At 63.6% G+C, this 56,947-nt stretch carries 52 protein-coding genes, 1 tRNA gene and 4 pseudogenes (1 of these 57 cut by a window edge); 26 read left to right on the forward strand and 31 right to left on the reverse strand.

What is annotated here, in order from left to right; all coding sequences use genetic code 11:
• Positions 1-36: 36 nt before the first annotated feature.
• From HL671_RS04815 to HL671_RS04845, 7 genes and pseudogenes are all read right to left on the reverse strand, one after another.
• Positions 37-396, reverse strand: a pseudogene (locus HL671_RS04815) (ParB/Srx family N-terminal domain-containing protein); the annotation flags it as partial.
• 152 nt (positions 397-548) lie between these two features.
• A pseudogene (locus HL671_RS04820) lies at positions 549-1,013 on the reverse strand (DUF932 domain-containing protein); the annotation flags it as partial.
• Between the two features lie 30 nt (positions 1,014-1,043).
• On the reverse strand, positions 1,044-2,615 hold the full coding sequence (gene ltrA, locus HL671_RS04825) for a group II intron reverse transcriptase/maturase (RefSeq protein ID WP_172235765.1): 1,572 nt from the start codon (positions 2,613-2,615) through the stop codon (positions 1,044-1,046).
• Positions 2,616-3,237: 622 nt separating this feature from the next.
• Positions 3,238-3,969, reverse strand: a pseudogene (locus tag HL671_RS04830) (DUF932 domain-containing protein); the annotation flags it as partial.
• Positions 3,970-4,355: 386 nt separating this feature from the next.
• The gene (locus HL671_RS04835; protein ID WP_172235766.1) at positions 4,356-5,939 is read right to left on the reverse strand and encodes a hypothetical protein; all 1,584 of its coding nucleotides are present in this window, start codon (positions 5,937-5,939) and stop codon (positions 4,356-4,358) included.
• Positions 5,940-6,052: 113 nt separating this feature from the next.
• Positions 6,053-6,649: a hypothetical protein gene (locus HL671_RS04840; protein ID WP_172235767.1), complete on the reverse strand. Its 597-nt coding sequence runs from the start codon at positions 6,647-6,649 to the stop codon at positions 6,053-6,055.
• Positions 6,650-6,718: 69 nt separating this feature from the next.
• Entirely contained in the window at positions 6,719-7,642 is a 924-nt protein-coding gene (locus tag HL671_RS04845; protein WP_172235768.1) for a hypothetical protein, read from the reverse strand.
• A gap of 347 nt (positions 7,643-7,989) precedes the next feature.
• On the opposite strand from HL671_RS04845, the gene HL671_RS04850 reads away from it, so the two are divergent.
• From HL671_RS04850 to HL671_RS38215, 13 genes and pseudogenes are all read left to right on the forward strand, one after another.
• Entirely contained in the window at positions 7,990-8,349 is a 360-nt protein-coding gene (locus HL671_RS04850; RefSeq protein WP_172235769.1) for a hypothetical protein, read from the forward strand.
• 116 nt (positions 8,350-8,465) lie between these two features.
• Complete coding sequence (locus HL671_RS04855) at positions 8,466-8,900, forward strand: hypothetical protein (protein WP_172235770.1); 435 nt, start codon at positions 8,466-8,468, stop codon at positions 8,898-8,900.
• A gap of 95 nt (positions 8,901-8,995) precedes the next feature.
• Complete coding sequence (locus tag HL671_RS04860; protein WP_210263776.1) at positions 8,996-9,340, forward strand: hypothetical protein; 345 nt, start codon at positions 8,996-8,998, stop codon at positions 9,338-9,340.
• 27 nt (positions 9,341-9,367) lie between these two features.
• Positions 9,368-9,940: a hypothetical protein gene (locus HL671_RS04865; RefSeq protein ID WP_172235772.1), complete on the forward strand. Its 573-nt coding sequence runs from the start codon at positions 9,368-9,370 to the stop codon at positions 9,938-9,940.
• A gap of 57 nt (positions 9,941-9,997) precedes the next feature.
• A complete protein-coding gene (locus HL671_RS04870; RefSeq protein WP_172235773.1) occupies positions 9,998-10,918 on the forward strand; it encodes a hypothetical protein in 921 nt (306 codons plus the stop codon).
• A 29-nt stretch (positions 10,919-10,947) separates the two neighbouring features.
• A complete protein-coding gene (locus tag HL671_RS04875) occupies positions 10,948-11,646 on the forward strand; it encodes a hypothetical protein (RefSeq protein ID WP_172235774.1) in 699 nt (232 codons plus the stop codon).
• A 66-nt stretch (positions 11,647-11,712) separates the two neighbouring features.
• A complete protein-coding gene (locus tag HL671_RS04880) occupies positions 11,713-12,984 on the forward strand; it encodes a hypothetical protein (RefSeq protein WP_172235775.1) in 1,272 nt (423 codons plus the stop codon).
• A gap of 136 nt (positions 12,985-13,120) precedes the next feature.
• Positions 13,121-13,969, forward strand: a complete 849-nt coding sequence (locus tag HL671_RS04885; RefSeq protein WP_172235776.1) for a hypothetical protein — start codon at positions 13,121-13,123, stop codon at positions 13,967-13,969.
• The gene (locus tag HL671_RS04890; protein WP_172235777.1) at positions 13,962-14,333 is read left to right on the forward strand and encodes a hypothetical protein; all 372 of its coding nucleotides are present in this window, start codon (positions 13,962-13,964) and stop codon (positions 14,331-14,333) included. The genes HL671_RS04885 and HL671_RS04890 overlap by 8 nt, the downstream gene beginning before the upstream one ends.
• Before the next feature lie 17 nt (positions 14,334-14,350).
• On the forward strand, positions 14,351-16,132 hold the full coding sequence (locus HL671_RS04895) for a type IV secretion system DNA-binding domain-containing protein (protein WP_172235778.1): 1,782 nt from the start codon (positions 14,351-14,353) through the stop codon (positions 16,130-16,132).
• A 93-nt stretch (positions 16,133-16,225) separates the two neighbouring features.
• Positions 16,226-18,871: a MobF family relaxase gene (gene mobF, locus HL671_RS04900; protein ID WP_172235779.1), complete on the forward strand. Its 2,646-nt coding sequence runs from the start codon at positions 16,226-16,228 to the stop codon at positions 18,869-18,871.
• Positions 18,861-19,124 carry a hypothetical protein gene (locus HL671_RS04905; protein WP_172235780.1) on the forward strand — a complete coding sequence of 88 codons (264 nt, stop codon included), beginning with the start codon at positions 18,861-18,863 and terminating at the stop codon, positions 19,122-19,124. The genes mobF and HL671_RS04905 overlap by 11 nt, the downstream gene beginning before the upstream one ends.
• 78 nt (positions 19,125-19,202) lie before the next feature.
• Positions 19,203-20,327 (forward strand): annotated as a pseudogene (locus HL671_RS38215) (recombinase family protein); the annotation flags it as partial.
• A gap of 105 nt (positions 20,328-20,432) precedes the next feature.
• On the opposite strand, the gene HL671_RS38220 reads toward HL671_RS38215, so the two are convergent.
• The 11 genes from HL671_RS38220 to HL671_RS04960 all read right to left on the reverse strand — a co-directional run bounded on the left by HL671_RS38220 (position 20,433) and on the right by HL671_RS04960 (position 32,938).
• Positions 20,433-20,852 carry a hypothetical protein gene (locus HL671_RS38220; RefSeq protein WP_246705815.1) on the reverse strand — a complete coding sequence of 140 codons (420 nt, stop codon included), beginning with the start codon at positions 20,850-20,852 and terminating at the stop codon, positions 20,433-20,435.
• A tRNA-Arg gene (locus HL671_RS04915) sits at positions 20,838-20,914 on the reverse strand. The genes HL671_RS38220 and HL671_RS04915 overlap by 15 nt, the downstream gene beginning before the upstream one ends.
• A 141-nt stretch (positions 20,915-21,055) precedes the next feature.
• Complete coding sequence (locus HL671_RS04920) at positions 21,056-21,460, reverse strand: YccF domain-containing protein (RefSeq protein WP_041751128.1); 405 nt, start codon at positions 21,458-21,460, stop codon at positions 21,056-21,058.
• A 272-nt stretch (positions 21,461-21,732) separates the two neighbouring features.
• Positions 21,733-24,840: a bifunctional diguanylate cyclase/phosphodiesterase gene (locus tag HL671_RS04925; protein ID WP_172235781.1), complete on the reverse strand. Its 3,108-nt coding sequence runs from the start codon at positions 24,838-24,840 to the stop codon at positions 21,733-21,735.
• Between the two features lie 211 nt (positions 24,841-25,051).
• Entirely contained in the window at positions 25,052-26,122 is a 1,071-nt protein-coding gene (locus HL671_RS04930; RefSeq protein WP_012047419.1) for a branched-chain amino acid ABC transporter permease, read from the reverse strand.
• Positions 26,119-27,129 (reverse strand): branched-chain amino acid ABC transporter permease, encoded by a 1,011-nt coding sequence (locus HL671_RS04935; protein ID WP_012047418.1) that lies wholly within the window; start codon positions 27,127-27,129, stop codon positions 26,119-26,121. Before HL671_RS04935 ends, HL671_RS04930 begins: the two co-directional genes overlap by 4 nt.
• Positions 27,126-27,848 (reverse strand): ABC transporter ATP-binding protein, encoded by a 723-nt coding sequence (locus HL671_RS04940; protein WP_172235782.1) that lies wholly within the window; start codon positions 27,846-27,848, stop codon positions 27,126-27,128. Before HL671_RS04940 ends, HL671_RS04935 begins: the two co-directional genes overlap by 4 nt.
• Positions 27,845-28,609: an ABC transporter ATP-binding protein gene (locus HL671_RS04945; RefSeq protein WP_012047416.1), complete on the reverse strand. Its 765-nt coding sequence runs from the start codon at positions 28,607-28,609 to the stop codon at positions 27,845-27,847. The genes HL671_RS04940 and HL671_RS04945 overlap by 4 nt, the downstream gene beginning before the upstream one ends.
• Before the next feature lie 65 nt (positions 28,610-28,674).
• Positions 28,675-29,868 (reverse strand): substrate-binding domain-containing protein, encoded by a 1,194-nt coding sequence (locus HL671_RS04950; protein ID WP_012047415.1) that lies wholly within the window; start codon positions 29,866-29,868, stop codon positions 28,675-28,677.
• 143 nt (positions 29,869-30,011) lie between these two features.
• Entirely contained in the window at positions 30,012-31,790 is a 1,779-nt protein-coding gene (locus tag HL671_RS04955; protein ID WP_172235783.1) for a putative bifunctional diguanylate cyclase/phosphodiesterase, read from the reverse strand.
• A 185-nt stretch (positions 31,791-31,975) separates the two neighbouring features.
• The gene (locus HL671_RS04960) at positions 31,976-32,938 is read right to left on the reverse strand and encodes a sensor histidine kinase (protein ID WP_012047413.1); all 963 of its coding nucleotides are present in this window, start codon (positions 32,936-32,938) and stop codon (positions 31,976-31,978) included.
• On the opposite strand from HL671_RS04960, the gene HL671_RS04965 reads away from it, so the two are divergent.
• A complete protein-coding gene (locus tag HL671_RS04965; protein WP_172235784.1) occupies positions 32,937-33,110 on the forward strand; it encodes a hypothetical protein in 174 nt (57 codons plus the stop codon). The two genes, HL671_RS04960 and HL671_RS04965, sit on opposite strands and share 2 nt — an antisense overlap.
• A gap of 68 nt (positions 33,111-33,178) precedes the next feature.
• Here HL671_RS04965 and HL671_RS04970 read toward each other — a convergent pair whose 3' ends face one another.
• The 3 genes from HL671_RS04970 to HL671_RS04980 all read right to left on the reverse strand — a co-directional run bounded on the left by HL671_RS04970 (position 33,179) and on the right by HL671_RS04980 (position 35,603).
• A complete protein-coding gene (locus HL671_RS04970; RefSeq protein WP_172235785.1) occupies positions 33,179-34,555 on the reverse strand; it encodes a cytochrome P450 in 1,377 nt (458 codons plus the stop codon).
• Positions 34,556-34,982: 427 nt separating this feature from the next.
• Entirely contained in the window at positions 34,983-35,141 is a 159-nt protein-coding gene (locus tag HL671_RS04975; protein WP_011923716.1) for a hypothetical protein, read from the reverse strand.
• A 201-nt stretch (positions 35,142-35,342) separates the two neighbouring features.
• A complete protein-coding gene (locus tag HL671_RS04980; RefSeq protein WP_246579371.1) occupies positions 35,343-35,603 on the reverse strand; it encodes a hypothetical protein in 261 nt (86 codons plus the stop codon).
• 235 nt (positions 35,604-35,838) lie between these two features.
• Between HL671_RS04980 and HL671_RS04985 the strand changes: the two genes are divergently transcribed.
• Positions 35,839-36,249: a response regulator gene (locus HL671_RS04985; protein ID WP_012047410.1), complete on the forward strand. Its 411-nt coding sequence runs from the start codon at positions 35,839-35,841 to the stop codon at positions 36,247-36,249.
• A 298-nt stretch (positions 36,250-36,547) separates the two neighbouring features.
• Here HL671_RS04985 and HL671_RS04990 read toward each other — a convergent pair whose 3' ends face one another.
• On the reverse strand, positions 36,548-37,789 hold the full coding sequence (locus HL671_RS04990) for an LLM class flavin-dependent oxidoreductase (RefSeq protein WP_012047409.1): 1,242 nt from the start codon (positions 37,787-37,789) through the stop codon (positions 36,548-36,550).
• 466 nt (positions 37,790-38,255) lie between these two features.
• Between HL671_RS04990 and HL671_RS04995 the strand changes: the two genes are divergently transcribed.
• A complete protein-coding gene (locus tag HL671_RS04995; RefSeq protein ID WP_041751768.1) occupies positions 38,256-39,779 on the forward strand; it encodes an extracellular catalytic domain type 1 short-chain-length polyhydroxyalkanoate depolymerase in 1,524 nt (507 codons plus the stop codon).
• A gap of 114 nt (positions 39,780-39,893) precedes the next feature.
• On the opposite strand, the gene HL671_RS05000 is transcribed toward HL671_RS04995, so the two are convergent.
• A complete protein-coding gene (locus tag HL671_RS05000) occupies positions 39,894-40,562 on the reverse strand; it encodes an MBL fold metallo-hydrolase (protein WP_012047407.1) in 669 nt (222 codons plus the stop codon).
• A 253-nt stretch (positions 40,563-40,815) separates the two neighbouring features.
• On the opposite strand from HL671_RS05000, the gene HL671_RS05005 reads away from it, so the two are divergent.
• Positions 40,816-41,298, forward strand: a complete 483-nt coding sequence (locus HL671_RS05005; RefSeq protein WP_172235786.1) for an MmcB family DNA repair protein — start codon at positions 40,816-40,818, stop codon at positions 41,296-41,298.
• Positions 41,299-41,320: 22 nt separating this feature from the next.
• On the opposite strand, the gene HL671_RS05010 is transcribed toward HL671_RS05005, so the two are convergent.
• The 3 genes from HL671_RS05010 to HL671_RS05020 all read right to left on the reverse strand — a co-directional run bounded on the left by HL671_RS05010 (position 41,321) and on the right by HL671_RS05020 (position 42,166).
• Positions 41,321-41,581 (reverse strand): DUF1488 family protein, encoded by a 261-nt coding sequence (locus HL671_RS05010; RefSeq protein ID WP_012047405.1) that lies wholly within the window; start codon positions 41,579-41,581, stop codon positions 41,321-41,323.
• 104 nt (positions 41,582-41,685) lie between these two features.
• Entirely contained in the window at positions 41,686-42,021 is a 336-nt protein-coding gene (locus HL671_RS05015; protein ID WP_244424262.1) for a hypothetical protein, read from the reverse strand.
• Positions 42,022-42,028: 7 nt separating this feature from the next.
• Positions 42,029-42,166, reverse strand: coding sequence for a hypothetical protein (locus HL671_RS05020; RefSeq protein ID WP_168167942.1), 138 nt, complete (start codon positions 42,164-42,166; stop codon positions 42,029-42,031).
• Between the two features lie 508 nt (positions 42,167-42,674).
• Here HL671_RS05020 and HL671_RS05025 point away from each other — a divergent pair.
• From HL671_RS05025 to HL671_RS05035, 3 genes are all read left to right on the forward strand, one after another.
• A complete protein-coding gene (locus HL671_RS05025; RefSeq protein WP_012047402.1) occupies positions 42,675-42,938 on the forward strand; it encodes a hypothetical protein in 264 nt (87 codons plus the stop codon).
• On the forward strand, positions 42,931-43,227 hold the full coding sequence (locus tag HL671_RS05030) for a hypothetical protein (protein ID WP_012047401.1): 297 nt from the start codon (positions 42,931-42,933) through the stop codon (positions 43,225-43,227). The genes HL671_RS05025 and HL671_RS05030 overlap by 8 nt, the downstream gene beginning before the upstream one ends.
• Before the next feature lie 288 nt (positions 43,228-43,515).
• The gene (locus HL671_RS05035; RefSeq protein WP_041751126.1) at positions 43,516-43,881 is read left to right on the forward strand and encodes a hypothetical protein; all 366 of its coding nucleotides are present in this window, start codon (positions 43,516-43,518) and stop codon (positions 43,879-43,881) included.
• A 126-nt stretch (positions 43,882-44,007) separates the two neighbouring features.
• Here HL671_RS05035 and HL671_RS05040 read toward each other — a convergent pair whose 3' ends face one another.
• Positions 44,008-44,973 (reverse strand): pyridoxal-phosphate dependent enzyme, encoded by a 966-nt coding sequence (locus tag HL671_RS05040; RefSeq protein ID WP_172235787.1) that lies wholly within the window; start codon positions 44,971-44,973, stop codon positions 44,008-44,010.
• A gap of 116 nt (positions 44,974-45,089) precedes the next feature.
• On the reverse strand, positions 45,090-46,136 hold the full coding sequence (locus HL671_RS05045; protein ID WP_172235788.1) for a succinylglutamate desuccinylase/aspartoacylase family protein: 1,047 nt from the start codon (positions 46,134-46,136) through the stop codon (positions 45,090-45,092).
• Between the two features lie 130 nt (positions 46,137-46,266).
• Here HL671_RS05045 and HL671_RS05050 point away from each other — a divergent pair, with 130 nt between their 5' ends.
• A complete protein-coding gene (locus HL671_RS05050) occupies positions 46,267-47,181 on the forward strand; it encodes a LysR family transcriptional regulator (RefSeq protein WP_172235789.1) in 915 nt (304 codons plus the stop codon).
• A 261-nt stretch (positions 47,182-47,442) separates the two neighbouring features.
• On the opposite strand, the gene HL671_RS05055 is transcribed toward HL671_RS05050, so the two are convergent.
• Together HL671_RS05055 and HL671_RS05060 are read right to left on the reverse strand one after the other, a co-directional pair.
• Entirely contained in the window at positions 47,443-47,997 is a 555-nt protein-coding gene (locus HL671_RS05055) for an ActR/PrrA/RegA family redox response regulator transcription factor (RefSeq protein ID WP_041751765.1), read from the reverse strand.
• 171 nt (positions 47,998-48,168) lie between these two features.
• A complete protein-coding gene (locus tag HL671_RS05060; protein ID WP_012047395.1) occupies positions 48,169-49,518 on the reverse strand; it encodes an ActS/PrrB/RegB family redox-sensitive histidine kinase in 1,350 nt (449 codons plus the stop codon).
• A gap of 97 nt (positions 49,519-49,615) precedes the next feature.
• Between HL671_RS05060 and HL671_RS05065 the strand changes: the two genes are divergently transcribed.
• The 5 genes from HL671_RS05065 (at position 49,616) to HL671_RS05085 (ending at position 56,707) form a co-directional block, all read left to right on the forward strand.
• A complete protein-coding gene (locus tag HL671_RS05065; protein WP_172235791.1) occupies positions 49,616-50,407 on the forward strand; it encodes an ABC transporter ATP-binding protein in 792 nt (263 codons plus the stop codon).
• Complete coding sequence (locus tag HL671_RS05070) at positions 50,404-51,216, forward strand: ABC transporter permease (RefSeq protein ID WP_172235792.1); 813 nt, start codon at positions 50,404-50,406, stop codon at positions 51,214-51,216. The genes HL671_RS05065 and HL671_RS05070 overlap by 4 nt, the downstream gene beginning before the upstream one ends.
• Positions 51,217-51,341: 125 nt before the next feature.
• A complete protein-coding gene (locus HL671_RS05075; protein WP_041751124.1) occupies positions 51,342-52,670 on the forward strand; it encodes a polyhydroxyalkanoate depolymerase in 1,329 nt (442 codons plus the stop codon).
• Between the two features lie 208 nt (positions 52,671-52,878).
• The gene (locus HL671_RS05080; RefSeq protein WP_083780741.1) at positions 52,879-53,718 is read left to right on the forward strand and encodes a M48 family metallopeptidase; all 840 of its coding nucleotides are present in this window, start codon (positions 52,879-52,881) and stop codon (positions 53,716-53,718) included.
• 310 nt (positions 53,719-54,028) lie between these two features.
• A complete protein-coding gene (locus HL671_RS05085) occupies positions 54,029-56,707 on the forward strand; it encodes an EAL domain-containing protein (protein WP_172235793.1) in 2,679 nt (892 codons plus the stop codon).
• Between the two features lie 40 nt (positions 56,708-56,747).
• Here HL671_RS05085 and HL671_RS05090 read toward each other — a convergent pair whose 3' ends face one another.
• Positions 56,748-56,947: the final stretch of a transglycosylase domain-containing protein gene (locus HL671_RS05090; protein WP_172235794.1), read on the reverse strand. It continues 2,005 nt past the right edge of the window; 200 of the gene's 2,205 nt are visible here — the last part of the coding sequence; its start codon lies off the right edge, out of view — the gene reads right to left on this strand; it ends in the stop codon at positions 56,748-56,750.

Below are 56,947 nucleotides of genomic sequence, written 5' to 3' on the forward strand. Positions count from 1 at the left end.
ACGACTCTAAGAGGACAGTTGCGATACAGAACCTAAAAGCGGAGCTCTCTGGACATTCTCGGCAAGCGAATCCTCCTCGGCGAGCCCATCGGTCCGGATGACACAGGGGACCGGCGCGGTGCGCGCAAGCCGCTTTTGCTTGACCAGAAGCTCGAGCGCGCGATAGCGGCGTCCGCCGGCGGGGACTTCGAACATGCCGGTTTCCGAACCGTCCTCGTCGAGAACCGGGCGGACGGTGAGGCTCTGGAGCAGCGTGCGCCGCGCGATGTCTTGCGCGAGCTCCTCGATCGAGAGGCCCGCCTTGATGCGGCGGACATTGGACTGGCTCAGCACCAACTGGTTGAAGGGGATATCACGCGACTGACTGAGGGTGATCTTGCGAACGGATTTTGCCATTGACGTTCTCCGCGACGGGCGGTTGAGAACCTCTCTCGACCTTCTGGCCCGTCACGAAGCGAAGCGCCGCCCTCTTCCTCTGAAGGGCGGCGCTGAAACTTAAACACCGGGCTGAAACTCGCTGCTCGCAGACCCCGGGGCGGCAGATCGCATCAGCTGGTGCGGTCCAGCAACTTTTTCGCCCGCGCCTCCAGATCGAGCCGGGCGTCCTGGTGCGGCTTGTCCCGCGCAACGGCGGTGATGCCTTGCACGAAATCGAAGATGCTTTCGGGTTTGCGACCCTCCTCGGCGAGCACCGTCTCGATGATCTTTGCGGTCTCCGATTTGCCGAACCCTCGCTTGCGCAGGAACTCAGTGCGCTCGTCGTCGGTGCGCGCGACGATGCGCTCCCGCGCCGCCCGGACGCCGTTGACGAACGACTGCGGCGACGAATTGGCAAAGCGCGTGAGTGCCGGTGCCGCCTCGTGGGCAAACCGGGAGGCCGCGAATTTGGAATGGCGGATGGTGATCTCCTGGAAATCTTCCACGCCCCACAGATTGCGATTCTGGCAAACGGCGCGAAGATAAAAACTCGCAATCCCCAGGGTCTTGGCGCCGACCTCCGAATTCCAGCAATGTAAAGTAGGCGACGAGCGCCAGGCCGCCTTTCAGCGGCTGGTTTCTCGTCGCCTCTTTCCGAACCGGACGTGCGCCTTTCGTTGCGCATCCGGCTCTCCAGAAGACGTGGCGAAATCAGGTTTTCCCATCCATGCGAGACGGTATCTGCAGACGGGAGTCCACGCGAGCATATATTGCTCGACCGGTCCCTCCTGCCAGACCCGCCGTGTCGGGCGCACGCGACTGGGTAAGAATGCATCCCTTATGTCGCGCATTCCCGCCTTCGGGCGTTTCATCCGCAACCAACGCCACATGCGGTCACCGACGTACCAGTCGAGGCTGGTGAACACTCGGCCCGCATAGGCGCAGTAGCGATAATAATTCGCCCATCCGCGCAGGATAGGATTGAGTTCTCGGAGCTTTGCGCCAAGATTGACCAGCACAGTATTGCGTTTGGTCAGTTGCTTGACGTTTCGCCGAAGGTTGGCGGCCTTAGCTTTAGGAATTTCCACGCGCGGGCCGTAGCCGTAGCGCTTATCCCATCGCATCGTGACATGGAATCCGAGGAACTCGAATCCGCCCGTCATGGCTGTGACCTTCGTCTTTTCGGGAGACAATTCGAGGCCGGTGGTCTCCCGCAGGTGATCGGCCAGCGCGGATTTCTCCGCGAGGGCGTCCTCCTGCGTGCCGGAGACCAGAACCACGAAATCGTCCGCATATCGGATCGGCAAGAATACGCAGTGCCCAGCACCACGATCCCAGACCCGCGCTCTGCGTGCCGCGATCACCCCGAGTTCGGGATTATCGGGCTGGGCCTTGGCGCGTTGATACGTCCACCGCTCATAGCGCTCCTCAATCGCACTGAGTGCGATATTGGCGAGCAGCGGTGACACGATCCCACCTTGAGGGGTACCGTCGTCCGTGCGGAGAAATTGATCTTCCGCAAGGACTCCGGCTTTGAGGAACTGCCCCACCAACCGTATTACCCGACGATCCGCGACGCGAGCGCGTATCCGGTTCATCAGGTGATGATGGTTGATGTTGTCGAAGCAGCCCTTGATGTCCCCTTCAATGACCCAGTTATACGGCATTCCCTTCCGCCGCCCATCCTCACCGATCTTATGTGGCAGGATGGCGCGACGGATATACTCCAAGGCAGCGTGCGTGCTCCTGCCGGGCCTGAACCCGTAGGAGACATGCCAGAACTGCGCCTCGAAGATTGGCTCCAAGAGAATTTTGACCGCGCATTGTACAACGCGGTCCTTGACCGTCGGAATGCCCAGGGGTCGGAATTGCCCCGGTTTACCGGCTTTAGGGATGAGCTTACGCCGTGACGGGCTTGGCCGATATGCGCCTGCGCGCAACTCGGCTTGTAGCCTGTCGAGGAAGCGTTGCTCGCTGCCCTTCTTCCGGATGCTATCCGCGGTCACCCCATCGATTCCAGCGGAACGTGCGCCTCTGTTCGAAGCGACGTGCCGCCAAGCATGGCGAAGCATGCGAGGGTCAATTAGCCAACCCCACATATCCCGCCAAGCATCGTTGGGATGTGCCTGACTCCACTGATAGAGTTTGCGTTGAACGCTGAGTATCCAAGCCTCATCGGCTTGGCGATCCGTGTCCACAGATCATTCCTCCGTCTCGCTATTCTATCGTCCTCCTGCTTCCCTTCGCCACGTGCGCGGTTTTCCCGCGCGCCGACTACTACGGAAGCTCCGCCCTCGGTATCGTCCTTCTCCGGCCGCTGCGGCTAGCCCAGTTCCTGGCTGAGCGGATGATCCGAGTTCCCGTGTTCCGATCTTCAACCTTCGTGTCGTTAGACGGTGAGCTATACCCCTGGCGATGCGGGAGACGGGCCGAAGAGAAAATGTCCCATCTCGGATGCGCTACGCGCATCCAGCAGTGCGGAGATTCTAGCCCCACCGCTTCAGATCGCTTAGCCTCCGCCGCCATCACGGCATGTGGAGGCAGGCTTCCGTAAATACAGAGGCTTCCAACGCCCACTTCGTTACCTCGTCATAGACACTGTGGTAGTCCGGCCTGCGGGTGATGGTCCGCATCCGGTTCAGTTCAGGCCGATCTGCTTATGACACCCAACCGGCGAGCGCCCGGTCAGGCTTTTCGGCCCCCTTCCGCCTGCTGTTCTCCCAGCAGGGGGGCGGCATCGCAGCCGCCGGTCAAAGATCAGCAAAGTTTGGGAGATGAGTTCTAAGTCATGATTCACCTCCCGCGCCGTCACGGCGCACAGAAGCCGCGGAAGTACAGGTCGGGCGAACCGTCCGAGAGCTTGCCGGCCTCGATCGGATTGAGATCGTCGACGAGGAATAAGAATACGTCGCGATCGGAGGCATACAAGGTGGTCGTGGCTTTCGTGACGTCGACTCTCGGATTGTAGATTCCGGTCGACCAATCGAGCACGCCGGGCACTTTCCAGCGCGTGTCGCCAGTGCCGTTGCCGGCAATCCGCTGCACGGCGGCGACCAGTTCATGGTCAAAAATGCGTCCGTAATCAGGGCTTGTGACCGCCCGCAATTCAACGCGCCCGCTTTCGACTTCAAGGGTCTTGATCAGTTCTGCACGATTCGAGGACAGGCCATATTGCAAATTTATTGCTGCGAGTGGTGCCGGCAGTTGCCGCAAGTAGGACGATGGCGCGGCGACCATCGCGGCGAGCTGGCCGAAACTCCAATGCGTAGGCGCAACGGGCACACCGTCGCCAGGCAGCATCAGCGTCAACCGCTCCGCGTTATCGCGACTTGCTTCCACCCGGATCGCCGCGCTCTCGACTGTACGGGTTAGGCTGCGCTCGGCACGGCCGCGCGCGGCGGCGTTCAGCTCCGAGAGCGACAGGTAGCGCTCGTCCGCAGGCCGGGAAAACCATTCCGAGGATACACGGCCGATCCGCTCGCCGCGGCTCACATCCACCTTATAGCCGGTACGCTCATCGCGCGCGGCGTCCAGAACTTGCAGTTGGGTCATGGGAGATCTCCATGACGGGCGCCGCGAGACTCTCCTCTCGGCTCTCAACCCGTCACGGACCTTCGGCCTCTCTCTAGCTCTGTGCCGGAAGCGAGGCTTCTTCGACAGAAGCCAAATCCGCGCGATGAATCTGTTGATGGCACGGCTCAACGGCTATCACGGCTGCCGGTCGTCCCCCGCTGCGTTCTGATTTCTAGGCGCCACTATCGCGTCTCGGGTACCGCTCGGGAGCGGCCTATGCCCCCTATGATCCCTATGGGTTCGCGTTCGGTTCGCCTGGCGGTGATCGCTCCGCCACAGATCCTATGACCCCTATGACCCCTATGGGATCGGCGTCGGCACCGGGCCTCGGCGAGCTGCGCCATACCGAGCGATGCCCGCCGCCGCTAATCAGTCTTCTGAAGGACGTATGTGGACGTGCCCCACTTTCCGAGCGGCTTGTTGCGCGACATGACGAAACCGCCCGCGCGCGTTCCCTCGAGATTGGCCACAAAACTCGCAAGGCTCTGCCGGCTTCCGCGACCGTGCGGATGAGCCAGCAGCGAAAGGCGCATGTCGAGCTCTTTGACCTTGATTGCGCGGTCGCCATACAGCTCATGCCAGGTGGCAAAGAACTCGACGACCTGAACGCGGCGAGGATCGTCACGCTTGATATCGGAGATGCGCTGGACGGGGTCGGCGCAACCAAGCGCCAGCAACGGATCGCGACACCAACGCGCCCACTGTTCAAAGCTACCAAGCGCCTGACCCTGCTTGAGGCGATTCTGGCGGCCCCACCGCCAGATCGTGAGTGCCGCGGCGAGAAGGTCGAGCCGCTTGCGCTGGATCAGGACATCAAACTCCTCGCTGAATTCGCGCCGCTCGGGATCTTCGCAACCGGCATCAAGCCCAACGATAAGGAAGCGCCGCGCCAGATCCTCGGACACGGCGATGGCATTTCCGGTGATGGCGAGAAAGGCGTTCGTGGTGATCGACACCATCTTCGTGTTCTCCCGAAACGGTCGGATCGCGCACGGGTTTTCGGTTGCGATTTGCGCCAGCAGGTTGGAACGCACAATCTCGGCGTTGACATTGTCGAGAAAGACGACGGGGTCCGCGGCGACCAGTGCCGCAGTCAGACGCTTATCGAGTTCCGCGCGATCGCCCGTACTCGTGAACGCCTTGGGCGCGAAGTCGAATGCGATGCGCGCCGCGGCGCGAATGAGCTTGCCCTTCCCAGTCCCCGCGCCAGAGTATTGCGGCGAGCGAATGATGAAGCCGGGAGCGAGTGGGAGACTGGGACGGCAGACGGCGGTCAGGACGGCGACCAGGTAGCTCGCTTCGTCGATCCTGGGCGGCTGCGACAGGTCGACCGTAAGCCTACCGCCTAAACCAGCGGACTTGGGCGCGTCGGCAAAGGGAAACGTCGCGAAAGGCTTGCGGAGTCTGTCGAGCGCCTTCTCAGCCTGCTTTCGCGTCGGGCGATCAGGAATGCGGGGCAGCTCCACCCCCGTGCACCAAAAGCGCGTCTCCTTGTCGTAACCGTGCGTCGCGCGGATCGAACCGTCATCCGAGAGAATCGGTGCCCGGCAAATGCCGTCGATGGGGCGGACGCCCCAAGCATCGTGCCGGTTCAGATAGAGCTTGGCGACGCGTTCCGGAAGGGTCACGGGCTCGCGCACCATCTCGCCGCGCAGGATCTTCTGCAACACCGGGCGGCACACCTGGTGGCTGTAGTTGACGACGTCATGGGCGTTGAGGATAAGGGTCGAAAAACCGTCGCTGGTCTTCACCAGTTTCACCACGGCAGAACCCCGCTGGAAGAGACTCGGCGAATTCGCCAAACGTTCAGCCAGTTCGCTGGCCGCGGCGGGCAAATCGGCCTGGTCGATGACCAGATCGGGCCGCCCGTCGGCGGCAGGGGACTGCTGGGACTCCGACGGATTCGGATGGCGGTTCTCGGTGACACTGCTCGAATTCTTGTTGGACATGGGCTTCCTTTCTTGCCGAACCGATTGGCCCGGTTCGTGGAAGCCCTAGCCCGAAGCCGAGAAAAAACTAAGCAAGTCACCTCGCGAGTTTGGAATGGCCGGTCCTATGCTGGTTAGATCGCTTCCGCTGGCGGCGGGACCTCAAAGGGCTTTCGCGGGGTAGAATTTGCGATCTTGACGCGCGCGCGCACCGGATCGCTCGTCAACACTTTAAAGAAGTGCTTTATGCGTTGCTCGATGTCGGTCAGGCGCAACTCCCCCCTAAAGTGTTTCTCGAGCGGTTGCCGGACTTCTGCCAATGGCTCGTAATCGAGCGCTATGGGCGCGATCGATCCATAGTTCAGACGCTTGATTAGCTCTTTGGCGTAAAGGCCGTCGGCCGTAAGGTGGCGGCGATTCGGAACGACGATCGTGCCGCGATCATCCTCGAGCTCATTCAGGATAGCTTCCAGTTCGGGCCGTCCCTCGGTTTCTGTCTCGTAGGCGATCCTCGCCAGCCAATCTATCGCGCGAGGATTTTCGTTTTCCTTTCGAGGATAAATGGCGCCACATTTGACGCCGATGTCTTTGACCAGGGGCTGCCGGAGAAGATCAAAGAACGCCTCGATATTCTTCTTGTTATCGTCGTTGTACGCCCCGTCGCCTTCCTTCTGTTTGTTCTTTGTGCCTTTCGCGGAGTGGTAACCGTAGATGGGGACCGACAATCCCATAGTGCTCTCCCAAAGCAGCGCTTATACCGCAATACATCCTGAATGAGGTTGATCGGTAACGAATACTGTTCAACGAAAAGTTAGTGGTCGAATGCCACCCGACCGAATGGTGAATGCTTGCTGACCCGGCAGAGTCGCCGAGGCCAGAAGCGCAGCCTCCTCGTCAGTTAGCTCATCGCGACGCGAGTTGTCATTGGTCGCGCGATTTTCACTGAAAGAGTTCTGCAGCTTGGAGATATCAAAGGACAAACGCAGCAAGAGGCTCAGAATTCCGTCTCGCTGCATGACAACGATCGCGTCGGCGCATTCTTGCTTGAGAACAGGGAGCGGGACGCCCTCTTGCGGGTAGATACCCAGCTTCTCATAGTATCTAAGTTTGCCGGCGGCCGCTTTGGGCAGCAGATCGTCGTAAGGCAGCAGCGAGATGCAGGTGTCGGCGTCGTAACGACGCTGCGAGCCCATTTTGGTGACGATGCCCAAAGCCAGATCTCGCAAGTCGGCCAACGCTCGGACATCTGCCAGCCGCCTCCAAGCCCTGGAATGAAGAGCAGTCATGACACCCCTGATTGCAGTTTCGCGATTTCGGTCGGCAAACACGTCGTCCCCTTCTTTGCTTCTGGCGACGAACGCTTCGCCTACTGTCAACGCACCGGTAAAGTAACCACCAGAAAAGGAGCGCTGGATAGTAATGGCGCGCGCGACTGTAACCGGTCGGCATCGACATTCGGTATAGCCGCTGTGTGGGACGAGTTGAGGCTCAACCTCCTCGAAAGATCCAATTGCCAATGGATAATGCCTAGTTACGTGGGACAGTCGCATCTTATGGATCGATTGAAGCCAAGTTTCATGAACCCGCACCACGCCGGAATAGAAATCAGCGCCCGAATGCTCGATGCGGTCGACAATGCGGACGTCCCAAGGAGTTCCGAGGATGGCTTCCGGGAGAGTTGCACGTAGTTGGGTTGCGAGAGCGTCGTCAGCGAGCCTGCTCATACGGGTATCCATCTAATACCGGATGGGATCCGATAGCGGGTTCGCTTCAAGCGATCGTTGCGCCGATCATTAAAAATGAATCTTGAGCATGAGCTAGGCCGCGCCGGTCAGGGTTGGAGGCGCCCATCGGTCGCGCCTCGGCGATTGGCGCATACCGTTTGCCCCTCTGTAGGTGCGCGCCGCTGATCTACGGCGCGGAGCCATCCGCTTCTCGGCAGAGGGCCAGACCCTCAAAACTCACGAAGTCACTTCCTTAGTTTCTCGGCCGGGTCGACGTAGGGTTGGGCCTGGGCATTGGCGTTCGACCCGTCCTTCATTCGATCGCCGCACGACTGTGAGTGAGCATCATGCGGTTTTTCACGTCTGAGAAGAGGATCAAAAGGGACGCCAGGCGCCTGAAGAACGCGTTGGCCAAGCACGGCTACGACGTGAACTACATCAGGTGCCTCGATTTGATGGCGCGTCTGCATGGCTTTGCGCATTTCCCCGAGTGGCGGAACGCGATTTGGGATGGGCAGCTGAGTCTCGTCGACGAGGATGTTGACGACGACACGGTCGAACTCCGCTTCCTGCACCAGGAGGCCGTCATGGCGGAAGCCGGCCTCGGCGCCGTTGCTGGCGTGGTGCTCGAGCCGTCGCTCCGCGGAAACGAGTTCTTGGGGGATGCGACCTCAATCCACCAAAGGGGGAGCGACGTCGATGCTTGATGCTCTCGCCCAACAGACGGTCACCGTGACGGTTCACGGCGGCGACGTCTCCGGAGGACACTCTGTTCTTCTGAGTGTCCGCTCGAACGAGGAATGTACAACGTAAGGAGTGATTAATGCGTATCAAGGTGACTGACGACAACCAGGAGCGGCTCAAGGCTGCGCTCGACAGCGCGAACGGGAATGCGTGGAGGCATACGGCAGCTCCGAGGCACGTGCAGAACCTCGCCGTCAGGGCCGAGGAAACGCTGAAGGCGAGCGGCCTTCCCGCATGGGCACGCGTCGGCGCCGAGGTGGTTTGGCATGGCGCCGGCGCCTCCGCTCTGGCCTATCGCTACAAGATGGCCCGGACGCAGATCACCCTGACCCGCGGCGCCAAGCACTGGTTCTTGACCGACGCGAAGCGCGTCGGCGTGTCCCCGAAGCGGAGTGAGCACTACCGCATCAGCATCTCCAGTGCCCAGCGCGACCGCATCATCGCGACGGCGCTGCGCACCTTCGAGGTGCGCTGCACGGCCGCCGACGTCAACGAGGCGTTGGGCGCGGTCTAGACACGAAGGCTAGTCACATGGACATGAATTCCAATCCCAATCCCGAGCACAGCGAACAGCCCGGCGAGCCAGAGTCCTGCATCTCTAAGGCCCGCTTGAAGCGGGAAGGCTGGCGGGAGGTGCGCGCGTTCATCGAGCCGAACGAGCCGAGCACCGGCACGAAGCAGGAGAGGCCCGGGGCTCGGACCGACGCCGAGCGGAAGGCTGATCAGCGGCAGCGGCAGCTTGCCGATGGCCTGAAGCAGATCAATGTCGTCGCTCCTAAAGATGACGACGCCCGCGCCCTCATCATGCAGGTCGCCAGGGCCATCATGTCGAAGCCGGTTCGCCGCGACATCGCAGCCGTTCTGGCCGACCGCGATCTCGTGAAGATCGGTCGCAGGGTAAGGCGGCTCCGCGGCAGCGCGGCCGACCAGGCCCGTGCGCTGCTGAAGCTTTAGCCACTATAGCATTAAAGGATCCAAGCCATGAGCAAAGTGTACCTCGCCCAGCCCCTATTCGACCGAAATAGCCCCGATTTCGAGCACCTCGCGAGCTTGCCCACCAAGTTCACGCTGGACACGCCCGGCGCGCGGCTGGCGCTCGCGCTCAATTACTACACCGTCGAGGCCTATGCCCACCAAGCCGACCGAGATGCGGCGTGCGGTATGACCGCTCATCCGGACATCATGTATGTGCCAACTGCCAACGTCTCCGCCGAAGACGCCAGCACGATCGGCTGCGGTTATTCCCTCGACCATCCCGACTTCGAGAAGGTGCTCGATCCGATCTTCTCCCAGCTGGTGGAACGTTTGGTGAGCAACATGACCCGCGCCGGACGGAACGCAAAGGGTCCGATCGCGATGGAAGCGCTGTCCATTGCGCGCACGCGCTACACGATCGAAGTCATCGCCAATCGCGACAGTGTCCGGTTCGAGGTCGATGGCCTGGCCGTGTTCGAGAAACGCGATCGCTCGATGATCAACGCCACGTGCGCCTTTCTTGAGGAACGCCTCCATCTGCACCTCCTGCCGACGGGGCCGAGGAGGAAGGCTCACTAGATCACCTCAGGGAATGTCGAAGACATCGCCGACACGCTTTCTAAATAGGGCAGCGCAATGAATGATCTGATCTTAGACCACACCATCCTGCAGGCTACGGTCTTCGATCTCTGGCCGATCCAGCAGAAGGGCGGACCTTCGCTGCCGGCCTGCATCGAGCTGGCATACGGATCGGGCCTCTTCAAGCTGATCCACGCAGCGATGCCGGATTGGCTCATGGTGACCCCCGAGCATATCCGCATTGCCGCGCCCGAGGCCATGAACATGACGCTGTTTCGCAAGGAATTGGCCGTCGGCGGCTCCCTTCGCTCGGCGCTGGTCAACTTGCGCTGCGCCGCCATCGTGGACCGCGGAATTCTCGCGGAGTGCGTCAAGGTCCGGCAAGCGCTCCAGAGCCTCGCCGGGCAGCAGCCGGTCGGCCGCGCCCTCGAGGATGAGGACCACGACTTCGACAACCCGGTCATGAAGCCGTATGATCGCTGGTGGTACGCCATCGAGCGGAACGGGAACGAGCCCGTCTCCGGCACCCCGCAGGTGCTCGCGATTCCCATCTCGCACGTCAATCGTGCGAGAGAGCTCAACCCCAAGCTCGCGATCGATGAGCTGTACGACATCCTGGAGGACGGCCACAGCCCGGTCATGGCCAAGATCGGCGTCCCCAAGAGCAGCTCCGACTACCCGGAAGCGCGCGCCGAATGGATCGAAATCGCAATCGAGTCTCTCGTGGCCAACATCGAGGAGGCGGTGAAGGGCTGGCCGGTCCTGCCGGGTGAGCCGTTCCAGAACGTCGTGATGATCGACGACCACCTGTTCTTCATCACCATCGACACCATCGACGGCGTGACTGTGGCGTCGCCGACGGCATCCAAGCAAGCGCTGGAGCAGTTCACGGTGGAGGTCCACAGGGTTGGCCATGCGCATTTGGCGCACGGTCTCGCGGCTCTCCGCCGGGCCGAGACGTCCCGCTGGGGTGCGTAAGAGAATGGAACAAAGTAGGAGTATGCAACGTGGTGAATCGCACTGATACCGCCGACAGACGTGAAACGACGTCCGTTCACGCGCAGCTCGATCGGTCCGAGGCCCGCGAGCGCGACCTTGCGACGCGGTATCGGCACATCCGCACTCACATGAACGTGACGCAAGCGCTGAGCAGGCTCGCCCGGATCGACAACGCGGGATTCCAAGGCGTGCTGGCACAGCTCGCCGACATCGGCGTGATCATCGGCGCCGACGCCGTTCTCCCCGAAGACCTGGCGCGCCGGCACGACAGATTCGGGCTGACGCTGGTTTTTGCCGGAGCCGCGCCGCTGATCTGGCTCAATCTGTTCAAGCACGACAGTGAAAGTGCTCTCGCCGATACCCTTATCCACGAGGCCGTTCATTCCACCGTGCGGACCCTTGGTCGCCTTCCGCGCACCCCTCAGCCCGATGAGACGATCGCCTCCTATGGCGAGGAAGTCGTCGCACTCGCCGGGGCGAACCTCATTCTGCGCAAGATCGCCTTTCCCGCGCATCACGAAATCGCGCAAAACATGATCGCGCTCGCCAAGTGCCGGATGGTTCTTCACGAGCTTGGATGTAGCGAGCAGTTCGTGGGGGATCGACTGGCCGAAGCCGAGCTCGCCGCCAACTTCTTCACGGATTTCGGCATCGACGTCGCCCCTCCCAGCCTCAAGGAGATCCAGTCGGGCTCCCGTCGAAAGTAGCCGCGTGCAGGCGGAATAACCGCGAACAAGCGATACCCAAGTAAGTAGTTTCAGGAGCCGCAGCCAGTGCATAATCTTCCCAGGACCCTCGAAAAGATCAAGAAGTTGGCCGCCGCGTGCCGCGCCGAGATTGAGGCCTCCGATCGTCCGCTCGACGCTATGCCGGTGCAATGGGTGTTGCCCTTCTTTTTCGTGCACCCAAACCGCGCCGAAGGTTGGTGGCTACACGTTGGGCCGGAGGTCTGGGCGCGGATTGGCCGTCTGAAGCAGGAGCCGGAGTCGCTTATCGTCACTGAGGCGGAGCTGCAGAAGACGCCGTTCGCTCTGTCGCACGCGGAAATGCAACAATTCCGGAATGGTCCGATGCTTCGGATGTTGTCGCTGGTCGATCTGCGGCTCGCACGGCAACGAGGCGGACGGCTCAAGCGCCACGTCGAACTCGCCATTCGGGAGGCATTGGAGCTCGAGGTCTTCAGGCGCGATCCGGAAATTGGCGCCCTGCTCTCCTGCATGCAGGCGCAATTCGATCACGTTGACGTGCCGGTGATCAGAGGCGCCGGCTTGAATACGTTGGCGGAGCTTGCCTGGGTCCCCGGAATCCCCACCAAGAGAAAGGCTGCAGACGATAGCCTCAGTGAGGAAGATCGCCGTCTTGCGCTGTTTGAGACACTCCGGGCGGAAGGCGAAAAGCTTGCAGTGGGCCGGCTTCCGGGGCTGAGTGAGCCGGCCGAGGCCGAGGCAGCCGTCATCGCGCAGATTCGCGCTCTTGCTGGCACGTCCCGGTCGCGAGCGGAATTCGAAGATGCGATCGAGGCCGCGGCGAACTGGGTTCACACGCTGGCGAAGGCCTGCGTTCATACAAAGGACGTCGCGGAGGAAAAACACCAGCTCGCCAAGCGCGCGAAGGACGTTGAAGCCTTGAAGCGGCCCCCGAAAGGCAACAATCCCTTTCACCAGGAGCCGATGACGCGCCAACAGCACGAGCTGTTCACCAGGAATGAGTTTTCGGCACTCGAGCTGGCATTCATCGCGGTGGCCGCCGACGTCGATCCCAACCTCATCACCATCAACCACGTGCTGGCCACCCCGGAGTTCCGGCTGGCGCGCAAGCTGGGCCAGATCGGCCGTGGACATCAGGCCGTCGTCCTTGATTCAGAGGAGATCAAGGATCTGAACGAGTTGATCCTGGGTGAACAGGGGCATGCCGAGGGCGCGATGTACCGCGAGGTTCACCGCTATCTGGCCGAGTGCACCCTCGACATCTTGGCTCTGCCCGGAGGCAGAGATCGTCTGAATGATGCGATCGCTCAGGGGCAGGAGCTCGCTGTTGCGGATTAGGCCTCCTCCCGGCGGCGGCGTTGCAAGGTCGATTTTAGATCTCCCGCGCAATTAGCTCATTCATTTCCGAGACGGGTGCCGGGCGGATCGGCTCCTCTGGTTGCGGATCGCTGAAGATCCCAACCGAGAGGAGACCATGTCGAAAAAGATGCGCAACCCCGCCGAGGGAGCGGTCCTGCCGCTGAGGCTGCCCGCGGCCACGATCATCACACAGGACAAAGGTGGCGATGGAAAAAGCCTGGTCGCCCACGCGCTCTCTGAGCGCGCGCGGATCGCCGGCATCCCCATCGGTATCGTCGAGGTCGACGCCCAGGGGAAGTCGCTGTCGGTCCTGGGGCCGCATGTGGTCTCCATCGCGACCGACGCCAAGGTGGCGCGGCGCGATCCCAGTGCCGCTTTGCGCGCCCTGACGCCCCTGTATGAGACCCTCGAGGCGACGGCCAAGTCCGGCGGAATCTGCGTGGTGGAGTTCGGCGCCAACGAAGCTTCGCGCGGCGCTTTGTGGACGGGAATGGTGGACCTGCAGGAGGACCTCTCGGCGCTCGGCGTCGAGATCTTCGTGATCACGCCGTTTACCGCTCAAGCCGAGTCGATGCGTCGCGGCGCGAAGTCGGCCACGAGCTTTCTCGAAGTGCTTCCCGAGGCCCGCCTGGTTCTGATCGAGAACCAGCGTGACGGTGCGGTGGGCGACCTGCATCCGGCGAGCGATGCCGCGGAGGCGTACCGCACCTCGATCCTGCCGCTCGCCAAGAACGCGATTACCCTCCGCATGCCGATGATCGAGGCGGGCAGCTGGCGGCCCTTTGAGGCGCGCGGTGCGCGCCTCGTCGATGCTGTGACGATGCCGATCGACGAGATCATGAAGGTGACGGGCCTGCCGCGGCCGGAGGCCAAGATGATCCGCGGCGACGTCGCGGCCTGGTGTTCGGAGATGTTTTCCGAGTTCGACAAGTTGATCGCATTCGAGGGTGACATGAATGGCTAATGAGGAATTCGAGGACATGGTCGCCGCGGCCACGGCGGATGCTTCCGCCAGCCGCAAGGAGCTCGGCTGCAGCTATGCCGTCGAATTCCGGGGAAATCCCGAAAGTTTCGACCCCCGCAAGCTGATCCCTCTCGGCAAGGATGGCTTGCTGTCCTTCGTTACAACGGTGAGCGTGCCCGTGCTCGGGCTCGACCCGGCGAACGAGCCGGAGACCGTGGTCGAACTCACCGAGCCGAGCTCGGTCGACCTAGGGTGGCGCGACAAGCAGAACGTGCCGTTCCCGTTCGAGATCTCCGCCCTGCTGTTCGGCGCCCTGGCGGGCATCGGCATCGTGTTCGGCTCGGCGATCGCATTGACCATCTGACAGCGAGAAGATGCATCATGAACAATTCCATCCGGCTGTTTCGGTCGGCCCTGCTCGTGGCGCTCGGCGCTGCCCTGATCACGCTCGTTGCCGGCATTATCTCGCTCTTTGTGGTCGCGCCGCCGACCGTCGAGGTGCTGTTCCACGGGAACGTGAGCCTTGCCAGCGACGTGGCCATCCACGAAATCCTTCAGAACCTTCGGGGCGAACGGTGCGGCCATCTGAGCTGGCCGGTTGTGTGCCGGCTGGATTGGATCCGAGCCATTGCAGTGCAGTTGCTGGACTCGCCGATTGGGACCAATCGCCTGGCTACCATCGCTCTTGGCGTGCTGGCGGCAAGCGGGTTTGCGTTCTTCTTCGCCTATGCCGATACGCCACCGATCGAGGATCTCACCGTTAAGCGCGGCCGCCGCATCGAAACAGGAGCTTATGCCAACCGCGCGCTGCGACATGCAATCCGAAGGGTCGGCAAGCCGCAAAAGAATGATCTGTGGCTCCTGCCAGAGGTTCAACTGAACGCGGCTTCGACCACGCGCAACTTGCTCCTGGTGGGCACGCAAGGCTCAGGCAAGACCGGGCTGTTGAGAGCCTTTGCCGACCAATATCTCAATAGTCTCAGCGGCCGGATGTTCGTGTTGGACGCGAAGGGAGACATGTTGGCTGGCTTGCCCGTGGATTCGATGATCCTGGTGGCCCCTCAGGATGCGCGCGGTTGGGCCATCGACATCGGCCGGGAGATTACGAATCCGCTCATTGCCAGGGAATTCGCGACCAAGTGCGTTCCCGTCTCCGAGCAGGATCCCATGTGGGCGCATGGCACGCGCAGCGTGCTCACCGACATCATCATGGCATTGCACGCGCGCTCAGGTGAGGCATGGGGTTGGGGCGACCTTGCCGATGCTGCTCTCTCCTCGGCCGCGGACATTCGCCGGCTGCTGCTCGAGGGCGGCGGCAAGAGCGCCGCGCTGCTGAATTTCGGCGACGACCCCGAAGAAAATCGCACCGTCATGTCCATCCTGATCACGCTCTGGGTGACGGTGCTGAGCGTGATCGAGCCGCTCGCGCGCGTTTGGTCGGAGGTCGATCCATCGCAGCGATTCACCGTGCGTGACTGGCTGGCGCCTGGTTCGCGGCTTCCGCGTACATTGCTGCTGCAGAAGTCGGGCGACTATCCCGAGCTTTCCTCCACGGTCGGCAGCTTCCTGGCAGAGCGGGTCGCCGCGGCGGCTCTTGCGTCCACTCGCCGCCGCCCCGGCACCGAAGGGTTGACGATGCTGCTCGATGAATTCCCGGAGGTGCCGATCGAGCGGCTGCCACGGCTTCTCGCGCTCGGGCGCGAGCTGCACGTGAATACTATCGCGACCGTGCAGGACCTCGGCCAGATCACCGCCCTCTTCGGCCAGGAGCAAGGCTCGGTCGTCGAATCGCGCTTCGGAATCCGACTGGTCCTTCGGTTGGAGCCGGGCGAAACCGCAAGGCGTATCTGCGAGGTCTGGGTCGGACGACGTCAGATCCGCAGGCGCCGTGATACCACCGTGGAGGAGCTCGCCAGAGGCATCGCGAGGCCGATGGAGACCGTTTGGGAGGACACGATCACTCCCGACATCCTGTCGGATACGCTTGGCGTGTTCGAGACATCAGCCGGGAAAATGATTCGTGTGCTGGTGACGGGCTTTCCGACACTCGCCATCGTCGACGTTCCGATCACGACCTGGGCCGATCGGCGCGAAGCCCACGTCCCGGCGCCCTGGCTTGCCGGGCCCTGGATGCACGGCCGGCAAAGGGCGGAGCAAGCATAGATCGGCTCTCTTGCGCAAAAGTTCATTCATTTCCGAGACCCTTAGTACCAGGCGCTCTAATTGGAAGGCCTCCCATTTGGAGGCCTTTCTTTCGTGGTTGCGACCTGGAACCCGGCGGCGGCGAGCGCCTATTACACGCGTCAGCGTGAAACGGAGTATTACGCCGGCAGTGGCGAGCCGTCCGGCATCTGGTACGCGCCTGCCGGGGATTTTGGTCTCGTGGACAGCTCGTTCGTCGACCGCGCCACCTTCGATCGCCTGTATCATGCACTCGATGAAAATGGCGCTTCGCTGCTCGACCAACTGCGGCGGCATAGGGAACGCACGCCCGCCTTCGACATTACGCTCAGTGCGCCGCGTTCGGTCAGCCTCGTTTGGGGCCTTGGATCGTACGATACCAAGCGCCTGATCGAAGCGGCACAGCAAAATGCCGTTCGCGCCACGCTGGCGATGCTGGAACGCGAGGCGACCTGGGCGCGCCGCGGATTCAACGGGACGTTCCTGGAGAAGGTGGCGCTGACGGCGGCGACGTTCCAGCATGGGGAGAGCCGAAAAGCCCAGCACAGCGACGGACGTGTATTTGCCGATCCCAACCTGCACACGCATTGCGTGTGTATAAACATCGCAACACGTCAGAGCGATGACACGGTCGGCGGACTGCATTCGAAAGTCATCCGCGACTTCAAGATGGCAGCCGGCGCAACCTATCACGCCGCGTTGGCGCACGAGCTCGAGAAGATCGGCTTTGCGATCGACCGTACCGGCAAGAACGGTGTGTTTGAGATTGCCGGTGTCGATGATGTCACGATCAAGTATTTCAGCGCGCGACGGCAGGAGATAGAGGACGCACTCGCCGAACATGGCGTCACCAGCGGCGAGGCGGTCGCGCTGGCGGCGGCCGTCGCCAAAGCGACGCGGAGCAGCAAGCGTGAGAGTGTAAGCCTCCAGCGGGAGGACGTCTGGCGTGACGCCGCGCAATCGCTGGGCATCGACACAGAGTCATTTGCCGACACCTTGAGGGCTCCCTCGAAGGCGCTTGATCAGGACGCGGGCGAGCGGCTGCTCTCCGAGCGGTTGGCGGCGCTGCCGGCGATTCTCACCGAACATGAGAGCGTCATCGAACGGCGGGAGCTCCTGCGTTCCGTCTCTGCCGCCCTGGTCGGCACCGGCTTGCCGGCCGAGCGCGCTGAAACCGAATTCAATCGCCTGCTGAGCCAAGGGGCATTTCTGCAGATCGGACATGATGCGCACGGTCTGTCCTGCTACTCGACCCCGGAAATGCTGGCGATCGAGCGGCAGGTCGTCGAGCACGCGCAATGTCTCGCAAACCAGTCCTGGCTCGCTGTCAATCCGCCGTGGCTGAGGGAACGCTGCCAGGCTTCCGGGCTCACGATCGAGCAGACCGAGGCCGCGCTCGCAGCAACCACCAGTTCGGCGATCTCTATCGTCGAAGGTGCCCCTGGAGTAGGCAAGTCCGCGCTGCTCGCACCGGTCGTAGAGGGATACATCAACGCCGGATGCCACGTGATCGCCACCGCATCCGCCTGGCGAATCGCCAACATGCTCCGAGACGATCTCGGGATCGAAGCGCGGGCGACAGCCTCCTGGATCTCGCGGCTCAAGGCCGGTGAAAAAGTTCTCGACGATCGCACCGTCCTGATTGCCGATGAAGCCGGCTTGCTCTCCTCGCGGGACATGCACGCTCTGCTGGGCGCCGTCACCGAGGCCGGTGCCAAAATCGTCCTGGTGGGGGATCGGCGCCAGCTCCAGGCGATTGGTGCCGGGGGAGGTCTTGACCTCGCCTCCCGCGCCGTTGAGGCCGCGCGTGTCGATCAGATCGTTCGCCAGCGCGAGGCATGGGCGCGCGAGGCCATTGCCGCCTTTGGAATGGGAAGGGCAGCGCACGCGCTCGAGGCGTTCGCAACCCGCGATCTCGTGATCGAGGCGAATGGCGCAAAAGCAGCCATCACCGCGGTGTTGGATTCGGCGGAGCAGGTCCACGCACGTGATCCCGGTGCCTCGATCCTGATCCTCGCCAAGTCCAACGCCGCGGTAGCCGGCATCTCGCGGGCCGCTCGCGAGCGCCTCAGGAACAGCGGCATCATCAGGGGCCCCGAGCTTAGCTTCACCGCGGCTACACCATCCGGCCACTCGACCGAGATCGTACTGGCCGCGGGGGATAAGATCCGCTTTCTTGTCCGGGATGACGAACTGGACGTCGTCAACGGATCTACCGCGACTGTCGTCAAGGTCAGCGAAACCACCGATCCCTTCAGCAGCGCGAATCGAGCTCTCATCGAGGCCCAGATCGAGGACCGACGGATTGCCTTCGATCCGATGCGGCTTGCCGACGCGCAAGGACGACCCCGCCTTGGCTGGGCCTATGCCTCGACCATCTACGGCAGCCAGGGCCTCACGGTCGACCACACCGTCGTGTATCTGGATCACACCTACAACCGTCATGACATTTACGTGGCGACTAGCCGTGCGCGGGAGCGGACGACGCTCGTGGTCGATGCGAAGAGCATTGATCGGCGCCTCGCCTCCGAACTGCCCTTCGATCAACAGCGCGATGGTTTGGTTTTTTCGGCGATCCAGCGCCAAAACTGGTTGGCCGAACGGCTCTCACGCGCCTCACCGAAGATTTCTACGCTCGACGTGATCGAGGGTTCGCGGCCGCTCGAGCGGCAGACGGAGAAGGATCGGCGGCATCGACGGGAGCTCAGTCATGAGCTCTAAGCCCATGCCGGTGCAGTCGCGCATCAAGCTGCGGACAAGGGTTGCCGCCCTATCCGTCCAGTCGAGTGCTCCTCATGGTGTGGTCAAGAAGAGAGGACGCCGTCAGCCGCAAGGCGATGACTTCCATGTCGTTCTTGATCTTCCGCCCTCACCGCCGGTTCTGGAGCGAGAATTGCGGGCGATTGAAATCTTGCTTGGCCGCGAGCTGCAGGATTTGCTGGCTGGTGTTGCGAGCGACTTTCCGGAAAAATAGCCGTTGACAGGGCATCACGCGAGATTCACCAATCGAACCTGAGAAGCGGTCAGCCTAGAGTGTCAGTAGGGTTATCCGATGAACAAGCACGTGTTTCGAAATTCGATTTCCAAGCAAGCTGACGCAGCCAAGCGCGTTGCGACCTATTACAGGGTCAGCACCGGGCGTCAGTATGCCAACGAAGCTTCGATTCCGAGCCAGCGGAAAATTACAGCGAGTTTCTGCGATCAGAACGGCTACCTCGTGGTGGAGGAATTCGTCGAGGCCAAGACCGCAACCGACGATCGCCGGCCGGTGTTGCAGGACATGATCGAGCGCGCGTGTGCACCGGATCATCCCTACGATGCCATCATCTTCTATGCTTTCAACCGCTTCTTCCGCAACGTCGCCGAGATGGAGCTCACCATCCGCAAGTTGCGCAAGCACGGTGTCGAGGTGGTCTCGGTCACGCAGCCGACCGGCGATGATCCCAGTCAAATCCTCGTTCGTCAAATCATCGGGGCTTTCGACGAACACACATCCCGGGAAATCTCCAAGAACACCACGCGCGCCATGCGCGAGTCGGCCAAGCAAGGATTTTGGAACGGTGCGACGCCGCCTCTCGGCTATCGTATCATCGAGGCGGAACGCCGCGGGCAGAAGATCAAGAAGAAGCTCGATATCGATGCCGTCGAAGCTGAAACGGTTCGGTTGATGTTCAAGCTTTATCTTGACGGCGACGGCGAGACCGGCCCGCTCGGCGTCAAGGAGACGACGAAATGGCTGAACAGTCACGGCTACCGCACTCGCCGCGGTGCGACCTTCGGCGTTGGGCCCGTCCATAAGATTCTGACCAATGCCTGCTATTCGACCGGCCAATGGCCCTACGGTGTGCGCAGCTCGCGGGACGGCAGGAAACACGACCCGTCGACCGTGATCCACATTTCCGTTCCGGTCCTCATCGAGCAGGCCGATTTCGACCGCGCGCAGGCAAAGCTGGCCCGTAGTAACCCCAAGACCACGCCGCCGCGGGTGGTCAACGGTCCCTCCCTGCTGACCGGCATCGCTGTTTGCGCATCATGCGGATCCGGAATGACCCGGACCGGCACAACGAACCGACAGGGGCGCTCGTACTCGTATTATTCGTGTGCAGGATGCCAGCAGAAGGGTAAGTCGGTCTGCAAGGGCCGCCACGTCCCGGCGGCGATCCTGGACGATGTCGTCTTGACCAATCTCAAGCAGCGTGTGCTGGCGCCCGATCGCATCGCCGACCTCCTGAAGTCGCTGATCGAGCGCCAGGCTGCGAAGAGCCAATCCGCCGACGACCGGCTACTGGCTCTGCAGAAGGAATTGAGCGACTGCGAAGATCGCATGAAGCGGCTTTATCGCTCGATTGAAGACGGCATCGTCGAGCTCGACGACATCCTGCGGGACCGCGCCGCTGCTTTGAAAGCTCAACGGGAGCGAGCCAAGGCGGCCCTCGATCATGCCCGCGCCCAGTGCGGCACGGCGGCTGCCGTCACTGCGGAGAAGATCGACGCCTTCGCGCGACTGATGAACGCGAAGCTGGATGCCGGCGACACGAACACCCGCAAAGGTTATATCAGTTCCATCATCGACGCCGTCGAGGTCGACGACCACGCCATCCGGATCGTCGGCAGCAAGGACATCCTCCAGGCCGCCATCGCCGGTAAACAGACCGAGAACGGAAATGTTCGTGGTTTTGTACGCAAATGGCGCACCCGACACGATTCGAACGTGTGGCCTTCGCCTTCGGAGGGCAACGCTCTATCCAGCTGAGCTACGGGTGCGTACGGAATCGGTTTAGCCGATTGCCCCGGGGTCGGCAACGGCCTTGAACGCGACGCCTGGCCGGGCTCGGATCGACCGTCGGTGCAGTGTCCGGCCTTGAGGGGGCGGATGGGCTGTGGAGCGATCGGCTCCCTCCGGGGTCAGGCCGGCACGATGGTCTTGCCGATCGGCCAAAGCGCCAATCCGGCCAGCTTCAGATGCGCCCAGGCGAAGGGCAGGCCGATGATGGTCACCGCCAGCGCGATCGCCGTCAGCAGATGGCCGAGCGCCAGCCACCAGCCGGCCAGGACGAACCAGATGATGTTGCCGAGCAGCCCCAACGGCCCGGTGCCGACATCCTCCATGCCGGTGAGCTCGTCGCGGCGGACGGCGCGCGAGCCGAATGGCAGCAGCGTATAGGCGGCGATGTTGAAGGCGGCGCGGGCCCAGGGCAGGCCGATGATGGTGATGGCCATGACGACCGCGGCCACGAGCCAGCCGAACGCCATATAGGCGCCGCCGAGCACGATCCAGAGGACGTTGAGAAGCAATGAGACGGGTTGCATGGGCCACCTGCTAGGTTCCGACGACGCTTATATAGGTCTTCCCAGCACCAGCCAAAGGCACGCCGCGGCGGATCGTGCAGGTGTGTTGTGGGGCGGTTTGGCGCAGCGGGGGCCTGTGACCTCGGACACGAACGGCGCCCCCATGGGGCGGCTTTGTCCTCAAGCCGGCTGCATGACGCGGTCGCCCAAGCAAAGGATCTGGACGATATGGCGGTCTCGCAAAGCGCTTGTCGCGCCGGTCATCGCCGGTGCCGTTACGCCCTGCGGCGCCGTCAGCCGGCGGCCTGCAGATCGTCCGGTACAATCGGGCCCGGCGCGAACAGCTTGCGCAGTTCCGCGGCCGGCTTGGGCGCGCTGAACAGATAGCCCTGCATCTCGGTGCAGCCGAGCTGGCGCAGCGCCGTCTGCTGTGCACCCGTCTCGACGCCTTCGGCCGTGGTCGTCATGTTGCTGGCCGCGGCAATGCTGACCACCGCCTGCACGATCGCCGATGAACTGTCGGCGCCGATATCGCTTACAAAGCAACGGTCGATCTTGATCTTGTCGAACGGAAAGCGCTTGAGGTAGCTGAGCGACGAATAGCCGGTGCCGAAATCATCCAGCGCGATGCGCACGCCCATGGCGTGCAGCTGATGCAGGATGTCGAGCGCCACGTCATCGTCGCCGATCAGAACCGCTTCTGTGATCTCGATCTCGAGCCGTTCTGGTGCAAGGCCGGCGGCTGACAATGCGCTCGCGACATGCAGCGCCAGCGTCGGGGATTTCAACTGGATCGGCGAGACATTGACGGCGACGCGGATGTCGCTCGGCCAGTGCGCCGCTTCGGCGCAGGCCGTTCGCATCACCCAGTCGCCGATCTCGTTGATGAGGCCGGTGTCCTCGGCGAGCGGGATGAAATCGAGCGGCGGCACCATGCCGCGCTCGGGATGCCGCCAGCGCAGCAGCGCCTCGCAGCCGGTCATGATGTTCTCCCTGAAGCCGAGCAGGGGCTGATAATGCAGCTCGAACTGGCCCTCGGTGATGGCGCGGCGCAGATCCTGCTGCAGCTGCAGCCGCTCCCGCGCGCTCTCATCCATCGCCGGCTCGAAGAAGCGGAAAGTATGGCGGCCGTCCGCCTTGGCAGCGTACATCGCGAGGTCCGCATGCTTTGTCAGCTGATCGATCTCGACGCCATGTTCCGGCGCGAGCGCGATGCCGATGCTGGCGTCGGTCGACAATTGATGGCCGAGGCAGCGATAGGGCTCGCGAATCCGCTCGAGAATCTCGGTGACCTTGGCAATGACTTCGTCGCGATCGGCCGCCATGGTCAGGAGCACCGCGAACTCGTCGCCGCCGAGCCGAGCCACGGTGTCCTCCGGCGCAAGGCAGCTCCTGATCCGGCTGGCGATCGTCCTCAGCAGTTCGTCGCCGACGTGATGTCCAAGCGAGTCGTTGATGCCCTTGAACTCATCGATGTCGAGATAAAGCAGCGCGAAGAACATGCCGTGCCGCGCGCGCTCGATCTCGTGGGCGATACGCTCCCGGAACAGGACACGATTCGGCAGCTCGGTCAGCGCGTCGTAATGGGCGAGATGGGCAATCCTCTCATCAGCCAGCCGCCGTTCAGTGGTGTCCTCGATCACGTTGATCAGATAACGCGGCCGCTGCCTGTCGTCGGTGACGACGATCCGGCGCGAGGTGATATAGCGCAAGCCGAGGCCGGGCGTCTGCCACGGATGCTCCTCGAGAACCAGCCCGTCCGCATGCTCCAGCGCCCGGTCGTCATCGGCGGCGGCCTTTTCCGCGATCGGCCGGGGCATCAGGTCGAATAGCGTCTTGCCGACGATCTGCTCGCACGGCCGGCCGAAGCACCGCTCGGATGACTTGTTGACCAGTACGTAACGGCGGTCTTGGACATCCTTGACCATGATAGGCGAGGGAATGTGATCGATGATCTCGCGCAGGAATGCGTAATTGCGATCGCGCTCCTGCTCGAGCTTGCGATGCTCGCTGATGTCCTCGAGGGTCGTGACCCAGCCGCCGGTGGCCAGCGGCTTGTCGATGACGTTGAGGAACCGTCCCGCACCCGCTTCGATGACCATCTGCGAGGTGCCGCCCGCGGCCGCCCGATCGTGGATGGCGGTGCAGAAGTCGGCGACATCCCCGTTGAAGGATCCCTGCGCCTTGCAATGGGCGATGACCTCAGTGAGGTGGACGCCCGGCCTGATCACATCGGTGGACAGGCCGAGCATATCGATGAAGCGTCGATTGAACATCACGACGCATGCGTCGGCGTCGAACGAGATCAGCCCTTGTGTCATGTTGTCCAGCGCCGTCTCGACGCGTTGCTTCTCGCCTTCGAGCTGTTGCCGGGCGATCCGGTTCTGCCGCAGGATCTGCCTGATCATCAGGCTGAACATCACGGCAATGACGCCGGCCGCCAACGTCGCGGCGCCGACCAGCAGGACCACCTGAGAACGCCAGTCCGCGAGCGCGTCGTCGATCGTCCGCGTCGCGGTGATCGTCAGCGGGAAGCGGCTGACCCTGGCTCCGGCAGCAATCTTATCGAGGTCGTCGAAGGGGCTCGTAACCAGCGCGGTGTGGACCGCGCCGTCAGCGACGCTGCTGAGCAGCCCGCCATTTCCTCCGACCCGGCGCCCGATGACGGCCTCGCTGTGCGGGTAGCGCGCGAGCACCGTGCCGTCGGCGTGGAACAGCGTGATCGAAGCGCCATTGCCGAGCGACATCGATTCCAGGAATTTCTCGTAGGTTTTCGGATCGACGCGGCGCGATAGCAGGCCGAGGAATTCACCGTTGGCACCGCTCAAGCGGTGGGCGACGATGGTGGCCCATTTGCCGGTGACATAGCTCACGACCGGTGCAATGATGACGGCGTCGGACTGCTGACTGTCAGCGAGGGTCTTGAAATATTCGCGGTCTGCGACGTTGATCGCCGGGACCTCTCTGTTTTCCGACCAGTTGATGAAGCTGCCATCGGCGCCGATGATCGTCAGGTCGCCCATATAGGACAGGCCATTGATCTGCGACTGCAGCATCTCGCGAATCTCGGGCCGCGCCATGCGCGAGCGGAAGGCCTCAGGCGAGTCGATCGATCCGAGCTGCATGCGGTGGATCGCGTGAGAGACCGCGGTGTCGGCATCCTCGAACTGCTGCGCGAAATGCCGGCTGAGCAACAAGACGGTATTTTCGAGCTCGCGCTCATTATTGCCGATCGTGCGGTCTTTGAAGCCATTGGCCATCACAAGCGTTCCGATCACGATGGCTGCAATGAGGAGCGCGCCACAGGCCGCGAGCCACGGCACCGGACCGCGCCAGATCGACGTGCCCAGCCGCGTTGGCTCGGTCTCGACCGCCCCTGACGTGTCTGCTGCGCGTTGCATGCCTGGATCGACCCGGGAGGAAATCAATGATCGCAAGCATGCTTGATAACAGGGCACTGGTACCGGAGCGGTTAGGAAACTCAGTTAGCCGCTTGTTAAATGCCGGGAGGAATTTCGTCGAAAAGCCGCGCGGTCAGCACGGCGATACCGCGCCGGCAGAATCCGGGACCGGCGCGTGCGCAACAGGCTCGCGCGCTGCCGGAGTTGAAGTTCAGCGCTGGCTGCCTGGCTTGCTGCGGAGGCGGCCGACCACGCCTGTTGGAAAGAAGTAGACGCTGGCGATGAACAGCAGGCCGAGCCACAACAGCCAGCGGTCCGGATGCAGCAGGCCCGGAAGAAGCGGCAGTCCTGCGTCTGCCGCGGCGGTCGAGGCGATGCTCATCAGCGCCTGGAGATAGTTCTGGGCCAGGATGAAGATCGCAGCCCCGATGATCGCGCCGTAGATGGTGCCCATGCCGCCGATGACCACCATCAGCAGAATGTCGAGCATGATCGAGAAGCTCAGCGAGGTATCAGGTCCGGCATAGCGCAGCCAGAGCGCGTTCAGCATGCCGGCGCCGGCCGCGATCATCGCGGCGATGCAGTTGGCATAGGTCAGGTGAAACACGGTGCGGTAGCCGAGCGCCTCGGCCCGGAAACGGTTTTCGCGGATCGCCTGCAGCACGCGGCCGAACGGCGAATTCACGACCCGCAGCAACGCCAGAATCATCAGCGCGCAGGCCGACAGCACCAGGTAATAGGTCAGGATGCGGCCGTTGATCGGGAAGCCGAACCACTCCTTGCCGATGAACACGGTGCCGGGACGCAACAGCTCGGGCAGCTGGAAGCTGCGGCCGTCCTCGCCGCCGGTCAGCCACGACAATTGCGACGCCAGCACCAGGAAGGCGGAGGCGACCGCCAGCGTGATCATCGCAAAGAAGATCGCCTCGACGCGCAGCGAGAACAGGCCGATCGCGAGCGCCAGCAGCAGCGCGAGCGGCAGGCCGGCCGCGACGGCCACCGCGACCGAGGTCCAATTGGGCCCGAGTCCATAGAGCGCGATGGCGATCGCGTAGGACCCGATGCCGTAGAACATCGTATGCGCGAACGAGACCGAGCCGGTGTAGCCGAGCAGCAGGTCGTAGGATGCGACGAGCGCGGCGAAGATGCAGATCTTGGCGGCCACATTCAAGGCCTTGGCGCCTGGGAAAATGAAGGGCGTGGCCAGCAATGCCAGGATGATGATGACGAGCAGCACGGACAGCGTGCGGCTGCGGGGAGGATCGCCGGACAGGATCATCATCGGCTGGTCACCGCATAGAGGCCGCGCGGTCGCCACATCAGCACGGCGACCATCAGCAGGATGTTGGAGACGAGGGCGAGCTTCGGCACCAGGAAGCCGCCATAATTCGCGACCATGGCGACCAGGATCGCGCCGATGAAGCAGCCGGTGATCGAGCCGAGGCCGCCGATGATCACGACGATGAAGACCAGCACGGTCAGCTCGTCGCCGATCGAGGCGTGCACCTGCTCGCGATAGAGGCCCCACATCACGCCGCCGAGCCCGGCCAGCGCCGACCCGGTCATGAACACGCCGAGGAACAGGCGGCGGATGCGATAGCCGAGCGCCTCCACCATTTCGCGATTCTCGACGCCGGCGCGGATCAGAAGGCCGATCTTGGTCCGGTTCAGCACCAGCTCGATGGCGACAAAGATCGCAAAGCCGATCAGCATCGCCAGCAGCCGGTATTTGGCGATCGCGATGTCGCCGATGATGAACGAGCCGCGCAGCGCCGCCGGTACTGGCAGCGGGATGATCTGCGGGCCAAACAGCGCATAAAGCGTCTGCTCGGCAACGATGAGGCCGCCGGTGGTCATCAGGATCTGCTTGAGGTGCTGGCCATAGACCGGCAGCACCAGCACGCGTTCGACGACCAGGCCGAGTGCGGCGGTCACGCCCATCGACAGCAATGCGGCCGGGACCAGTACCGCGAGGTTGGCCAGCAGCGAATCGGCCTGCGCCCAGCTTGCGAGCGGCAGCAGGACCAGCGTTGCGACATAGGCGCCGACCGCGATGAACGCGCCATGGCCGAAATTGAGCACGTCCATCAGGCCGAACACGAGTGTCAGGCCGGAGGCCATGATGAAGATCATCATGCCCATCGCCAGGCTGGCGACCGTCAGCGTCACCCAGGAGCTCGCCGATCCGACCAGCGGAAGCATCAGCAGCGCGAGCAGGACAGGCAGCAGCAGCGGGGCGAGGTCGCGCTTCGGCTTCGGCAGCGGATCGGTTGCGGCGATGTCGCTCATTGATGCGCCTCCAGGCTCAGTCCCAGCAGGCGCTCCTGCAGCGGCACGTCGGCGGCGAGCGCCGCCATCTCCCCGCGATGGACGATGGTGCCATTGTCCATCACCAGGACCTGATCGCCGAGCTCGCGCGCGGCGTGGAAATTCTGCTCCACCAGCAGGATGGTGACGCCGCGCCGCTTGATCTCCTTCAGGCATTCGATCAGCGACATCACGATGGCCGGCGCCAACCCCTTGGTCGGCTCGTCGATCAGCAGCAGCTTGCGCGGCTCGACGATGGCGCGGGCGATCGACAGCATCTGCTTCTGGCCGCCGGACAGGCTGCCGGCGCGCGACAACCAGAATTTCTTCAGAGCCGGAAAAAAGCCGAAGATCCAGGCGAGCTGGGCCTCGTCGAGCGGGCCGTTGCGGGCTGCCAGCACCAGGTTCTCCTTGACGGTGAGGTCGGAGAACACCGCCATGCTCTCGGGCACGTAGCCGACACCTCGCTGGGCAATGTCGGGCGTCGCCAGTTTCTCGATCGCCTCGCCGGCCAGCGAGATGCTGCCGGTCCTCGCCTGCCACAGCCCCATGATGGTGCGCAGCGTCGTGGTCTTGCCGGCGCCGTTGCGTCCCAGCAGCATCGTGGTCTGGCCTTCGGGCACGTCGAAATCGACGCCCTGCAGGATGTGGTAGCGGCCGATATAGGTCTGGACGCCCGACAGCTTCAGCAGCGCGCTCATGCCGCGCTCCGCGGTGCGACGCCGAGATAGGCCTCCTGCACGATCGGCGAGGCGATGACCTCGGCCGGCTTGCCATCGGCGACCAGCTGGCCGTTATGCAGCACGATGATGCGATCGGCGAGCGAGCGGACGACGTCCATCTTGTGCTCGACGAGCAGGATGATCTTGCTCTTGTCCTGCTTCAGCCGGCCGATCAGGTCGAGCACGACCGGCACCTCGTCGATGCTCATCCCGGCGGTCGGCTCGTCGAACATGAAGACCTTGGGCTCCAGCGCCATCATCAGCGCGACTTCGAGCTTGCGCTGGTCGCCATGCGAGAGCGTCGTTGCGGTGACGCCGCGGCGGCTGCCGAGGGCGACCTGATCGAGGATCGCATCGGCCCGCGCGATCAGGTCGCGCCGCGCCATCCACGGACGGAGCAGGTCGTAATGGGTGCCGCTCTGCGCCTGGACGGCGAGACGGACGTTCTCTTCCACGCTGAGATTCGGAAACAGATTGGTGAGCTGGAACGCGCGCCCGAGGCCCGCGCGGGTGCGCAGCGGAGCAGAGAGTTGGGTGATATCGCGGCCATCGAACAGGATGGAGCCGGCTGAGGCCCGCAACTGGCCGGATATTAGGTTGAAATAGGTGGTCTTGCCGGCGCCGTTCGGGCCGACGATCGCCGTCAGCTCGCCGGGGCGGAAGCTGCAGCTGACGTTGTTGACCGCGACATGGCCGCCGAAGCGGATGGTCAGATCGCGGGTTTCGAGGGTGAGGGCCATGTCGTCAGCCGTATGACGTCCAAAGTGGAGGTGCCCGGCGCGGGCCGGGCACGGATGTCATTTACTCAGCGCTTGTTGCGGATCGGGATATCCATGTCCTCGATCTTGATCTCGCGTACCGGTTCGTTCACGGCCCAGGCGAGGTTCGGATCGACCTTGACACGGAAGTGATACATGCTTTGCAGCGCCTGGTGATCTTCCTTCCGGAAGATCATCTTGCCCTTGGGCGTGTCGAACTCCATGCCCTCCATCGCCGCGATCAGCTTCTCGGTATCGGTCGACTTCGCCTTGGTGACCGCGGCGACAACCGCCATCGCGGCTGAGAAGCCGCCGGCCGTGAACAGGTCGGGGGGCGAGCTGAAGCGCTTCTGGTGTTCGGCGAGCAGCCAGTCGTTCACCGGATTCTTGGGAATGTCATAGTAGTAATAGGTAGCGCCTTCCATGCCCGGCAGCTGCTTATAGGCGGCGAGCGCGGCGAGGATATTGCCTCCGGTGGAAATCTCGATGCCATAGCGCTTCGGGTCCATGTCCTGCAGCTTGCCTGGCGGGTTGCCGCCGCCGGCCCAGAGCACCCAGATGAACTTCCGCCCCGGCTTGTCCTTCAGCACGTCGAACAAGCGCTGCGCGACGGCAGTGAAGTCGGTGGTGTTGGTCGGGACGTATTCCTCGGCTGCCAGGGTCGCGCCGGTCTTGGCCAGCGCCTCCTTGAAGGCGGCGACGCCGTCGCGGCCGAACGCGTAATCCTGCGCCAGCGTGGCGACGGTGACGCCGGGCTTGCCGATCGCCACCGCGTTGGAGATCGCGTCCTGCGACGAGTTGCGGCCGGTGCGGAAGATGTAGCGGTTCCACTTCTCGCCAGTGATCTGGTCCGCCACGGCCGGCTCGACGATCAGGATCTTCTTGTTCTCCTCGGCGACCGGCAGGTCGGCGAGCGCCGCGGCCGAAGACGTGGTGCCGATGGCGATGTCGGCGCCGTCATCCTGATAGGCCTCTGAAAGCGCGGCTTTCGACAGGTCGGGCTTGCCCTGATCGTCCTTGGTGATGATGACGATCTTGCGACCGTCGATCATGTTGGTGCCTTTGGTGGCGTATTCGAAGCCGAGACGCAGGCCGGTTTCGGTCTGCTTGGCGTAGGCCTCGAGCGGCCCGGTCTTGCCATAGATGAGAGCGATTTTCAGATCGTCGGCCTGTGCGGCGGTGGCCAGCACGGCTGCAGCCAATGATAAAGCAATACCTTTGAAAATATGTGACGTTCCCACGAGCCTTCCTCCCAGCTACCGGCGGCTGTTGTCTGCAACTGATAGTGTGCAGCCTCGGGGCGGGTCAAGGCGCTTTCATTGGCAGTGCGGGAGGGCTCATACTTTGTGCTGATAGGCTTGCTGCCTCTCCCGCGCCAGCGCGATCAGCGCCGATAGCGGCCGCTGCGGGCATAAGCCTGCCGATTTTCCTGCACAGGGCGACTGGCGAGGCTCATACGCGCTTCGCTTGCAAGCGGGATCGCCGGCTTCAGCTCCTCCAGGAAGATCGGACGCGAGAAGTAGTAGCCTTGCGCGTAGCGAATCTTGGTCGCGGCCTGCAGATAGGCCAGCTCCTCGAAGGATTCGATGCCTTCGGCAATCACGGTCATGCCGAGCGCCTCGCTCAGCGACTCGATCGCGCGCAGGATGCCCTGGCTGCGCGGCCGCTTATGGATGTCGGTGATGAAGGAACGATCGATCTTGATCTCGTCCGCGGTGATGTCGGCCAATGCCGACAGCGACGAATAGCCGATGCCGAAATCGTCGATCGAGATGCCGACGCCGATGCCGCGGAGCAGCGGCACGATCTCGTCCTGAAAGTGGCTGCGCGTCACGAACGCGTCCTCGGTGACCTCGACCATGAACCGCTTCGGAAACCCCGTCGATTCGAGCGCCCGCGCGAACGGGCGCATGAAGTCCGGGTTCGCGGCCTGCTTGGCGGCGACGTTGATGCTGATCGTCGTTTCGTGACCGAAGGTCTCGTTGATCAGGTCGATCGATTTGACGATTTCGTCGAGCACCAGATGGGTGAGCTCATCGATCAGCCCGAGTTCGACCGCGAGATTGATGAAGGCGCCGGGCGCCTGGATCACGCCCTCATTGTCGCGCAGCCGGACCAGCGCCTCGATGCCCTTGATCTCCTCGGTGCGGATGTCGACCTTGGCCTGGAACGCACAGCAGAAGCGCTTTTCGAGAATGGCGAGCCGCAGCGACTGCTCGACCTTCATGCGCGCCAGCGCCTCATGCTCCATCGCGCTGGAGAAAAAAGCCAGCGTCCCCTTGTCGCTGTTCTTGACGCGATACATCGCGAGATCGGCATTCTGGCGCAGCACGTCGTAGCTCGCGCCGTGCTCGGGAAACAGGCTCACGCCGACCGAGGCGGAGGCAAACACCTCGGCGCCGTCGATGAAGAAGGGCGCGTTCAGGCGGTCAAGCATGCCCTGAAGGAACTCCGCAACCTCTTCGGCACGCTCGATCGGATGCAGCAGGAGCAGAAACTCGTCGCCGCTGATGCGGGACAGCAGGTCTGACTCGCGCAGATCCCGGCTGATACGTTTGGCAAGCTCGACCAGCAGGGCATCGCCGGTGGCGTGGCCATAATAGTCGTTGATGTACTTGAAATTGTCGAGATCCAGGAAGGCGAGTGCGAAACGGCCATCGACGCGGCCGCGCCGGACCAGAGTGTCGGCGCGATGCTCGACGACGCGGCGCATCGGCAGGCCGGTCAGCTCATCGTAATAGGCGGCGCGGAACAGCTGGTCCTCGAACTCCTTCTGCTCCGTGATGTCGGCCGAGCTCGAGAGCAGCAACCGTTGCTCACCGATCTGGACCGGACGGTGCGCGGTCAGCAGCGTCTGCGGACCACGTTCGCTCGTCACTTTTTCCTCGGCGATCACAACCCGGCCGCGTCCGAGCAGCTCGCGGCAGGTCGCGCGCCTGACATCGAGATGCGGCGCGGCGATTCCATCGGCACTATTGGCGGCGGCGCCGAGCTGGATGGCCGCGGTATCGTTGACGAGCAGAAAGCGACCGTGCTCGTCCTGGACCGTGATGCCGGAGGGCAGCTGGCTGACGATGCTGCGGAGAAAGCGCAGCTCGGCCTCGGTCTCCCCGAGGCCTTCGCGCGCCTCGGCTGAAAAATTGAATCGGTCGCTGCTGTACATGCGCCGATTGTGCAAAGTTCCCGCTTCATTTTAGTTAAGCGGTACGTAGAAACACGGAACTCTGCGGGCAAGCATCGGAAATGATGCGAAACCCTGCCGAGGCGTCATTAACGGCGGGTAAATCGTCGGGGAGAAGGACGCGATCGTCCTGCTGCGAAAGTCGAATGCCGCAGCGGCGTCTGTCGTCAGCTCGGCGGCACTCTGAACTGCATGGTGCAGTGAATCCCGGTCTTCAAGAATGTGGTTTCTGTCTTGCCTTCGAACGGCGACAGCGCCGCCTTGAGCAGCTTGGTCCCGAAACCCGGTTTGCCGACCTGATCGATCGGAGGTCCCTCGGTTTCGTCCCAGCTCAATCTGAGGCGGTCCTCGTGCAGCGTCCAGGACACCTGCAGGAAGCCGCGCGGCGAGGCGAAAGCGCCATATTTGGCGGCGTTGGTGGCGAGCTCGTGGAAGATCAGCGCCAGGCTGACCGCGAGCTTGGCGGGAAGGAACAGCGGATCGCCATTGAGCTCGAAGCGGACATGGCCATAGGGTCCGAGCTCCGACATCAAGAGATCCTTGAGATCGCAGCCCTGCGCGTCGACCCGTGCGATCAGGTCGTCGGCGCCGGCGAGTGCGCGGATGCGCTTGTCGATGCTGCTCCACACCTGCGGCTGATCGTGCAGGACTTGATGCAGAACCGCGTGAATGGTGGATGTCTTGTTCTTCAGCCGATGATGCAGCTCGTCGACCAGCAGCTTGCGATATTGCTCCTCGTCGGTCAGCCGCTTCGCAATCTCGCGCTGCTTGGCGGCGAGGTCGCGGTAATGGTTGACGCCCCAGATCACCAGCGCTGCGACGGTGAGATACATCGTCATCAGCGCCACCCGTGCGACGTCCACAGTCGCGCTGCCGAATTCGAGCAGCAGCCCGAGCGCCGCGCCGATGATCGCAGTGACCAGCCCGACGGCGGATCCGCCCATGGCGGTCGCAAAGAACACGGCCGGAATATAGGGTGTGAAGAACACGTCGGGCCGCAGATGCGCCATGCCGAAGCGGACCATGGTGGCCATCGCCAGGCACATCGCTGCAAATGCGCTGCTCCAGGCGAGCGAGGGCTGCAACTCGCCGCGCCAGATCCGGCCGATGTCCGAGATGAGTCGGTTCATGAAGCTGCATGAGCCTCAATCGCGCAACCAAATTATGGCCGCGATGGCGGTAATTCGTCCAATCGGTGCAGACCGCGCGATTTTCATGGCATTGCTGCGCGCCACGGATGGTTCCGTCTGCGGAACCTCCGCTGCGCTGATGCGCGTCCGCGATCAACCGACTCATATGTGACGGTCACAGCGCGCGACGCGATCCGGGTCTCGCCGTCGCACGCCGCGCTGCTGGTGACGATGCCGCAATCACACCGCTTTCAGCATCACCCGCAATCCGTCGCGCGGCTTGGGGATCGGCCACACCTGCCAATTGGGCCGATAGCCGGGCGCAAATGACACCTCGATGTTCGACAGGAAGTGCCGCGCAAAGCACTTCACCTGCATGTAGGCGAAGTGCAGGCCGAGGCACATATGCGCGCCGCCGCCGAACGGGACCCAGGCAAAGCGGTGCCGCCCGCGCTGCGCCTCGTCGGTGAAGCGCAGCGGGTCGAAGCGCTCGGGCTCTGGCCAGATCTCCGGCATATGGTGTGTGAACATCGGATTGACGCCGACGCCGGTCCCGGCCGGAATCGCATAGCCCTTGAAGGTGAAGTCCCGGATCGGCCGGCGCGGCAGCGACGGCACCGGCGGCATCAGCCGCAGCGTTTCCTGGAACGCCATCTCGGTCAGCTTCATCTTCTCCAGATGCTCCGAGGCCATCGGGGCGCCGGCCACGAGGCCAAGGCTCGCGACCTCGTCGCGCAGCTTCTGCTGCCATTCCGGATGGGCGGCAAGCTGCGCGATGAACGACGTAATCGACGAGGTGAGCGTGTCATGCGCCGCCATCATCAGGAAGCTCATATGATCGACGATGTCCTGGGTCGACAGCAGCGCGCCGTGGTCGTCGGTGGCCCGGCAGAGATGCGAGAACAGGTCGTCGCCGTCGCCTTTCGCGCGGCGCAGCGGAATCTGCTCCGAGAAATAGGCGACGATGCGCTGGCGGCCCTTGACGCCGCGGGCCATCTGCGTGCCCGGCAGCGGCTTGCGGATCGGGGCCACGGACGCTGCGACCATGTCGACGAAAGCGCGGTTGATGGCATCGACCTCGGGTCCGATCTCGGTCCCCAGGAACGATGTCGCGGCGAGGTCGAGCGTGAGCTGCTTGATCGCCGGATAGAACAGCATCTCGCCGGGAGTTTGTTTCCACTGCGCGATGCGCGCTGCGATACCGCGATCGAGACCGGTGAGATAGGATTTCATCGGCCCGGCTTTGAATGCGACCGACAGGGCCTTGCGATGCATGCGGTGCTCTTCGAAATCGAGCAGCATCAGCCCGCGCGGGAACAGCAAATTGAGGATGTGGCCCCAGCCATGGGCCGACGAGAACAGCTTGGCCTGGTCGAACAGCACCAACTCGTTGGCTTCCGGCCCGAGCAGCACCACGTTCACCTCGCCGAACATATGGCTGCGATAGACCGGGCCGTACTTCCGGGCATTGCGCTCGACATGGCCCTTCGGGTCGGCGAGCACCTCGAAGGTCTTGCCGATGATCGGCCAGCCTTCGTCGCCGGGGATATGGGTCAGTGAGTTGCGCCGTGGCGCGGTCAGCCTGATCGGATCAGAGACCACATGCTGCATCGACATCCCGGGGTTTCCTCTCGTCTGCTGGCCGGCCGTCTGCCGTTTGGCGTCTCGGGTCTGACTTCGTCTTGGTCAGCCTCGCATGGCCGGACTCCCTGACCATCATTGATAGGCGGTTGCAGCCGCGATGCAATACGCTCCGGTGTCTCATGATCGGCTCGTTGTGCTGCATTGCGAACGACCGCAGTCTCGCCGCGCGCCCTTGCGCCCGAGAGATGGACGAGAGATGGAATATTCCGCCCTCCTTCAGACCGAGGGCACGGGCAATGCCGGGCGCTGACCGCACCCATGGCGTCCTGCTGTCGTCGCTTATAAGCGACGCGGCGATATCGGCGACCGATCGCAGCAGGATCAGGGGATCATCGTCGAAGCGGGGAGGCCTCGCCGCCGCCTCGGCCCGCCAGACCTTCCGACGCGGACGCCAGGACCATCAGCCGGCCGACTTGTTGATCTTTTTCACCTTGGCATCGGTCGCTTCGATCGAGGCCGCCAGCTCCAGGATTGCCTTTGCCAGGAGGTCGGCGGCCTCCTTGGGATCCTGCGACCGTTCGGCGCGCAGCGCGTAGTTCTTGGCTGAGGAGAGTGACATTGGCGACCTTTCCCACGGAAAAGCCCGCCGGGTCGAAACGGCGGGCTGCCTGACGCATCCATACGCGCGAGCGGTCCCCTGCAGGCCCTGCTCAAGTGGCCGTCAGTCTAGCAGGACCCGGTTAAGGAAATGCTCGTCCGTCCGATCGCCCCGATGTCCGCCGGCTTGCTCATTGCAGCTCGCCTCAGGGCCGCCTGCGTCTCAGAACTTGTCGGCGAGGCCGACCGTTGTGGTATGCGTTCGCGTCGTGACATGCGTGGTGAAGCGGTCGTCGAAGCCGACTCCAGCGCCGCCAACGGTCCCGCCGACCCGGGTGGAGGCGCAGCTGTCGTTGTGCGGATTGCCGAAGCAGAACGGGTTGCCGGGAATGACGGTGCGACTGGCGTTCAGCCCGACGGGCTGCCACGCCACGCCGGACTGCCCCAGCCCGCGACGTCCCTTCAAGACGATCGCTGTCACCATCGATGGTTGTCGTCAACGCCGCAATCGCTCATCGGGCGGTTGGCCAAAAAGCTCGCCATGTTGCCGCGAGTCCACATTGATCATGCCCGTCGGGTGAGCGCATCGGGCGAAGCCGACCTCGTCGTGCCGACTCGCTCCGTAAATCTACGGACCGGAATCTTTACCTCGCAGCCATCGCTGTCATCTAGCACGGCCAGACCGGGACGTCTGGCCAACAGGCAACGAGGGCAAGAGCATGAGCAATCAGTTGCTGGTGATCGAGGATGCCGAAGTTCATCTCTCGATCCTTCGCAAGATCGCTGTCCAATGCGGCTACGAGGCGACGTGTGTCACCTCGGTCGACGCCGCCGCCGAATTGCTGCGCAGCCGGACGTTCGACTGCATCACCCTGGATCTGTCGCTGGGCGATCGCTGCGGCGCCGACATCCTGCTGCTGCTCAACGAGCTGAAATCGCGCACCCCGGTGATCTTCATCAGCGGCGCCGAGGACGGCACGCGTGAGGAGCATGTGCGGCTTGCGACCGTGCTCGGGCTGGTCGTCTACCCGCAATTCCAGAAGCCGGTCGACCTGCCGGCCCTGCGCGAGACGCTGAAACAGATCGCGACCATCGCCGATTGCGAGAAGCTGGTCGCGGCGGTGAGGTGAGAGTAGCCGCAGCTCGCGGCGCTCTCTGCTCGCTCCACACCGTCATTCCGGGGCAAGGCCTCAGGCCTTGAACCAGGAATTTCGACGTGGGGTTGCTCGGGGCCGATACAACAGTTCGAACTGACGTGGCGAACGATTTCCATATCGTCATGGCCGGGCTTGTCCCGGCCATCCACGTCGTTCGGCACGGTGGATAGACGTGGGTGCCCGGGTCAAGCCCGGGCATGACGGAGGAAACTCATTGGCGCCATCGAACGCGGCGGTAGGGCCGACCTTGCGGCGCTGCTCGCCCTCGTACTCAGCCCCGTTGCTTCGCTGCGGCCTGCTGCAGATCCGGCGCGTTGACGGCAGGAATCGCAATGCGTCCCGGTCCGGTCTGCGACAACGCCGCGGCGGCCTTTTCATTGTCCATGATCTTGGCCATCACCGCTTGTCCCGCGCGCTCGAAGATGGCGCGGTTCTCGATGACGAATTTTTGCGAGCGGCGCAGGCCGTCGATATAGCCGTTGATCTCCGGCACCACGTAGCGCGCGACCATGTCCCAGCTGCGGCGGGTGTTCTCCGGATTGGCCCAGTCATGCACGAAGCCGATGATGGCGCCGACGCCGCCTGACACCTGCATCAAGTTCTTGATCGTCTTGACGAGATCGTCCGGGGTGCCGATCGTCGACGCCGCGCCCTCGACGAAGGCGGTCTTGTCGACGGCTTCATCGGGTGACGAGAACGGCTGCAGGCCCGGTCGCATCAAGGTGCCGACGGTATATTCGTTGTGCCAGCGCATCAGGCCGGGGCCCGCTTCGCGGCGTGCCTGCTCGCGCGTCTCGGCGATGTGCCAGGACAGCAGCACGCGCCAATCGGCGCGGCTCACCGTGGTGCCGTGCTTGCGTGCCGCGTCCTCGGCGAACTCCCATTGCTGCGGCAGCGCCATCAGCCCTTGCGTCGACATCGAGCCGAGCGAGATGATGCCGATGCCGTATTTGCCCGCGAGCGTCATGCCCGACGGCGAGATCTGCGAGGCCACCACGAACGGCATCTCCTCCTGCAAGGGCAGGATCTGCAGCGCGGCGTCGTTCATCGTGAACCAGTCGCTCTTCGCGGTCACGCGCTCGCCGTTGAACAGGCGGCGGATGATGCCGATCGCCTCGTCCTGGCGGTCGCGCTGCGTCATCGGATCGATGCCCAGCGTATGCGCATCGGAGGCGAGCGCGCCGGGACCTGAGCCGAAGATGGCGCGGCCGCCGGTCATGTGGTCGAGCTGCACCATGCGCTGCGCGACGTTGTAGGGATGATGGTAGGGCAGTGAGATGACGCCGGTGCCGAGCTTGATGCGCTTGGTGCGCTCGCCGGCGGCGGCGAGGAACATCTCGGGCGACGCGATCATCTCCCAGCCCGACGAATGATGCTCGCCGCACCAGAACTCATCATAGCCGAGCTCGTCGAGCTGCGATACGAGATCGAGGTCGCGGCGGAATTGCAGCATCGGATGCTCGCCGATCGGATGATGCGGCGCGAGGAACGCGCCGAATTTGAGCCGCGCCATATTTTTTCTCCCGAATGGAATGTCGTTGTTGGTTGCGCGTCAGGCTAATTGGCCCGTCATGCGCAGGCAATGGTGCTCAGATGAGAGCGGTGCATGCCTGCCATTTGTTGTTTACTGATCGCGGATCGCTGCGCACACTTCGGAGCGAGATCGCGATTCGCAGAGAAAAAGACTGACCACGGCCCTCTCGTAGCCAACGGTTCAAAAGCAGTTGCGTGGTTGCCGTTGCTCATCCTCACCGCGATTTCGGCGCAGCATTGTTCGCGTTTCGGTGATTGTTGTGTGAAGCGTCGCGTCCGCGTGGCATTTTGATCGCAGCAAGACCGAAATTCGCAATCAAATTGCTGACGTCCGCGCTCGCGCGGGCTTTTTCTTTTGCACTGCAGCAACCATCTGGGTGATGGTGGCGTTGATCCGCGCTGACGTGAACTGCCGACTTGAAGACCTGACTGCCAAGGAGCTGCCGTTGTCCCTCGCTGAAAATGTTGAGTATTTGCGACGGCTGCGTGAGCTGAACGGCATCACAGGATTCGCCGATTTTCATCGCCAGCCGCGGCCCGTGCCGGAATGTCCGCTGGTCGAGATTGAGAGCTTCGGCAGCAATCCCGGCCGGCTGAAGATGTTCGCGCATGTGCCGGCACAGCGCCAGCCGCTGCTGCCGCTCGTCGTCGTGCTGCATGGCTGCGGGCAGGGCGCGGTCGATTATGATCTCGGCGCCGGCTGGTCGACGCTGGCAAAGCATTTCGGCTTCGCGCTGCTGATGCCGGAGCAGCAGCGCATCAACAATCCGCAGCGCTGCTTCAACTGGTTTCAGTCGGAAGACATCACCCGCGGTCAGGGCGAAGTCGCATCGATTCGCGAGATGATCGCGCGCATGGTGGCCGATTGCGCGATCGATCCGCGCCGCATCTTCGTCACGGGCCTCTCGGCCGGCGGCGCGATGACCATGGCGATGCTGTCCGCGCATCCGGATATATTTGCGGCCGGCGCGGTCATCGCGGGTCTGCCGTTCGGCACCGCGCGCAGCATGCGCGATGCGATCCTGCAGATGCGCATGCCGCCGGCGCGCCCCGCCGGCGAACTCGGCGACCTCGTGCGCCGCGCCTCCAACCATCGCGGCAAATGGCCGAAACTCTCGGTCTGGCATGGCACCGCGGACTACACCGTGCATCCGGACAATGCCGGCGAGATCGTCAAGCAATGGCTCGATCTGCATCATCTGCCGTTGGCGCCGATGGCCGCAGGACGCGTCAATGGCTATCCGCATGAGCAGTGGTGGAACGCCGATGGCGAGACCGTGGTGGAATCCTTCACCATCACCAACATGGCGCATGGCACGCCGATCGGCGTCGCGGCCAACGACAAGCGCTATGGCAAGGCCGGGCCGTTCCTGCTCGAGGCCGGCATCTCCTCGTCCTATCTGATCGCGAAATTCTTCGGGATCACCGACTGGATCCGCCAGCCGAAGCCCGCGGTCACGTCGCCGAGCACGAAGCTCATCCCGGAGGTCTCGCCGATCTCGGTGCTGCCGGCCGTGACCAAGCTGCTGCGCCGCTCGGCAGACATGCCTTCAGGCGAGCCTGCCGAGGCCAAGGCAGCCCCGGAGACGCTGCGCGAAAATACATCCAGGATATCGAAGCCGGCGCAGCCGCGGCCGGCGCGGGCCAAGCCGGCGCGCTCAGCGGTCAAGCCGGCAACGCCGAGGGCCGAGCCACAATCCTCTCCGCAGGCGACGGCCGAGATCAAGGCCATCAGCGTAACGGCGCCCGACAGCCCTGCCGACGTGAAGCCGCTCGGCGCTACGATCGCCGTCGCACCGCCGGCAGCCGCCAAGGCGCTCGACATGACGCCGGCCGACGCGGTGTCCGCGATCGACCAGGCCAAGCCTGCGATCTCCGCCGCCGCGACACCGCCCGTTCCGAAACGCCGCCGCGTGATCGATGTCGCGGCCGTGATCGAGCGTGCGCTGCAGGCGGCGGGATTGAAGTAACTAGGTCATGGGTCAGTCGCGGTTCGCCGAAAAGCTGGCCGCGATCTCTGCTTCAGATCTCCGTTTGCGGGAGGCCGGCGAACTGACTCTGAGCTGCCGCCACTCAGCCAGGCGTCAGGCCATCCCCGTCAGGAACGGGTTGGTCATCCGCTCCTGGCCGAAGCTCGAGCCGGCGCCATGGCCGCAGATGAATCCGACATCGTCGCCGAGCGGCAGCAGCTTGTCCTTGATCGAGCGGATCAGCGTCTCATGACTGCCGCCGGGCAGGTCGGTCCGGCCGACAGAGCCGTTGAACAGGACGTCCCCGACATGGGCAAAGCGCATCGCCTTGTTGAAGAACACGACGCTGCCTGGCGAGTGTCCGGGGCAATGCAGGATGTCGAAAACGAGCTCGCCGATCTCGACGGTGTCGCCTTCCTCCAGCCAGCGGTCCGGCGTGACGTCGCGCACCCCCGTGATGCCGAAACGGGCGCCGCTGGCGACGACATTGTCGAGCAGGAACTTGTCGGCGATATGCGGGCCCTCGATCGGCACCTTTAGCGCGTCGCGCAGGTCGGCAGCGCCGCCGACATGATCGATATGGCCATGCGTCAGCCAGATCTTTTCGACGGTGACCTTGGCCTGCGCGATCGCCGCCTGGATGTTCGGTACGTCGCCGCCGGGATCGATCACGATCGCCTTCTTGGTCGCCTCGCACCACAGGATGGTGCAGTTCTGCTCGAATGGCGTGACGGGCACGATCATCGCGCCAGCCTTCGCCTTGCCCTGGTTCGCTTCGCTCATGGCGCCAGCATGCCGATTTTTTGCAATGCGCCAAGCGAAAAACGCCGGGTCGCGCCCGCTTGAGCCGTGTGTCGCGAAGCTGACGACGGGGGCTTGTGAAGCCGCGGCGCGAGCTCGTCGTGATTGCGCAGGAACAGCTCCCGTTGCGCCGTCCGAGGCGACGGCCGCTTGATCAACGGAAGGACGGCGCAGGGGGTCGGTTCCGCACCGACGGCGTGCTTGGGCTGCTCCCAGAATCGGCTATGCTGCTGATGTGGACACGTCAGCCGCCCGGATCAGCCTCGTTCCCATCGACCGCCGCCAATCGGAGACGGCGCTCGCCATCGCGCGCGGCACCTCGCGTCTGTTGCGCTCGCTGGGCTTTGCCACGATCAGCGAATTGCCTCTGCCGTCGGGACGCCGCGCCGATCTGGTGGCGCTCAATGAGCGCGGCGAGATCTGGATCGTCGAGATCAAATCATCTCTGGAGGATCTGCGGGCCGATCAGAAATGGGAGGACTATCGCGCCCATTGCGACCGGCTGTTCTTTGCCTTCACGCAGGAGCTGCCCTGTGAGGTCTTTCCGCAGGACACCGGCCTGATCGTCGCCGATGCCTATGGCGCCCATCTGCAGTGCGAGGCGCCCGAGCACAAATTGCCGGCGCCGACCCGCAAGCTGATGACGGTGCGTTTCGCGCTCGCCGCGGCACACCGGATGAACCGCCTGATCGATCCGCAGGGCCACGCGGAGGTTTAGTCCATCCGGGGCCCCATCGCCGTCAAAAATGGGCAGCGAGGAGATCGTAGGAGCCCCGGCTGCCGCGGACATAGACCTTGGCGGCGGCGGCGCAGATGCGATCGCGGTTGGAATCGAACGCGGTCAGAAAGCCTGTCTCGTCCGGACGGGTGTCGGGCTGAAGGCGTCGCAACGCGCCTTCATCGACGAAGAACGAGGCTTCCATCGCGCTGTCATAGCCCCAGAAGCGTACAGCCCGTCGCGTGCGGTCGTAGGAGCGGCTGTGGTTTGGGAACTCAATCATGTGTGTAACCGATCAGGTTCGGATGGCGCCGCGGCGAGACCGGACGTCATCCAGGGGGGGGCGTCGCACGGCAGCGGTCGCCGGCGACAAATGGGGTGCGCATCTCAATCGAACGCGGGCGGCAGCGCGCCGTGGCGGAAGAGGACCTTGGGCTCGTCGTCGTAGTCACCCATGTCGGGATCGCCCGACGATGAGAAGGCGACGACGCCTGCCTTGCTCGACACCAGTCGTTCCGCGGTCCGCAGCGCGCTGGCTTCCGTCTTGCAGGCGATCGGCGGCTCGGCCTTCGCGTGTCCGCCCCGGCCGGCGCTGAAGGCCTGGACGACATAGATCGTTTCGCGCGCCATGGTCTGTCCTTTGGACTCTCGAGAACGCTCGACCGCATCGTCGCTGATTGCGTGCGGCGTTGCGTGGGCGCCGTCCAGGTCGATGAGCGGCAAAAATGCCTTAGCGCTTCTTCTTGTCGCTGGAGAAATCCGGCTGCCAGCCTCCGGCCTTCTGGCTCGGTGCTGCGGCAATGGACTTGGGCTTCTCCTTTTTGGGCTTCTTGGCTTCGCGATTGCCTTTTTGCTGACCTTTGGCCATGTCGGTCTCCTCGCTTCGGGGGTGGAGCTGTTCAACGCATCGGACGAGGCGCCGCGTCGATGCTGCAGGCGCGGCGTCGCTGATCATCGGCCGGGTGGCCGCCGTCCACCGGTTGCCGACGGGCGCGCGGTGGTCTTGTTCTACGAATTCTGTTCTACGAATGCAGTGCGGCAGCCGCGAGCACGAGCAGCAGAAGCGAAACAATGACGGGTGGAACGGTCCACTCGCTCAGACGAAATCGCGACATCGGACACCCTTCGCATGTTGCGGCGGGAGTGCGCGCGACCCTCGATCACCGGTGAATGCCGTCGGAATTACGGTGATTGCTCACCGTACACCCGGACCGATGTAATAGCGAGCACCAAAGCGCGGCAAGCCGAGTACGACCTCCAGCCCGCTGCTCACGCCTTCGTGGCTGATGAGAAAGCGGTGGCTATTGGGCGCGGCAAGGCGCATGCTTGGTGAGGCTTCGGGGTTACCTCGACGGGCCTCTGAAAGGCAGGCGCAGATGAGCATCCGCTCGCAGCGCGAATTCGTCACCTTCAAACATCCATTCCGCATCAGGACCATCGAGCGTCTCCTGCCTGAGGGCACCTATGAGGTGCTCACGGACGATGAGATGATCGAGGGACTGTCCTTTGCCGCCTACCGCCGGGTGGCGACGATGATCATCGTTCCGGCCGCACACAGCGCCGCCATGGAGATGCTGTCGATCAGCTCGGCGGATCTTGCCGCTGCGCAGCGTGTCGATGCGAGTGCATCGGATGTCTGACGAGCCGCTCGATCTCGACCGTCACCGCGGCATGAGTGAGCAGAAGGCCGTGGACCTGCGCCGCGCGCTCGCGGAGGCGGAAAGTCATGCGCAGGAGCTGCGCCAGCGGCAGGCCGCGCTCGAAGGGCATCTGCTGGCGAACGCAGCGGTGTCCTGGCCGGAAGCGGCGGCAAAGGCACGCTATCTCCTCAACCTCTACGCCGCGAGCCTTTCGGAACACGATACGAGGCATCGCGAGCTGATCGCCTCCGTTCTCGCCGATTTTTCGCGGCTGAGCGGAGAGGACTGACCGCAACGGCGTCATGTTGCCTGTCCGTCCATCCGCGACGTGCGATCTCGCGGCTGCATGCCGGCCCGCGCCGAAGGCGCTGCAGGAGGATGGTACCGTCAGGGTCCCTGGAAGATGCCTGGCGGATCGAGCCGGGACTATGACAACGTTGCGACAGTGGTGATTGAACGCCGGCCCGGGCCATTTTCCCGGTTCTGCCCGACAATTGCCCTGCATGGGGCGCAACATGTCGCAACCTTATTAAGGCTTGACCGGTAATCAGACCCGGGGGTTCAGACAGGACGGCAGATGCGAAGGGTGGTCTTGGCGCTGGCACTGCTCTTCGCGACCAACGTTCGCGCGGAGGAAGTCGCGTTTTATGTCCTCGGCGTGGGCTCCGATTCCTGCGAGCGGTTCATCGCGGCCGCCGAGGAACAGCCGCCCGGCACCTACAAGGCGATCGGCAATGCCGACGGGCCCTATGTCAACAGTATTTCGAAATATCAGCAATGGATGATGGGCTACATCTCGGCCGTCAACGCCGCGCGCGGCGATGAAGGCATGCAGATCAAGCTCGACCTCACCGAGGTCGACAGCTGGATGCGCAATTGGTGCAGCCGCAACCAGCGGCGCACGGTGTTCCATGCGCTGCAGGCGTTCGTGAAGTCGCACTGATCCGTCCCGCGAACGGACGACGGTGCGATCAAGCATCGGTCCTTGCGCCGTTGGCAGTAAGGGCAGGATTGCGCGGTTGCGCGCCGGTCGCAATGAGCTCGCGACGAGCCTGTCTCATCCGGATCCTCATCTCGGGACATGAGCCTCTGCCGCAGCCGGAGACGTCGACTCGCCAGCAAAGCTCGCGCGCCAGCGGAAGAGATCTTCAGCGCTGGCGCCGACCCCGCCGCACACGATGACGACGATACGTCCGGCGCTCTGCAACACAGTCCTCGACTGTGTCAGCGCGGCGAGCGAAGCGCCGCATGCTGGCTCTACAACCACGCGGTGGTCGTCCATCAGCCGTAGACAAGCTTCGACCGCCTCGGCGTCGGAGACGACGACGGATTCAATCGGATGAGACTGCACCACCTCCAGCGCCCGGCGGCAGACCGTCTTGGCTCCGAGCGATGTCGCGATGCTATCGATGCGCGCGAGTGTGGTCGGCTGACCGGCCGCAACCGCCTGAGCAAAAGAGTCGGCGCCGCGGGTTTCCACCGCGACGATCGGCACATCGCCCCAGCCGTTGCGATCCAGCCCTTCGGCGACACCGCAGAGGAGCCCACCTCCACCAACCGAGAGGACGATGGCATCCGGTTTCTCGCCTTCGGCGCGCAGCTCATCGACGAGGGTTGCGTGACCCGTCCAGAGCAGCGGATCGTCGAAAGGATGGATGAAGGCATCGGCTTGAGAGAGCATCGAGAGCGCGTATTCGTTCGCCTCGGTCCAGGACGAGCCGTGGACGACGATCTCTGCCTTTTCCAGCCCGATCATCGTCTTGGCGCGCTGGGACGTCGTGCTCGGCACGACCACGACGACCGGTACTCCAAGTTTGCGGCCGGCATGGGCGACCGCCAAGCCCGCATTGCCTCCGGAGGAGGACACGAAGCGGCGCGCGCCCCGGTTTCGGTGCACCATGCAGGCGTGGCCAACTCCGCGCGCCTTGAACGAGCCGGTGGGTTGGGCGGCGTCCATCTTCAGGTGGATGTCCTTGCCCAGGCTTACGGAAAGGCTGAGGGCCTGTACCAGCGGCGTTTGCCGATGAATCATCATGATGCGCTTATCTCCATAGGCTGCGGAGGGGACGCTGCTCGGTGGATCTCCGCCGTCTCTCGTTGCGATCCGCCCGCCCTCTGCTCGATGCGTGCTCAACTCAGGTCATTGCTCGATCAGCTGTCGGGCGTAGCGACGACCGCGCAGACGTTGCCTGGCCGCACTCGCCCTGGCTGTCGGCGGGCGAAGACGATCCCGTCGGCTGTGTAGGTGAGTACGACTGGCGGCTTGCGCGGATCGGTCAGGAAATGAATGCGTCCGGCGGTTTCACCGGCGCAGACGGGCTCACCAGGATGGTGCAGACCCTCAAAGACGCCATCCTCTCCGGCGATGATGTAGGATTGCGGCCCGAGCACCCGATGAAGGGTGCGCGCCTCCGGTCGGGGGAGGTCCAATCCGGAATCGAGCACGCCCCAATGCTGCAGAACGTTGAAAACACCTCGGCGGCAAAGCGCGAGAGCATCACGATCGACCGTCCCGCGGCCTGCCATTTCCGTGCTGACGCAAGTCAGTCCAGCCGCAACAGCGGAAGCGACGCAGGTCCTCGTGTCGCCGAGGTTGTTGAGCTGCACGTTGATGGACGCGCCAAAGGCAAGCACCGCGTCGAGATTGCGCTGTTGTTGCAAAGGGTCCTGCGCCGGTTGAACGAGCGCGCTCGGCACAATGTCGAGCGAGCTCCCGCCGGAATGCAGACTGAGGAAGGCGTCGGCGCGTGAGAGCAACTCGTCGCTGAAGAAGGCCGCGATCTGCTGGGTGATCGACCCAGCGTGATCGCCAGGAAAAACACGATTGAGATTCAGCCCGTCATCCGGCGAAGTTCGCTTGCCTGCCGTCGATGCCGGGATGTTGACGGAGGGAACAAGAATCAAGCGACCCTGAACCTGGGAGGGAGCAAGTGAGCGTATCAGTTCTCCAACAATAATCTGCCCCTCGTACTCGTCGCCGTGGTTGCCGGCCTCGACGATGACCGTCGGTCCGGTGCCGTTGGCGACCACGGCGAGCGGAATGCGCACCGTGCCCCATGCATCATGGTCAGGTGACTGGGGAATATAGAGGAAGCCGACACTGCGCCCCGGCCCGTCGAGGTCGACGTCGGAGAAATAGGATTTGCAGTTCCCGTTCGATGCCGGGATGTGGGGGACGCTGCGGTCGCGCAGCGGCATAGGAGCCGACGTCCCCGAGATGGACCTATGCGTATCCAGCATCCGATCGTCCTCTATTTCAAGACGAAGCAACAATCGAATGGACGGCGAACTCAGACAAATACTATGTTCGGATATCGATCCATGCTGAATGGGTATATCAGTGGAGCTGAGACAGCTGCGCTTCTTTCTGTGTGTTGTGGACCATCGGAGTGTGGCTGCAGCGGCGCGGGTCCTGAACATCGCCCAGCCGGCGCTGTCACGTCAAATTTCGACGATGGAAGCCGAAATGGGAGCAAGGCTGTTCAATCGTCTGTCGCGTGGCGTCAGTCTGACCCGCTTCGGCCGCGAGTTGGAGGTGCGGGCGCGCGTGTTGGTCGCGCAGGCCGATCAGATGAGATCCGAAGTGGCGCAGGCATTTGCTGGCACGATCGGGCGGCTCAGAATTGGCGTCATCCCCGGCTACGGTTGGCTGCCAGGAATCACCGGGGCCGTGTCGGGTCTTGCCTCGAACCAGCGTGAGGTCAGATTTGAGTTCGTGTCGTGCCTTTCCGGGGAACAGATCGAGATGATCAAGTGCGGTCGGCTGGATGCAGGGTGCCTCGCGTGGCGTTCACCGCAGGACCCCTCCCTGCGCGGTATCGTGATCCACAGCGAAAAAATGGCGATTGCCATCCCCCGCAAATCCTCACTCGCGTCCAGTCGCAACCCTCGCCTGCGAGATTTCGCCGGGCAGACGTTTCTGACTTTTCCACGCGATAGATCGCCAGCGCACTACGATTCGTTGATGCGGAAATTCGCGCAAGCCGGTATCGAGCCGGCCGAAAGTGCCGCGACTGCGTCCGATAGCGCTACACTGCTGGGACTGGTCGCTGCCGGACTGGGCTTCGCTATCGTACCGGAAACCTTTGCGCGATATCATCAGAACGAAATTGTGCTGCGCAAGATACCCGAGCTCGATATGCCATTCGAGCTTCAGTTGGTGTGGAGCGCCGATAATCGCGATCCCTTGTTGTTGGAACTCGTCCGAGCATTCGAGCATCCATTGCCACCCGATGGTCATTGATCGGGGGCTGCGCGGAATCGGTTGAGACGAGAGCGCAACATCGTCTGCCACCCTGTTGTGCGTGCGCTCCCCATCGCTGCTTGGCGGCGCCCCGAACAGACGGCCAGATGATGCCGCCAGCGCGTGTGACTCGCGCGCCGTGTTGGATGGATGCAACGCGGGTGGGGGAAGAAGGCTGCCGACAGCTTGATGGCGAGTCGTCGTGGTATGGGACTACGGCGCGGTTTCGCTGCGCCGTAGTCAGAGAGCCGGACGGAGGGCTTATTTCGGCGCGCGCTTGGCGAGGATGCGCTGCAACGTCCGGCGGTGCATGTTGAGCCGGCGGGCCGTTTCCGAGACGTTGCGGTTGCACATCTCATAGATGCGCTGGATGTGCTCCCAGCGCACGCGGTCGGCCGACATCGGGTTCTGCGGCAGCTCGGACTTCTCGCTGGTGGTCGCCAGCAGCGCGGCGACGACGTCGTCAGCATCGGCCGGCTTGGCGAGATAGTCCACGGCGCCCATCTTCACCGCGGTGACGGCCGTGGCGATGTTGCCATAGCCGGTCAGCACGATGGCGCGGGCATCGGGGCGCTTGCGCTTCAGCGCCGATACCACGTCGAGGCCGTTGCCGTCGCCCAGCCGGAGATCGACGACCGCGAAGGCAGGGGCGGCCTTGCCAATCTGCGAAATGCCCTCGGCCACGCTATCGCAGGACGTGACGGTAAAGCCGCGGCTCTCCATGGCGCGCGACAGCCGCTCCAGGAACGGCTTGTCGTCCTCGACGATCAGAAGAGAGCGGTCCGGGTGGTTCGTCAGTTCGGCGATGGCGCCCACGGTCATATTCCTCGAGAAGGCTCGATGTTGCGAGACGATCTGTTCCAGCATCATATGGTCTGCCGGGCAGCCGCTGCCAAGATCGCGCCTTGCCGCAGTCTGCGGCGTGACGCCGCGCATCGCGATGCTCTGTATGCCAGCCGCGATGCATCGGTTCGGCGCGGGAGGGCGCTATTCCGGCTCCGTCTGATCGCCGTCCTCGCTGGCCTCGAACCGCCGGCGGGGCCAGGCGATCTGGACCACGGCGCCGTGGTCCGGGAAGGTGCGATTGGTAAACGAGACCTTTGCGCCGGTGCGCTCCAGCAGGGTGCGGGCGATGAAGACGCCGAGACCCAGGCCGCCGGCCTGGTTGCCGCCTTGGGCGTCCTCCGTGCTGCGCCGACGGGACAGATAGGGCTCGCCGATGCGCTTGAGGATGTCTGGCGCGAAGCCGGGTCCGTCGTCCGAGATCACGAGCTCGACCGTCTCGTTGTTCCACCAGGCGTTGACCTCGACGGAATCGCGCGCAAAGTCGACGGCATTTTCCAGGATATTGCCAACGCCATAGAGAATCGCCGGATTGCGGGTGCCGACCGGTTCCCTGGTCGCGGTCACCGCGACGCGAACCTTGATGTCCACGCCGAAATCGCGGTGCGGCGCCACTGTCTCCTCGATCAGGGTCGACAGCTTCATGCGGTCGAACATCGATCCCGTGGATGATAGCTGCGTAATCTTGCCGAGAATGTCACGGCACCGCTGGGCCTGCTCGCGCAACGTCTTGATGTCCGAGGTCACCTGGCTGTTGTCCTGCAGCGCCCGCTCCAGCTCGCGCGAGATCAGCACGATGGTGGCGAGCGGCGTGCCGAGCTCATGCGCGGCGGCTGCCGCAAGCCCGTCCAGCTGGGTGAGATGCTGCTCGCGCGCCAGCACCAGCTCGGTGGCGGCCAGCGCGTCCGACAGCTTGCGCGCCTCTTCGGTGACCTGGAACGCGTAAAGGCTGGTGACGCCGATCGCGAGCGCGATCGAGAGCCAGACGCCGAACAGGTAGATCGGCGGGAAGATCAGCGGCTCCTCGCCCTCCCAGGGCAGCGGCAGATGCATGAAGAACAAGGCGGTGGCGCAGGCGACCGCAAGCAGGCCGAGCGTGATCGTCATGCGCACGGGCAGGGCGGTTGCCGAGATCAGCACCGGTGCCAGAAACATATAGGAGAACGGGTTCTCCAGCCCGCCGGTCAGATAGAGCAGCACCGTCAGCTCGATGATATTGAGCGCGAGCAGGCCGCCGGCATGCGCCGGCTCCAACAGCTGCATCGGGTTGAAGGCGATCTGCAGGCCGAGATTGAGCAGCGCGGACACGCTGATCACTGCGAGGCAGGGCACCACCGGCAGGTCAAACTCCAGACCCTGTACGACGATGAAGATCGCGCTCAGCTGCCCAAGGGCCGCCAGCCAGCGCAACCGCAGAATGGTGTCGAGCCGGACGCGCTGCCGCGGATGGCGATAGTCGGTGTCCGGCGTGTCGATGATCAGCGTGTCGGTCATGGTGGGAACTTAATGCCGCGCATGTGCGGCGACAAATGGGGCCGGCCGTTGGTGGCCTGTTGCGGTTTGCGGCACAATGCCTCAATGAACTCCCGACATGACGCAAGATGACGCAGCATTGCCTCCAGCCTCGGCTTCTGGTCCCGCTTCGCCAGCGATCGCCGTGGCGCGGCTGACCAAGATCTACAAGACCGCGACGGCGGTCGACGGCATCTCCTTTGCGATCCGCCGCGGCAGCATCACCGGATTGCTCGGCGGCAACGGCGCCGGCAAGACCACTACGATCGCGATGATTATGGGGCTGGTGCAGCCGACCTCGGGGCAGGTCGAGGTGCTCGGTCACAGTATGCCGGAGGAGAGCGCGGCCGTGCTGGGGCGGATGAATTTCGAGAGCCCCTATGTCGACATGCCGATGCGGCTCACGGTGCGCCAGAACCTCGCCATCTTCGGCCGGCTCTACGCGGTCGATCATCTGAAGGAACGCATCGCCGAGCTTGCGTCGCAGCTCGACCTGACCGACTTCATTGATCGGGCCAGCGGCAAGCTGTCCGCGGGGCAAAAGACGCGCGTGGCCTTGGCAAAGGCGCTGATCAACGACCCCGAGCTGCTGCTGCTGGACGAGCCGACGGCCTCGCTCGACCCCGACACTGCGGATTGGGTCCGGGGCCATATCGAGCGCTACCGGCAACGCCGCGGCGCGACCATCCTGCTCGCGTCGCACAACATGCTGGAGGTCGAGCGTCTCTGCGATCGCGTCATCATCATGAAGCGCGGCCGCATCGAGGACGACGACAGCCCGGCCGGGATCATGGTGCGCTACAACCGCTCGACGCTCGAAGAGGTCTTCCTCGACGTCGCCCGCGGCCGCGACCGGGAGGCGGCGCAATGAACGACCTGTCCTTGCGCATTGCCCCGCATCGCATCGGCGCGATGGTTCTGCGCTATTGGTATCTCCTGCTGTCGTCCTGGCCGCGGCTCCTGGAGCTGATGTACTGGCCAACCCTGCAGATCATCACCTGGGGCTTCCTGCAGACCTATATCGCCAGCAATGCCGGGTTCTTCGCCAGGGCGGGCGGCACGCTGATCGGCGCCGTGATCCTGTGGGACATCCTGTTCCGCGGCCAGCTCGGCTTCTCGATCTCCTTCCTGGAGGAGATGTGGGCGCGCAACATCGGCAATCTGATGATGAGCCCGCTGACCCCGCTCGAATTCCTGCTGGCGTTGATGACCATGAGCCTGATCCGGCTCGCCATCGGCATCATCCCGATGACCCTGATCGCGGTCTGGTTCTTCGATTTCAACTTCTACAGCCTTGGCCTGCCGCTGATCGCGTTCTTCTGCAACCTGATCTTCACCTCTTGGGCGGTCGGCATCTTCGTGTCGGGCCTGGTGCTGCGCAACGGGCTCGGCGCCGAGAGCATCGTCTGGACCCTGATGTTTGCGCTGATGCCGCTGGCCTGCGTGTATTATCCGGTGCAGGTGCTGCCGCACTGGCTGCAATGGGTCGCCTGGTCGCTGCCGCCGACCTACGTGTTCGAAGGCATGCGCGCGCTGCTCTCCGATCACGTGTTCCGCTCCGACCTGATGCTGACCGCGCTCTGGCTCAATGCCGCCCTGCTATTGGCGTCGTTTGCGGCATTCATTGCCCTTTTGCGCAGCGCGCGCCGTGCCGGCTCGTTGCTGTCATCGGGCGAATAATTTGCTTTTTCCCGTGGATTTTCGGGCTCATTTCGCTGCTTTGAGGCACCAACTCGTACAACACCGCATTGACGCTTAATTACGCATTCGGCAGTATGCTGCGTTGCAGAGAGGGTTGAACGAGAATGCCGATAGGTGAGTTTGGCGGTGCGCCGCCCCTGGCGTCGGAAGGCAGTCCGGTCCTGACGACGCCGATGTACTGGATGTACGAAATGGCGCATGCCTCGCTCAATCCGGCGCGCGCTGTCACGGATGCCACCAAGATCCTGTTTCAGAATCCGCTCAATCCCTGGGCGCATACCGAGATGGGCAAGTCGATCGCCGCGGCCTGCGAGCTGTTCGAACGCACCACGCGCCGCTACGGCAAGCCCGAATGGGGGCTCGACGAGACCGAGGTGAACGGCGTCAGGACGCCGGTCGAGGTCCGCGCGATCTGGGAAAAGCCGTTCTGCCGCCTGCTCCATTTCGACCGCAAGCACATCCGCCCGCTGCGCGAGCCGCAGCCGCGGCTCCTGATCGTGGCGCCGATGTCCGGCCACTACGCGACGCTGCTGCGTGGCACGGTGGAGGCGTTCCTGCCGACCCATGAAGTCTATATTACCGACTGGGCGGATGCGCGGATGGTGCCGCTGGCCGAAGGCCGCTTCGATCTCGATGATTACATCGATTACGTCATCGAGATGCTGCGCTTCCTCGGCACCAACATGCACGTGATGGCGGTATGCCAGCCGGCGGTGCCGGTGCTGGCGGCCGTGTCCGTCATGGAGGCCGAGCGCGATCCGTTCGCACCGATCTCGATGACCCTGATGGGCGGCCCGATCGACACGCGGCGCAATCCGACGGCGGTGAACAACCTCGCCCAGGAGCGCGGCATCGACTGGTTCCGCAACCACGTCATCACCAAGGTGCCGTTCCCGCATCCCGGCGTGATGCGCGATGTCTATCCAGGCTTCCTGCAGCTGAACGGGTTCATCAGCATGAACCTCGACCGCCATGTCGACGCCCACAAGGCGCTGTTCGCCAACCTCGTGAAGGGCGACGGCGACCAGGTCGACAAGCATCGCGACTTCTACGACGAGTATCTCGCCGTCATGGACTTGGCCGCGGAATATTATTTGCAGACAGTGGAAACGGTGTTCATCCGCCACGCGCTGCCGAAGGGCGAGATGACGCATCGCGGCGTGCTCGTCGACCCGTCGAAGGTCACGCGCGTCGCGTTGATGACGGTGGAAGGAGAGAAGGACGACATCTCCGGTCTCGGCCAGACCGAAGCGACGCATGGTTTGTGCTCGTCGATTCCCGATCATCGTCGGGTTCACTACGTGCAACCGGGTGTCGGACATTACGGCGTGTTCAACGGCTCGCGATTCAAGTCGGAGATCGTGCCCCGCATCAATGATTTCATGCTGTCGGCAGCCGATCCGAAGTCGCTGCTCGCCATTGCGGCTGAATAAGCGACAACAACGTTCACCGCGCATCCGAATCCGGCTGCGCGGTAACTCCTTGAAGGGACGTTGGAAACCTGATTTCCGGACTGACTCAAGCAGTGAATGTGGCGTCGCTTCTTGAGCGATGCTCTTGAATCTGAATTCAGCTCATGCGCGGCGCGCGAGCCCCAACGGATAGGGGGCGGAACCTGCGGGGCCCCTGTATGTTGGGCAAATGATTTGTTTTTGCGCCGACCGCTTTCCCTGGCGGTGGATATGGCAAAATCCGGGCGAGTTCTTCCCTCCCGGACTGACAGAAATGGCCACTCGCGCGCTACTCTATCGGCGGCCCGCCGAACCTTCGCGTCTTCTCGTCAAGCATGGCTCGCAAATCTACTCGATTAGATTGCGGCGTCACCGTCGTGCGCGACGTTATACCCTGAGAATTCATCCGTCGGATCGCGAAGCGATCCTGACGATGCCGCCGCGTGGCACCATTGTCGAAGCGAAAGACTTCGCGCAACGGCACGGTGCGTGGATCGCGGCGCGTCTCGGTCGTCTGCCCAAGGCAGCGCCGTTCCTGCCGGGCACGCTGGTGCCGCTGCGCGGCGTGCCACACAAGATCGTTCATCGCGCCGGCGAGCGCGGCACGGTCTGGACCGAGACCCGCGACAGCGGTGAGAAGATCCTCTGTGTGGCCGGTGGGATCGAGCACACCGAGCGCCGTGTGCTCGACTTTCTCAAGCGCGAGGCCCGCCGCGACCTTCAGAAGGCAGCCGATGCCTATGCCGATCAGCTCGGCGTCAAGGTGAAGCGGCTGTCGATCCGCGACCAGTCGAGCCGTTGGGGGTCATGCACCTCGGCCGGCTCGCTGTCATTCTCCTGGCGCCTGATCCTGGCGCCGCCCTTCGTGCTCGACTACCTCGCCGCCCACGAGGTCGCGCATCTGGTCGAGATGAACCACTCGCCGAGGTTCTGGAAGGTCTGTGGCAAGATCTGCTCCTCGGTCGACCGTGCCAAAAAGTGGCTCGACACCTGCGGTAATGATCTGCACCGCTATGGCGTCGACGATTGACGCCAACGGTTCTGCGAATTGCCGATTGATCATTGTGAATGGCCCGGCCTCTGGTCCGGGCCATTTCGCTTTGTGCCTGCGGTTAATCGATGTGGAATGCCGACCGCGGCTATCGAATTCTTAAGCGTGCCGACGGCGCGAGCTGAAGATCGGGCCGAATGCCAGGCCGCCTTAACGTGGCTGTAACGCTGTGCTCGTCAAATTTGACGCCATCAGCCCATGGTGATGTCCCAGCCAGGCGCCGGGAGTTTCCTGCAACCAAAGCGCAGATCGTTTCTCTCAAAACGTGCAGCGCGCCCCGAATCGAACGATGCTTGCAAGCGAGTTCCAACCGGCCGCATCTGCGAACCTGCTTTCGGCCGCGCTCGACCGTGTCTCCGAGGCGATTCTCTTTCTCGACGCAGAGGGCCGTGTCCATCACGCCAACCAGGCGGCGGTTGCCTTGTTGCGACGCGACCTCAAGGACCTGATCGGCGCCGATCTCGATCGTCTCGGCCTGCCGGCCGAGCAGCTTCGCGCAATGACCAAGAGCGAAGCCGAGGCGCCCGCTGATGCGCCACACGCGGCCGAGGCGGGCGATGCCGGCCGTGAGATGATGCTCCGCCACGCGGATGGCTCCCGCTGCCGGGTGCGCGCTATCGTTCGCGATCTCCCGTCCGACCACGCGCCGATGCATTCGCTGCTGCTGCTGCGCGACGTGACGTCCGATGTCGAGATGCGCGAGCGCAACGCACTGCTGACCTCGGTCGCCGACCGCAGCAACCGCGCCGTCATCGTCACCGACCACGAGTTGAAGATCCTCTATACCAACGCGGCCTTCTGCAGCATCTTCGGCTACAGCAGCGCGGAGGTGCTCGGGCGGCAAGTGGAGACACTTCTGGTCGGGCCCTGTACCGATCCCGCGACGGTCGAACGCCTGAAGCAATGCGTGGAGGATGATCGGGGCGTCGAGGACGACCTGATGATCTACGACAAAGCGGGCTGCGAGATCTGGACCACGGCCCACGTCAAGGCGCATCGCAACCAGCGCGGCAAGGTCAAATATCTGGTCGGGCTGCTCAGCGATATCCGCGAGACCAAGCAGCTGCGCTCCCTGCAGCAGCTGATCATGTCGTCCTTGGCCTCCGACATCGCGATCGCGACCATTGCCGACCAGCTCTGCCGCCGGGTCGAGGAACTCGCCCCCGACGTCGTCTGCTCGATCCTCCATGTCGACTCGGGAGGACGGATTCATCCGCTCGGCGGCCCAAGCCTGCCGGCGGACTACTCGTCCGGCCTGGACGGCGTTGCGATCGGTCCCGACGTCGGTTCCTGTGGCACGGCCGCCTATCTGTGCGAGCCGGTGCTGGCCCGCGACATCGACAGCGATCCGCGTTGGCAACCCTATAAGGCTGGTCCGCTCGGCGCGGGGCTGCGCGCCTGCTGGTCGACGCCTATCCAGGGCAAGGATGGCCGGGTGATCGGCACCTTCGCCTTCTATTTCCGCGAATGCCGAGGCCCGAGCCCCTGGCACGAGCAGATCGTCGCCGCCTGCGTCCAGCTCGGCGCGCTCGCCATCGAGCGGCAGGAGGTGAGGTCGACGATCTCGCAGGTCGCCTATCACGACATGCTGACGGGCCTGCCCAATCGCGCCCGCATCCCCTCGATGATCGCCGAGGCTATCAATGCCTGTCCCGAGGGCAGCCATCTCGCGATTGCCTTCCTCGACGCCGACAATTTCAAGGACGTCAACGACACGCTGGGTCATGCCGCCGGCGACGAGTTCCTGGTTGCCTTCGCCAACCGACTCCGCGCCCAGATCCGTCCCGGTGACATGCTGGGCCGGCTTGGCGGCGACGAGTTCGTGATCGTGCTGCAGAACCGCGATGCCCTCGAGGCGTCGCTGGCGGCGGCGCGGATCACCGCCGCGCTGGCGATGCCGCTGACGATCGGCAAGCGCCAGGTGCCGATGTCGGCGAGCATGGGGCTCAGCCTGTATCCGGACAACGCCACCGACATCGAGACCCTGATCAAGCAGGCCGATGGGGCGATGTACAAGGCCAAGCGCGCCGGGCGCGCCACCTATCGCTTCTTCAGCGCCGACATCGACAAGCTCGCCGAGGAACGGCTGATGCACTCGACCGCGCTGCGCGAGGCGATCGCGAGCGAGGCCCTGACGCTGAATTATCAGCCGCAGATCTGCACCCGCAATGGCGCGATCCATGGCGTCGAGGCGCTGGCGCGCTGGCATGATCCGGTGCTGGGCGAGGTCTCACCTTCCAAGTTCATTCCGCTCGCCGAGGAATGCGGTCTGATCGAGCAGATCGGTGTGTGGTCGATCAAGCAGGCCTGCCAGCAGATGGCGTCGTGGCGGCGCGCCGGTCTCGACATCCCCTGCATCTCGGTGAACCTGTCGCCGATCAACTTCCAGAACGTCAATCTGGCGGCCGTGGTGGCTCAGATCCTGGCTGCCAACGACCTGCCGGCGAAGATGCTGATGCTCGAGATCACCGAGGGCGTGATTCTCAATGAGCGCGCCACCGTGATCGCCACCATGAGCGAGCTGCGCAACATGGGGGTGGGCCTGTCGCTGGACGATTTCGGTACCGGCTATTCCAGCCTCAGCCGTCTGGCGCAGCTGCCGATCCACGAACTCAAGATCGACCGCAGCTTCATGCGCGATTTCGAGAACGACCAGGGCACGCGGGCGATCGTGACCGCCGTGGTCAGGGTCGGCCAGAGCCTGGACGTCAAGGTCGTCGCCGAGGGCGTCGAAACCGAGCCGCAGCGGCGGCTGCTGGCCGAGCTTGGCTGCGATGCGATGCAGGGCTTCCTGTTCGCGCGGCCGATGGCCGCTGCAGCGTTCAGCCGCTGGCTGCTGGACTACAGCGCGCATCGCGCCAGCCTCATGCTGCGGCAGGTCGGCCGCGCACTGGCGCAGGCGGCCGGCGTCAGCGAGGTCAGCGAGGGCGAGCGCTTATCGCCTGCTGCGATCGCCGCAGCCAGTTGATCGCTGCAAGCCGTCGCCCGCCGCGGCGGCGGGTCTCAAGCTAGCGCTGACCACCAAACAGCCGGTCCACCAGCCAGCCGTCGAGCCCGGCGGCCGCTTCGGGCCGTGTCGTGCCGCGACCCGAAGGTGCGGCCCGCACGGTGGTGGCTGCATTGGCTCCCGGCGCCGAGGGCGCGCTGATCTGCGAGGTGATCTGCGCCAAGGTCGGCGCGAGGCCGGAGCCCTGCGCATTCGGCAGCG

It is taken from the genome of Bradyrhizobium denitrificans (assembly GCF_013179005.1).
In the GTDB taxonomy this organism is placed as follows: Bacteria; Pseudomonadota; Alphaproteobacteria; order Rhizobiales; family Xanthobacteraceae; genus Bradyrhizobium; species Bradyrhizobium denitrificans.

Coding starts and splice junctions, on each gene's coding strand:
- HL671_RS05020 (WP_168167942.1), bottom strand. CDS start 42,166: ATGGCCAAAGGTCAGCAAAAAGGCAATCGCGAAGCCAAGAAGCCCAAA.
- HL671_RS05085 (WP_172235793.1), top strand. CDS start 54,029: ATGCTTGCAAGCGAGTTCCAACCGGCCGCATCTGCGAACCTGCTTTCG.
- HL671_RS04895 (WP_172235778.1), top strand. CDS start 14,351: ATGAACAATTCCATCCGGCTGTTTCGGTCGGCCCTGCTCGTGGCGCTC.
- HL671_RS04925 (WP_172235781.1), bottom strand. CDS start 24,840: ATGCAACGCGCAGCAGACACGTCAGGGGCGGTCGAGACCGAGCCAACG.
- HL671_RS05030 (WP_012047401.1), top strand. CDS start 42,931: ATGTCTGACGAGCCGCTCGATCTCGACCGTCACCGCGGCATGAGTGAG.
- HL671_RS05065 (WP_172235791.1), top strand. CDS start 49,616: ATGACGCAAGATGACGCAGCATTGCCTCCAGCCTCGGCTTCTGGTCCC.
- HL671_RS04845 (WP_172235768.1), bottom strand. CDS start 7,642: ATGAGCAGGCTCGCTGACGACGCTCTCGCAACCCAACTACGTGCAACT.
- HL671_RS05045 (WP_172235788.1), bottom strand. CDS start 46,136: ATGCCGCTGCGCGACCGCAGCGTCCCCCACATCCCGGCATCGAACGGG.
- HL671_RS04940 (WP_172235782.1), bottom strand. CDS start 27,848: ATGAGCGCGCTGCTGAAGCTGTCGGGCGTCCAGACCTATATCGGCCGC.
- HL671_RS05050 (WP_172235789.1), top strand. CDS start 46,267: ATGGGTATATCAGTGGAGCTGAGACAGCTGCGCTTCTTTCTGTGTGTT.
- HL671_RS04965 (WP_172235784.1), top strand. CDS start 32,937: ATGAAGCTGCATGAGCCTCAATCGCGCAACCAAATTATGGCCGCGATG.
- HL671_RS05040 (WP_172235787.1), bottom strand. CDS start 44,973: ATGATGATTCATCGGCAAACGCCGCTGGTACAGGCCCTCAGCCTTTCC.
- HL671_RS05000 (WP_012047407.1), bottom strand. CDS start 40,562: ATGAGCGAAGCGAACCAGGGCAAGGCGAAGGCTGGCGCGATGATCGTG.
- HL671_RS04835 (WP_172235766.1), bottom strand. CDS start 5,939: ATGTCCAACAAGAATTCGAGCAGTGTCACCGAGAACCGCCATCCGAAT.
- HL671_RS05010 (WP_012047405.1), bottom strand. CDS start 41,581: ATGATTGAGTTCCCAAACCACAGCCGCTCCTACGACCGCACGCGACGG.
- HL671_RS04885 (WP_172235776.1), top strand. CDS start 13,121: ATGTCGAAAAAGATGCGCAACCCCGCCGAGGGAGCGGTCCTGCCGCTG.
- HL671_RS04840 (WP_172235767.1), bottom strand. CDS start 6,649: ATGGGATTGTCGGTCCCCATCTACGGTTACCACTCCGCGAAAGGCACA.
- HL671_RS05035 (WP_041751126.1), top strand. CDS start 43,516: ATGCGAAGGGTGGTCTTGGCGCTGGCACTGCTCTTCGCGACCAACGTT.
- HL671_RS04870 (WP_172235773.1), top strand. CDS start 9,998: ATGAATGATCTGATCTTAGACCACACCATCCTGCAGGCTACGGTCTTC.
- HL671_RS05060 (WP_012047395.1), bottom strand. CDS start 49,518: ATGACCGACACGCTGATCATCGACACGCCGGACACCGACTATCGCCAT.
- HL671_RS04970 (WP_172235785.1), bottom strand. CDS start 34,555: ATGTCGATGCAGCATGTGGTCTCTGATCCGATCAGGCTGACCGCGCCA.
- HL671_RS04930 (WP_012047419.1), bottom strand. CDS start 26,122: ATGATGATCCTGTCCGGCGATCCTCCCCGCAGCCGCACGCTGTCCGTG.
- HL671_RS05070 (WP_172235792.1), top strand. CDS start 50,404: ATGAACGACCTGTCCTTGCGCATTGCCCCGCATCGCATCGGCGCGATG.
- HL671_RS04935 (WP_012047418.1), bottom strand. CDS start 27,129: ATGAGCGACATCGCCGCAACCGATCCGCTGCCGAAGCCGAAGCGCGAC.
- HL671_RS04985 (WP_012047410.1), top strand. CDS start 35,839: ATGAGCAATCAGTTGCTGGTGATCGAGGATGCCGAAGTTCATCTCTCG.
- HL671_RS05025 (WP_012047402.1), top strand. CDS start 42,675: ATGAGCATCCGCTCGCAGCGCGAATTCGTCACCTTCAAACATCCATTC.
- HL671_RS04855 (WP_172235770.1), top strand. CDS start 8,466: ATGCGTATCAAGGTGACTGACGACAACCAGGAGCGGCTCAAGGCTGCG.
- HL671_RS04955 (WP_172235783.1), bottom strand. CDS start 31,790: ATGTACAGCAGCGACCGATTCAATTTTTCAGCCGAGGCGCGCGAAGGC.
- HL671_RS04980 (WP_246579371.1), bottom strand. CDS start 35,603: ATGGTGACAGCGATCGTCTTGAAGGGACGTCGCGGGCTGGGGCAGTCC.
- HL671_RS04945 (WP_012047416.1), bottom strand. CDS start 28,609: ATGGCCCTCACCCTCGAAACCCGCGATCTGACCATCCGCTTCGGCGGC.
- HL671_RS04990 (WP_012047409.1), bottom strand. CDS start 37,789: ATGGCGCGGCTCAAATTCGGCGCGTTCCTCGCGCCGCATCATCCGATC.
- HL671_RS04865 (WP_172235772.1), top strand. CDS start 9,368: ATGAGCAAAGTGTACCTCGCCCAGCCCCTATTCGACCGAAATAGCCCC.
- HL671_RS05075 (WP_041751124.1), top strand. CDS start 51,342: ATGCCGATAGGTGAGTTTGGCGGTGCGCCGCCCCTGGCGTCGGAAGGC.
- HL671_RS04975 (WP_011923716.1), bottom strand. CDS start 35,141: ATGTCACTCTCCTCAGCCAAGAACTACGCGCTGCGCGCCGAACGGTCG.
- HL671_RS04960 (WP_012047413.1), bottom strand. CDS start 32,938: ATGAACCGACTCATCTCGGACATCGGCCGGATCTGGCGCGGCGAGTTG.
- HL671_RS04920 (WP_041751128.1), bottom strand. CDS start 21,460: ATGCAACCCGTCTCATTGCTTCTCAACGTCCTCTGGATCGTGCTCGGC.
- HL671_RS05080 (WP_083780741.1), top strand. CDS start 52,879: ATGATTTGTTTTTGCGCCGACCGCTTTCCCTGGCGGTGGATATGGCAA.
- HL671_RS04890 (WP_172235777.1), top strand. CDS start 13,962: ATGGCTAATGAGGAATTCGAGGACATGGTCGCCGCGGCCACGGCGGAT.
- HL671_RS04850 (WP_172235769.1), top strand. CDS start 7,990: ATGCGGTTTTTCACGTCTGAGAAGAGGATCAAAAGGGACGCCAGGCGC.
- HL671_RS04905 (WP_172235780.1), top strand. CDS start 18,861: ATGAGCTCTAAGCCCATGCCGGTGCAGTCGCGCATCAAGCTGCGGACA.